The sequence below is a fragment of the Salinicola lusitanus genome, from assembly GCF_003206045.1.
GTDB classification, from domain to species: domain Bacteria; phylum Pseudomonadota; class Gammaproteobacteria; order Pseudomonadales; family Halomonadaceae; genus Salinicola; species Salinicola lusitanus.
On the sequence record NZ_PZJM01000008.1, the window covers coordinates 1 to 57671 of the forward strand.

Consider the following 57671-nt stretch of genomic DNA (forward strand, 5'->3'; position numbering starts at 1 on the left):
GCCGCGTTGGCAAGCCCTCGAGTCAAAAAAACTGAAATCGATGACGTCCGACAGCGGAGGTGCGATACATCCCAGGACAATCCGGGCCGATTGTCAGCGTCGTCCCTGGCATGGCAGCGCACCATTGAAGCCTGGCCGCTTCATACTTTGGTCCGAATCGAGGCCCGACAACCGCTACCACCGCAGGCAGCGCTTTGAGCAGTGCCAGAACATTGGTAAAACCAATGACTGCAATCGTTATCGGGAGCTTCATCGCGTGAACTACCCCACCGTCAGGCAGCCTCGTCTTGCCGATGTCATCACCGAACGCCTCGAGACGATGATCCTCGAGGGCAGCCTCAAACCGGGCCACCGCCTGCCGGCCGAAAGGCAACTGGCCGAACGCTTTGGCGTGTCACGCCCCTCGCTACGTGAAGCCATTCAAAAGCTGGCCGCTCGAGGCCTGCTGATCAGCCGGCAAGGTGGTGGCACCTACGTCAGTGAGCGTCTCGCCGCCAGCTACGGCGACCCCATGCTGGAGATGCTGTCGCGTCACGACGAGTTTCACCTGGATGTGCTGGAGTTCCGCGATGCAATGGAGGGGATCACGGCCTACCACGCGGCGATGCGGGCAACCCCGGCCGACAAGGAGATGCTGCAGCAACGGTTCGAGGCGCTGGACAGAAGTTATCGGGATCCCGTTCAACAGGGCGACCCACTACGCGAGGCCAAGGCCGATGCCGCCTTTCATCTCGCCATTGCCGAGGCCGCCCACAATGTCCTGATGCTGCATACCATTCGCGGCCTCTTCCATTTGCTGGAGAAGAGTATCGTCGGCAACCTGGCACATCTGTTCGAGCGCCCCAATGCCCGCCAGCGTCTGATGGCACAGCACCGTGCGCTGCTCGAGGCGATTCAGGAAGGGAGAGCCGAGGATGCTCGCACGTTGGCCCACGAGCATCTCGACTACGTCAAGGCGGGGCTGATCGACATGCAGCGTGCCGAATCGAGGGCCCGGCGCGCCGAGAGGCGCTCGCAGCTGCTGAGCGACCGCCTCGAGCCCTGAGTGCGCCAGCCTCCGATCATTCTCCGCTCAGGTGCTGGTCCTTCAGCTTGACGTAATTTCCCGCGGAGTAACTGAAAAACGTCCGCTCGGCGGCCTTGAGCTCGCGTAGCGGCTTGGCCGGGTTACCGGCGTAGACATGACCGCTCTCCAGCACTTTGCCCGGCGGAACCATGGCGCCCGCGGCGACGATCACCTCATCTTCGATCACGACCCCGTCCAGCACCACGGCGCCCATCCCGATGAGAACCCGATCTCCGATCCGGCAGCCGTGCAGCGTGGCCTGGTGGCCGATCGTGACCTCGTCCCCGATGATCAAGGGATGGCCGCCGGGGTTGTAGTCGCTTGCGTGGGTACAATGCAGCACGCAGCCATCCTGCACACTGGTGCGCGCGCCGATGCGAATGCGATGGACATCACCCCGAATGACCGCCATCGGCCATACCGAGCAGTCGTCACCCAGCGCCACGTCCCCCAGCACGACGCTGGTATCATCGATGAACACTCGTTGACCGAGGCTGGGCGTCACACCCTGAAATGTTCGAATTGCCATGAGTTCTACTCCTGTCGCTATCCAGAATCGGCTTGTCCCTCGCAGCACGGCCTAGAGAAGGCTGGACGCCAGCACCACAACCGTCAGCGGGATCGACACGTAACGCACCAGCCATTGCCATAGTCGGAAACTGCCGGCCCCGACGCCCAGCGCCGCCACGGCGGCCTCCCTCGACATCACCCAGGCCGCGAAGATGGCGATCAGCAGACCACCGACCGGCAGGAATATATCGGGCGGAATGGTCGACACCAGCGTGAAGAAGTTCATCTCGCCGACCCAGTGCACGTCTGCCAGGGTGGAGAACGAGAGCACCGACAACAGCCCCACCAGCCACACCAGCGACCCGATCAGAATAGCAGCGCGGCTGCGACGCCACCCGGAACCGACCAGCATCGACACCATCGGCTCGGCGAGATTGATCGATGACGTCCAGGTCGCCACCAGCAGCAGCAGAAAGAAGGCACCGAGCCAGACCTGTCCGCCCGGCAAATCGCTGAAGGCGATCGGCAGCGTGACGAACATCAGCCCGGGCCCTTCGCTGGGATCGAGACCATGGGTGAAGACCACGGAGAAGATGGCGATACCGGAGAGCAGCGCCACCGTGATGTCGAGCAGAGCCACGGCGAAGACGGCCTTGGGCAAGCTCTGCTCCTCGGGCATGTAGGCGCCATAGGCCATCAGGGCACACGCCCCCACCGCCAGAGTAAAGAAGGCGTGTCCCATGGCATTGAGCACGACGCTCCAGGTAATGGCAGCGACGTTCGGCGTGAACAGCCAGTGCATGGCGGCCCCGAAGCCCGGCGTGGTCACGGCGTAGCCCGCGAGAACGATCAGGATCCCGTAAAGCAGCGGCATCATCACGTTGTTGAGCTTTTCGATCCCGTTGACGATACCGGCCGCCACCACTGACATGGTCAGCAGCATGAAAAGGGTATGGTTGAAGGTCATGCGCAACGGGTCTGCCAGGAAGGCATTGAAGCTCGCACCGACCTGCTGAGGAGAAAGACCGACGAAGTTGCCATTCACGGCACTGACCAGATACTCGATCGACCAGCCGGAGACCACCGAGTAGAACGACAGGATGAAGAAGACCGTGATCGCGCCGAACAGCCCCAGCCATTTCCAGTGACGACTGACATCGGCCTCATCGGCCAGGAACGCCAGCGCCTGCATCGGGCTGCGCCGACCGGCGCGACCGATCATGATCTCGGCCATCATCATCGGCAGCCCCAGCAGCAGTACGAAGACGATGTAGAGCAGCAGGAACGCCGAGCCGCCGTTCTCGCCCGTCATGTAGGGGAAGCGCCAGATGTTGCCCAGCCCCACGGCGGCGCCGGTGACCGCCAGGATGAAGGCACGGCGGGACTGCCAGCGCTCCAGAGTTTCACTCATCATTCGGGACCTTTAGCGAACGGATTGCGGCCGCGGACGACCCACCCGGGACAGGCGGGGCTGGCGCGAAAACGCGAAGAGCCTATCAGCACCGGGGCGGCTCGCCAATCTGGCCCGGGCCAGCGTCCAACAGCGGGCGCTGCCAACTGGAGCCCGGATTGAAAGCTGCCTCGGCTTCCCCCATATAGAATGACACTGATTCCATCGTCCGAGGTGACCATGTCGAATAACCCGCTGCTCGAGCATCATACCCTGCCACCGTTCGAGGCGATCCGTCCCGAACACGTCGTACCGGCCATCGAAAAGATCATTGCCGACAACCGGCAGGCCACCGAGACCCTGGCCCGGCAGCAGGACGTGAGCTGGCAGACCCTGGCCGCGCCGCTGGAATCGCTCGACGACCGCCTGTCCCAGGCGTGGTCGCCGGTGTCCCATCTCAATTCGACGATGAACAGCGACGCGCTGCGCGATGCCTATCAGCAGTGCCTGGCCATGCTTTCCGAGTACGGTACCTGGGTCGGCCAGCACACCGCGCTTTTCCAGGCATTCGAACGTCTGCGGCAGAGCGACGAGTTCGCCTCACTCGAGACCGCGCAGCGCAAGGCGATCGACAACACCCTGCGCAACTTTCGCCTCGCCGGCGTCGATCTGCCAGCCGAGGACAAGAAACGCTACGGCGAAATCCAGGCTCGCCTATCGGAACTCGGCAACACCTTCTCCAACCAGTTGCTGGATGCGACCCAATCCTGGCATCTCGATCTTGCCGACGCCGACCGCCTGGGCGGCCTGCCCGAGAGCGCCCTGGAGACATTGAAGGCCAATGCCGAAGCCAAGGGCGTTACCGGTTATCGGATCACCCTGGACGTCCCCAGCTTCCTGCCGGTCATGACCTTCGCCGAAGATCGCGAACTGCGCCGCGAGGTCTACACCGCCTATGTCACGCGGGCTTCCGACCAGGGCCCCAAGGCCGGCGAAAACGACAATGCACCGGTGATAGAGGAGACGCTGCGGCTGCGTCAGGAGCTGGCCCGTCTGCTCGGTTTCGACACCTATGCCGACTACTCGCTGGCCACCAAGATGGCCGAAACGCCCGAACAGGTGCTCGGCTTCCTCGACGACCTCGCCGAGCGCGCACACCCGCAGGCGCAGCGCGAATTCAACGAGCTCGAAGCCTTCGCCAAGGAGACCCTCGGCCTCGATGCGTTGAAACCGTGGGACACCGGCTTCGCCAGCGAGAAGCTGCGCCAGGCGCGCTACGATATCTCGCAGGAGCAGTTGCGGCCCTACTTCCCGGCGCCGCGCGCCATCGAGGGCCTATTCCGCGTCACCAACAAGCTCTACGGCATCCGCATGGCGGAGAACCCGGAAGCGCCCTGCTATCACCCGGACGTCAAATACTTCGACGTGCTCGATGGCGATCGCCCCATCGCCGGCTTCTATCTGGACCTGTACGCCCGAGAAGGCAAGCGTGGCGGCGCCTGGATGGACGTCTGCCGCACGCGTCTCCAGCGCGAGAATGGCGAACTGCAGCTGCCGGTGGCCTATCTCACCTGCAACTTCACGCCCCCGGTGGCAGGCAAGCCGGCACTGCTGACCCACGAGGAGGTGCTGACGCTGTTCCACGAGTTCGGCCATGGCCTGCACCACATGCTGACGCAGCAGACGGTCGCCGACGTTTCCGGCATCAGCGGCGTCGCCTGGGATGCCGTCGAGCTACCGAGCCAGTTCATGGAGAATTTCTGCTGGGAGCGCGAGGGCCTCGACCTGATCGCCGGCCACGTCGACACCGGCGACAAATTGCCGGACGAGCTGCTGGACAAGCTGCAGGCTGCGCGCAATTTCCAGTCGGCGATGCAGATGATGCGCCAGCTCGAGTTCTCGCTGTTCGACTTCCGTCTCCATCACGAACTCGAGAAACCGAGCGCCAGTGACGTCCAGCGTCTGCTCGATGACGTGAGAGCCAAGGTCTCGGTCGTGCCGACCGTCGACTTCAATCGCTTCCAGAACGGTTTCGCCCATATCTTCGCTGGTGGCTACGCTGCCGGTTACTACAGCTACAAATGGGCCGAGGTGCTGTCGGCGGATGCCTACAGCGCCTTCGAGGAAGCCGGGATTTTCGATCCCGAGACCGGCCGACGCTTCCGCGAAGCGATTCTCGAACAGGGTGGCTCACGGGAAGCGGCAGAGCTGTTCGAAGCCTTCCGTGGCCGTGAACCGAGCATCGATGCGCTACTGCGCCACTCCGGTATCGACGCCAAGAACGCTGCCTGATCCTGGGCGGTGTCTGATCCCACAGTGAACCGGGCGGGCGCCAGTCAGCGCCCGCCCACTGCTTTCGAGGTAATGCATGTCCCAGACGCCGAAACGCTTCATTGCCGGCGCAATCTGCCCTCGCTGTGCCGCCATGGACCGCATACGTTCGTGGGAGCAGAACGGCATTCGCTACCGCGACTGCGTCAGTTGCGACTTCTTCGAGCAATTACCGATCGAGGACGACACGCCGCAGGAAATTCCGACTCGCGTCAATCAACCGCGTGACAAACAGCGGCCAGCCAGCGACGAGGTCCGCCCGGTGCGGATCATCGACCCCGGCAAACTGCATTGACGCCACCGGCGGCAGTCGTCACTGCGCGACAGCGCGCTGAACCAGACGGGCAAGGTCGTCATCCTGCCAGTCCGGCACGTCGCCGAGCTGCGGATCCATTGCCTTGCCCGGCCGTGCGATGAACCCGGTTCGCAGCCCGGCCGCGTTGGCACCGATCAAATCCCAGCCGTGAGCGGCGATCATGATCAGCTCGGCAGTGGCGACGCCCCAGTGGCTCGCCGCATGCCGATAAGGCTCTGGAGACGGCTTGTATCGCCCCACGCTCTCGACACTTAGAATGGCATCGAAATAACCGCTCAGTCCGGCGTTGTCGAGCTGCCGATGCGCTGCCTTCAGCGCGCTATTGGTCAGCGCCGTCAGCGTATGCCCCTGCTCGCGCAGCTGCGCCAGCGCCGCCGCCGAATCGGCGTGGGCCGGCAGCGAGAGAATCGCCTCGACCAGTGCCTGCTCGTCGCCTACAGCGATCGCGACGCCATGTTTGGCCCCGAGTTGGCGCAGCGCACTTCTGGCAATATCTGCAAAGGGCTCGAACTCCCCCACCAGGTTGGCCGTCATCCAGGTCTCCTGAAGCGTCAGGAACCATTCAGAGCGCGCAGCGTCGGTGCCGAACCAGCGCTTGAACAGCGGATCGAGCGCCCCCGTGTCGAGCAGTGTTTCATTGACGTCGAATACCAGATGCATCGTGGACTCCATGCCATCATTGGGGCTGATGATTCAGATCGGATGGGAAAAACGTAGCGAGGGATAACGCCTAACGCTCGCAAGGTTCTCGAGTCGTCGCCATCGATTGGCGGCCCCGCACCAGCGCCTCAGTGCCACAGCGCCACACCCTGCATCACCAGCTGCCGCAGTACCGAGAAGGACGGTAGCCAGCTCAACAGGTGCGCCGATATCAGCGCCAGCATCAGCGCACTGCCCGGAGACTGCCAGCTGAACGGCTTGAGGGCCGTGCCGAACGAACGCTTGAAGCGCGCCCCGGTGAGATCGACGCTGTACAGCTCGTCCAGCGTCAGATGGATGACGAAGCCCAGTGTCATCGCCAACCCGTGGATCCAGGCCAGGCGTTCAGGCTGACCCAGCAGGGAGAAGCTGATCGCTGCCGTCGACAGCCCGCTGATCGACGCTGCCAGCAGCGAATGCCACAACCCGCGGTGAACCGTGAAGCGTGCGAAGATCGCACCGGCCAGGTAGCGCACGCCGAGATAGATACCGCCGCAGGCCGCAAACAGATAGGCCGGCGTGACTCGATGCTGCAGGACCAGCACTGCCAGCACCACCGCGACGACGGCCAGGATATTGAAGATCAGACGAATGGCCTGGGACTGATCGGCATCGATATCCGGAAGAATCCCGCCGAACGCCACCAGCATCGCGACCGCCAGCGACTGCCAGCCGCTCCACTGCCCCGCCTGCCATCCGGCCTGAGCGACCGCGACTCCCCCGACGGTCGCCACGCCGAGATGCGTTCGAAAGTTGGCCATTGGCCGGGCGCCCCACACTGGATAAATGAACAGATTATGGCGCGCCAGCCAACCAGAAAACAATAGCTTAAGAAAACCGACTCAGGACGAACCGGCTTCGCAACGAAACGAAACGGCTCCACCTTTGGTGGAGCCGTCGAGTTGCGTGCCGCTCAATGTTCGTTAGCTACCGTCGATGACGCCGCAGGCCACTCGGCTCCCGCCCCCACCCAACTTGGGCTCGTCGCTGTAGTTGTCGCCACCTTGGTGAATCATCAGTGAGTGACCGGCGAGATCGGCTTCGGTGAGTCGAGGCGCCAGCACTGGTGTCGTCGCTTTGCCGTCGTCCCCGACCGTGAGGGCCGGCAGATCGCCGAGATGGCCCTCGTCGCTGTAGGGCCCCTGGTGGGTGCCGGTCTCGTCAGGGTCGAAATGGCCCCCGGCAGCGCCACCGGGCGTGACTTCGCCATCGGTCTCGCTGGTCTCGCAACTGGCGTTGGTATGCAGGTGGAAACCGTGAAGTCCGGCCTTCAGCCCCGACAGGTCCGGCGTCAGCAACAGACCATAATCGGTGTCCTTGGCGACCACCGTACCGACGCTATCACCGACCCCGTCGGCGGACACCGCATGCATCTCCACCGTGGTTTCCGCCTGTGCCCACCCCGACAGGGCTAGCGCGACCCCCGCGGTCAGACCGATCAATCCATTGCGTTGCATGGCGTTCTCCTCTGCGTGAGTGACGGGTCCCGATCGACGACTTGCTTGATCGGGACTGGTTTCAACGTAGCCAACCGGCGGCCCTAACGCGAACGGCCGGGTTTCGGCGAGGCGAACTCGGCGGCCAGATTCAGCCCAGGTTGTCGAGCACCTTGAGCACCGGCGCGGATTGATTCAGCGTATAGAAATGCAGGCCAGGGGCCCCGCCCTCCAGTAACCGCCGGCACAACCTCGAGATCACCTCGGTACCGAAGGCCTGGATGCTGTCGCTGTCATCGCCGTAGGCCTCGAGCTGCTTGCGGATCCAGCGCGGGATGTCGGCGCCGCAGGTATCGGAGAAACGAGCCAGCTTGGTGTAATTGGTGATCGGCATGATGCCGGGAATGATCGGCGTCTCCACCCCCATGGCGCGAACCCGGTCCACGAAGTGAAAATAGGCGTCGGCGGTGAAGAAGTACTGGGTGATCGCGAGATCCGCGCCCGCCTTGGCCTTGCGGGCGAAGTTTTCCAGGTCACGTTCGAAGCTGGCTGCCTGGGGATGAGCTTCCGGGTAGGCGGCCACCGCGATCTCGAAATGATCGCCGGTCTCGTCGCGAATGAACTCGACCAGCTCGTTGGCGTAACGCAATTCGCCTGCGCCCCCCATGCCAGATGGCAAGTCACCACGCAACGCCACCAGGCTATCCACGCCATCCTCCCGGTAGGTGTGCAGCAGATCACGCAGCGACGACTTGTCGCTACCGACACAGGAGAGGTGTGGCGCCGTGGTGACGCCGCTGCGACGGACCGTCTTGACAGTGTCGAACGTGCGCGCCTGGGTGGAGCCACCGGCCCCATAGGTGACGGAGAAAAACCGCGGCTTGCGAGCAGCCAGCGCATCGCGGACCCCGCCGAGCTTCTCGCGCCCCGCGTCGGTATTGGGAGGGAAGAATTCGAAACTGAACCCCAGTGGAGGCTGCGTGCTCATGACAGTGCTCTCTTCGATGCGGGCCCGCGCGATCACACGCTGGGCGAGGTCTCGCTCTCGAGCGCCGATGTCCCGGTAGCGACGACCGACGATGGATTGACGACCGTATGATGGCGATTCTGCCTCTCCGGGGCGATCACGGCCAATGAAACCTTCCTGCCCTTCTCATGAACAAGGCTCATCACGAAGCGACATCCCGCGCGACGGGCTCAGGGATGCACGATCATGCCGTGGTTGCACTCGCCCCCGGTGAGGCAGTCTCGCGTCTCGACCTGCAGGGTGGCGTGCTGGATCCCGAAGCGGGACTGGAGCATAGCGTAGGCACGCTCGATGACACCGTCGTGTAAGGCGGGAGACTCGATCACCAGGTGCGCGCTGAGCAGCGGGTCCTGCGGCGTCAGGCCCCAGACATGAATGTCGTGCAGGCTCTTGACGCCCTCGACGTCGAGTAGCGCCTGCCGGATCTGGCCGACATCGACACCTTCGGGCGTGCCCTCGAGCAGGGTATGCGCCGAGCGCCCCAGGATCTTCCAGGCGGCGCGCAGAATCAATGTCGCGGCCAGCATCGACAGCAGGGGGTCGATCGGCGTCCAGCCCGTGATCAGGATCACCACGGATGCCACGATGGCCGCCACCGATCCCAGCAGGTCGCCGATCACATGCAGCAAGGCGCCGCGCAGGTTGAGGTTTTCCTGGTCGCCCCCGTGAAGAATTCTGAAGACCACGATGTTCACCAGCAGCCCCAGCACGGCTACCACCATCATCGGACCTGCCAGGACCTCGACCGGCTGGGTGAATCGCTGGATCGCAGCGATCACGATCCATACCGCGATCGCCAGCAGCGTCAGCCCGTTGACGAAGGCGGCCAGCACCTGGAAGCGCTGATAACCGAAAGTGCGAAACCTGTCCGGTGCCTTGTCGCCCATATAGAAGGCGAACAGCGCCAGGCCGAGCGAAAAGCTGTCGCTGAACATGTGGCCGGCGTCGGCCAGCAGCGCCAGCGAGCCGGAGATCCAGCCGCCCACCACCTCCGCCAGCATGAAGCCGGCGGTCAGGATCATCGCCAGCCTGACGCGCCGGACACTGTCCGCCGTCACGGTTGGCGCATGATCGTGGGAGTGCCCATGGTCGTGGCCGTGAGAATGCCCCTGCCCGGCGTGATCATGAGGGTCGTGATGCGAGTGGTCGTGCGAGGCCATGTCATGGATCCTGACGGGTGTGTCCCCGGATCTTAGCTCACGACCCCGACGCTATTGTATTACACGCTGCTGGCGCGGCGAGCGCACTCGACTCCCGAGATATCCCTGGGACAACGGGGTTCGATCGACTACGTTGAGATCACGACCGGGGCGTGCCGGTGCCTGGCCGCCACCCATCGCACCATCACCATCAAGGAGGAAGTCATGAGCGAGCAGACCTTTTTGACCGATATCAAGACGATTCGCGAACGGGCCCGCCAGCATATCGAAAATGGCGCCGTCACCGAGGGATATAGCGCCGACCGCAAGACGGTCATCAAGATTCTCAACGAGGCACTGGCAACCGAGATCGTCTGTGTCCTGCGTTACAAGCGTCATTACTATATGGCCGACGGTCTCAGCGCGAGCATTGCCAAGGACGAATTCCTGGAGCATGCCCAGGAAGAGCAGCAGCACGCCGACCAGCTCGCCGAACGCATTACCCAGTTGGGCGGTGCCCCCAATTTCTCGCCGGAGGGTTTGCTGAGCCGCTCGCACTCGGAGTACGCCGAGGGGGAAACGCTCGAGGAGATGATCAAGGAGGATCTCATTGCCGAGCGGATCGCGATCGACAGCTACCGCGAGATCATCACCTACCTTGGTGACAAGGATCCGACCTCTCGCCGAGTGATGGAGGACATCCTGGCGCAGGAAGAGGAGCATGCCGACGACATGGCGGCGCTACTCGAGGGAGTCAAGACCCGCAACTGATATCGCCATCGGGCCATTTCGACCCATCGAACTGGCCCGAGCCGCCAACGCCTCAGTCGTCATGCCGCGAACGTTGGCGCCAGAGATCCCAGGCAATTCCCGAGGCGATGCCTGCACCAATCCCCCACCCCCATTCGGCAGAGGCCATCCAGACCACCAGCCCTACCACGATACCGATCAGCGAACCCTGCATGGTGTCTCCATCGATGGCGACGTTGTCGTCAGGGCATCATTGTAGTCACGACTTGCACGGAAGCGGGAATCACGATCACGCAGGGGGTCACGCAACGGGCGAGGCCGGTGACAGGGAGAAGCAGACGTCAGCGTGGCTGAGCGTCGAATCCACCGAAATACGCGGTGAGAAGCAAGATATGGATGCCACCGAATCGTGGTAACCGATAGACGGGTAAGAAGAGAGAAGAACCCACTCCCACGTTCCTTCGCGGTGAGAGCCACTTGGCTAAGTGGGCAGTGTCAGAGTGGACCTTCATCGTCGCCACGCCAACGTTTTTCTCGTGATATCTTGATCGTTTTTGCTAATAACAAAACTTAAGTGTTCTTAATCATGCGTTTATAAGTAACTGAGTATTCAACAAAACACGTAATTTTTTGCAACATCCGAAAAATGACCGTTCTCATACCACCGGTACGAGGCAAAGCGCTGGAACCCGACGGCCGCCGACACCGTAAGCCCGCGCGTCTTCAGGGAAGATGATGGCGGAAGAGAGTGGGAGTCGAACCCACCAGAGACTGCTGGCAGCCCCTACAGGAGTTGAAGTCCTGGCGCCCCACCGGGGAACGATTCTCTTCCTGAGAGAGGATTCACGAATTGCCCTTGCCGGCCAACCTCGCAACCCCCTTCGGGCGCTCGACCGCCGAGGCTCGAGCCCAATCACTCGAACAGCATATCGTCCCGAATGACCTTGTGACCATCCCCGACCCGCCGGGTGAATCCGATCCGGTCGAAAAACTCGAGAATCGCCACCGCCAGTTTCCGGCCGCAGCCGATCCGATCGCGAAATACCGCCGCTGTCGCCCCGGCTGGCGACTCGCCATCGATTTGGCGAATCACTGCTGCCAGCTCGGAAACTCGGCTCGCCAGGAAGAAGTGATCATGTCGCAACTGATAGACATTACCCAGTAGCGCGCAGTCATGCAGGAGCCGGCGCACGTCGGTTTCGGCCCACCCGAGCTGCCCGGCGATATCGCGCACTCGAGGTGGATCGTAGGGCTGCGCCATGAGCAGCGGGCGTACCGCATCCCAGCGCTTTTCGTCCTGCGCCGACAGCGACGCCGTATGCGATGCCAGCGCCACGAATGGGCCGTGCTGGGCGAGATCTCCACGCGCTTTCCAGTGTTCGAGCAGCGGCCGAAACAGGTCGGCGGGAAGTCGCGGCGACACCATGCGACGCAGACGATCGATATCGACGCCTCGCATTGCCGGCTCCTGCTCGTGGATCGACGCCAGACGTTCGATCGCGTCGTCATACAGCGATCGCTCATGGATCGGCGCCAGGGCATGCTGTTCCGTCGGGTTTGACAGCACGAGCCAATGCGCCGCTGACGCGCTTCGCTGCACATCGTCGACCGGCACATCGAGATTCACCGCCAGCGCCGCCAGATCCACGCTGGTCATCGCGAGGTTCGCGAGCTCTCGCCGGGGGGAAAACAGCGGCTGCCAATCCGGCGGCCCGGCCCCATCCGACAGCACCTCTCGCAGTCGACTCAACCAGGTCAGCCGATCCGGTTTCCGGGCACCGCGGCGTGGCGGGGCGACGTCCAGCACCCTGGCGCCTCCCAGGGTACGGCTGGCGCCATGATCGCGGATCACGATGCGGTCGCCGTGGATCGCCTGCAGCGGCGAATCCAGCACCAGCTGCGCCAGCGCCGAGCCGCCGGCGTCCAGCGTATCCGCCTCCAGCAGTGCAACCCGCCCCGTCACATGGGCGCTGCCGTGATGCAGATGGACCGGCATCCAGTGCCTGAGCGCTGGCGCTTCCGGCAGCCAGTCCAGGGCGACGTCGAGTCGTGTCCGATCGGCCGCCCGGGAGGCCGCCGCCACGACCCAGTTCCCTCGGGCGAGCCGGCTCCGCTCGATGCCGGACCCGCTCAGATTGATGGCGCAGCGCTCGCCCGGCCGCGCCAGGTCGACCTCACGATCCTGCGCGCGCAGCCCGCGCGCTCGCGCATCCATGTCGCCAGGCAACAGCCGTACCGTGTCGCCGAGGGCGACGCGGCCGCTGCGCACCGTGCCGGTCACCACGACGCCAGCGCCCTGCTTGACGAAGACACGATCGACGGCGAGCCGGAAGCGCCCCGTCTCATGAACGGGCAAGGGCTGCGCCGCCTGCGCCCAGAGCGTGCTCTCGAGCGGTTGCAACCCGGCCCCCGTAACGCTGGAGAGCGGAAAGATCGGCGCGCCGGCGAAAGCTGTCGTGTCGAGCCAGGCGGCAATCTCGCGGCGTACTTCGTCGATGCGCGCCGGCGTCACCCGATCGATCTTGGTCAGCGCGACCCAGGCCTGGGTCACGCCCAGCAGCTCGAGGATGCGGGCATGTTCGAGCGTCTGCGGCATGATGCCGTCGTCTGCCGCGATCACCAGCAACATCGCCTGGATACCCACGGCGCCGGAGAGCATATTGGCAACGAAACGCTCGTGCCCCGGCACATCGATGAACCCCAGCACGGCCCCGGCCTGTCCCGGTGGTGGCTCGGGATAGGCATAGCCGGCCTCGATGGTGAGTCCCCGTGCCTGCTCCTCCTTCAGGCGATCCGTTGCCACGCCGGTCAGCGCGTGGATCAGGGACGTCTTGCCGTGGTCGACGTGACCGGCGGTACCGACGATCATGGAGTGGCACGCCACAGCGACTGAATGCCCGAGAGCTGCGCCAGGAACGACCGCTCGTCCGCCTCACGGCACAGGCAACGAAGATCGAGCCACAGCGCACCTTCGTGCAGGCGACCGATCACCGGTCGCGGTAGCGCGCGCAGGGTGCGCTCGAGCCGGGCGAGCGCCGGGCCCTCGGTGCAACGCATGACCAGCGCCCGGCTGTCGAGCCGATCGACGGGCAGCGAACCGCTGCCGAGCTGACTTCGGCAAGCGCGAGTGACGACCTCGGCGACGCCGTCCAGCGCCGCCTGCATCCGAGGCAACAGTCGCGCCGCCTGAGCATCGATCTCGTCGACGCCACGCGAGAGCATCGCCAGCGTCGGCAGATGCCGGGCTGGCTCGGCACTATCGCGATAACACCGGAGCGTGGCTTCCAAGGCCGCGAGGGTGAGCTTGTCACAGCGCAGTGCCCGCTTTAGCGGATGCTGCTTGAGACGCTCGATCAACTCGCGCTTGCCGACGACGATACCGGCCTGGGGGCCGCCGAGCAGTTTGTCGCCGCTGAAGGTGACCAGATCCGCCCCGGCGGCAATCGCCTCCCCCGGTCGCGCCTCGTGGGGCAGGCCAAGCTCGCGAAAATCGGTCAGCGCCCCGCTGCCGAGATCGATCATGAAGGGGATGCCGTGGTCGTGGGCGATCGTGGCCAGCTCCGCCTCGGGCACGCTGCTGGTGAAGCCGGTAATGGCGTAGTTGGAGGTGTGCGCCTTGACGATCAGGCCACTGTCATCACCGAGAGCCTGACGAAAATCCCGCCCGTGGGTGCGGTTGGTGGCACCGACCTCGACCAAGCGACAGCCTGCCGCGGTCATCACGTCCGGCATCCGGAAGGCGCCGCCGATCTCGATCATCTCGCCGCGGGATATCACTGCCTCGCGGCCGGCGCCGAGCGCCGTCAGGGCCAGCAGTACGGCAGCGGCATTGTTGTTGACCACCGTCGCCGCCTCGGCGCCGGTGAGCTCGATCAGCAGTCCCTCGACCAGGCGATCGCGATCCCCGCGCCGCCCCTTGTCGAGATCGTATTCCAGCGCCACCGGATGGCGCGCCGCGTGGACCACGGCATCGATGGCCGCTTCGGAGAGCGGTGAGCGGCCCAGATTCGTGTGGATGACGGTGCCGGTAAGATTGAAGACGGCGCGGACGTTGAGCCGTGCCTCGGCGGCCAGCGCGCGCTCCACGGCCGCGAGCAGCGCCGCTTCATCGATCGTCGGGAGCGGCGACATCGCCGGATCGCCCAAGCGGCGTCGCCATTCGGCCAAGGTCGTGCGGATGGCGCGGATCACGAGACCATCGCCATGCTCGCGGCGCGAGGCTTCGAAGCGGGGGTGATTTAGCAGTTGGTCGACCGCCGGCAACTGGCGACGCAGGTCATTCGGATTGGCAGCACTATCGGACATGAACGGCTCGCGGTAACCGGCGGGAGGAGTCTCGATTTAATCGTTACCGGCGAGCGGGAACAAGGGTGACGACAGCCAATGACGCCTGGCAAGCCACGGCAAGGGTACGCCGTGGCTCGCCATCGGCACCGCCACCTCACGAACTGCGTGGATTCAGGCCGGCTCGCCCAGCACCAGTAGTGGATTGAAGGCGCGTCGCGCCAGATCGCGGTCGGCGATCATCATGTCGAGCGCCAGGCTGGCGAGGTCGTCGGCCAAGGGATCGGCTGCGGCCTCCCACTCCCGGTTGACCCGTTTCAGATAGCTGTGGCAGTGATCGCAGGTCTCGGCCTGGATGGGCAACACCCGCTCGCCCTGCTCATCCTCCAAGCCGCAGTAATCCAGGTCTTTACTGTTACCGCACTGCGCGCATCTGGCACGCTCGGCGTACCACTCGCTGGCGCACAGCCCGCACTGCAGGTAGCGCACCCGGGAGCGGGCCATGCCGATCTGGACCAGACTTCCCACCGCCGGGGCACCACAGCAAGGGCACAAGGTGCCGGCGGCGCCCGACGGACGCGGCGGCGGCACGGGGAGCGTGCGTGCCTGGCGCGTCCAGGCCACCTGCAGTGCCGCGCCCATCAGCGGCGCCATCCCGCGTTGCTCCAACGCCAGCGGCTGGCCGGCCAGTATGGCCCGGGCCAGTTCGACACGGTCGGCGACGGCGAGATCGCACAGCGCGTCGAACCACGCCCGCTGGGGCGCCACGACCTGGCCGTCCAGTTCCGCCAGCAGTGCGTCGAGGTCTTCCGCCCAGGACATGTCCCGCCACAGCCCATCCAGGGAGAGGGGCGGAATGCCATGGGTCATCGCCAGCTGTGCTCCGCCCACCAACGAGGGCCGGGGCAACTGGACGACGCGATGCTGGGCCTCGACGATCATCGCCATAAAGCGCAGGTAGGCGGTCATCGTCGGCAGCCGGTCGGCCAACTGCCGCAGCCGCAGGGCACGCTCGGCGAAGAGCTTGCGCGAAGGCAGCGTCACCATCGGCGGCGCCCCCGGCGAAGGGGGCGCCTGGCCGAAGGCGTGGTCGCCGTTCGCGCCTGGCGTCGAATCGTCAGGGTTGCTGTTCACGGCGCTGCGCCTCCTCCTGTTCGCGGGCCCACAGGCCATGGTGATGACGCGCCCAGGCGCGGGTCACCCAGCCTCGCGTCATCGAGCGGACCGAGCCCTTGACCCAGATCGCGGCATAGACGTGAACCACGATGGTGACGATGGCAACGAAGGCCGACACCGCATGGAGCAGGCTGGCGAACCGAATCAGCGGAATCGGGAAGTAGCCGGCGAACCACGGCCGCCACATGATCACGCCGCTGATCAGCAGCAGCGCGATCGATACCACCAGCGACCAGTAGACCAGCTTCTGACCGGGGTTGTACTTGCCGATGGGCGGCAACTTCTCGTCGCGATTGTCGAGCACGTCACCGATCTGGCGCATCCACTGCACGTCGTTCTCGCCGAGCAGATTGCGACGCACGTGTCGCGCTGCCATGGCGTAGAACAGCAGTACCAGCACCACACCGAGAAACGGGTGGAGAATCCGCGCCCACACCGGCCCGCCCAGCGTGTGGCTGAGGAAGAAGAATGCCGGGTGGAAGAACGCCAGTCCGGAGAGCGCCAGCAGCACAAAGACCATGGCCATGGTCCAGTGATTGGCGCGATCCAGCGGCGAGTAGCGAATCAGGCGATCCCGAGGCATCTTCATCGATCTTCTCCCTGCGGACGATCGTCCGCATTCCGACCGGCTCCGGGACGCCGCCGGGTAGCGTCATAGCCCAGCGAGGCGGGCGGAACGCCGCCATCGCGCGTCGCTCGATGCTCCTCTTCGGGCGAATCTTCCGGCTCCTCCTTGGGCCCCTTGGTCATGTAGTGGATCACGCCGGCAAAGGCGGTGATGCCGATGATCGCGGACATGATCGGCTTGGTCACGCCCTTCCACGCCCCAACCAGCGGCGAGATGCGGGGATCCTTGGGCAGCCCGCTGTAGCGATTGGGATCGTCGGCATGATGCAGCACGTACATGACGTGGGTTCCGCCGACCCCGGCCGGATCGTAGATGCCGGCATCGCGGAAGCCCAGCGCCTTGAGATCGCCGACCCGCTTCTCCGCCCGTGCCAGCATGTCCGTCTTGGTGCCGAACTCGATGCAGTTGGTCGGGCAGGTCTTGACGCAGGCCGGCTCCATCCCCGCATTGACCCGGTCCGAACAGAGCGTGCACTTGTAGGACTTCTGGTCCTTGGGCGAGATGCGTGGAATGTCGAACGGGCAACCGGTGATGCAGTAGCCGCAGCCGATGCAGTGGTTGGAGTCGAAGTCGACGATGCCGTTGGCGTACTGCACGATCGCGCCGGGGGCCGGGCAGGCCTTGAGGCAGCCCGGCTCGGCACAGTGCATGCAGCCATCCTTGCGAATCAGCCACTCGAGATTGCCGTCGGCGCTTTCATGCTCGCTGAAGCGCATCACCGTCCAGGACTCGGCGGTGAGGTCGGTGGGGTTGTCGTAAGTGCCGTGGCACTCGCCGACGTCGTCGCGCAGGTCGTTCCACTCCATGCACGCCACCTGGCACGCCTTGCAGCCGATGCACTTGGAGACATCGATCAGCTTGGCCACCTCCTCCACATGGCTGCGCACCTGGGGAGGCTCGGTGGTCGTGGCGGAGCGGGCGATGATGTTTTGCGAATTGATCATGGCGAGCTCCCTATGCCTTCTCGACGCGGACGGTGAACGACTTGTATTCCGGCGTCTGCGTGTTGGCGTCACCGACGAACGGCGTCAGGGCGTTGACCAGGTAGCCTTTCTTGGCCACGCCGGTAAAGCCCCAGTGCAGCGGAATGCCCACGTGGTGGACCTGCTTGTCGCCGATCATCATCGGCCGCAGCCGTTTGGTCACCACCGCCACCGCCTTGATGAATCCACGATTGGACGACACCTTGACCCAATCCCCGGCGACGATGCCGATCTCGCCGGCCAGCGCTTCGCCGATTTCGACGAACTGCTGCGGCTGCACGATGGCGTTGAGCTCGGCGTGCTTGGTCCAGAAGTGGAAATGCTCGGTCAGACGATAGGTCGTCGCCGCGTGCGGGAACTCCTCCGGCTTGCCCAGCGCTTCGCGGTCCTCGTCGAAGATCCGGGCGGCCGGATTGTTGCGCGCCTTCTCCTTGCCCGGGTGCAACAGATTCTGCGGCACCGGCGACTCGAACGGTTCGTAGTGCTCGGGGAAGGGCCCGTCGACCATGCTCTGCCCGGCGAACAGATGGCCGACGCCCTCCGGCTGCATAATGAACGGCATCTGCCCCTGGGATGGCGGCGAGTTGGTCGGGAAGTCCGGCACGTCTGCGCCGACCCAGGCCCCCTGCTTGCCGTCCCACCAGATGAACGCCTTGTTGGCGCCCCACGGCCGGCCCTGCAGATCGGCACTGGCGCGGTTGTAGAGGATGCGGCGATTCATCGGCCAGGCCCAGGCCCAGCCCAGGGTATTGCCGGTGCCGTAGGGGTCCGAGTTGTCGCGATTCGCCATCTGGTTGCCGTCTTCGGTCCAGCAGCCGGTGAATATCCAGCAGCCGGCCGCCGTGCGACCGTCGTTGGTCAGTTCCGCGAATCCGGCAAGCTGGTCGCCGGCACGCCGGGTCACGTTGCCCTGTTCGTCGGTGAGATCCTCCAGCGCGCGACCGTTGTACTCCCGCGCGAGCTCCTCCGCCTTGGGCTCCGCGGGGATCTTGTAATCCCAGGTCAGGTTGAGGATCGGATCGGGAAAGACACCGCCCTCATCGAGATAGAGCTGCTTCAGCTTGAGAAACAGCTCACCCATGATCCGGGTGTCCGGCCGGGCGTCACCGGGCGGCGGCGCGGCCGCCCAGTGCCACTGCAGCCAGCGCGCGCTGTTGACGATCGACCCGTCGTCCTCCGCGAAGCAGCAGGTCGGCAGACGGAACACCTCGGTATCGATCTGGCTCGGGTCGACATCGTTGTATTCGCCGTAGTTCTTCCAGAACTCGCTGGTCTCGGTATTGAGCGGGTCCATCACCACCAGATACTTCAGTGACGCCAGCGCCCGGGTAACCTTGGCCCGGTCGGGGAAGGAGGCCAGCGGGTTGAAGCCCTGGCAGAAGTAGCCATTGAGCTCCCCCTTCGACATGCGCTCGAAGGTATCGAGAATGTCGTAGAGCGGTCGCTCGAGCTTGGGCAGCCAGTCGAAGCACCAGTTGTTGCCCTCGTTGGCGGCCTCGCCGAACCATGACTTCATCAGACTGACGTGGAATTTCTCGTAGTTCTTCCAGTAGGAGACCTGCCCCTCCACCGTCGGCTGCTTGATTCGTTTGTCGATGTAGGCGCGGTACTCCTGCTCCTTGGCATTGGCCAGCGTCATGTAGCCCGGCAGCAGTTGGGACAGCAGCCCCAGGTCGGTCAGCCCCTGGATGTTGGAGTGCCCGCGCAGGGCGTTGACGCCGCCGCCAGGCATACCCATGTTGCCCAGCAGCAACTGGACCATGGCCGCGGTGCGGATGATCTGGGAGCCGATCGAGTGCTGCGTCCAACCCAGCGCGTAGAGGATGGTCATGGTCTTGTCGGGCACCGCCATCGCCGCGATCTTCTTCCAGATTCGCTGGATGGTCTCGACCGGAATCCCGGAGATGCTCGAGACCATGTCCGGCGTGTAGCGCGAGTAGTGCTCGCGCAGCAGCTGGTAGACGCAGCGGGGATCGCTCAGCGACTCGTCGCGGCGCACGAAACCATCGTCGCCCATCTCGTACATCCACGACTGCTTGTCGTAGCTGCGGGTCGACTCGTCGTAGCCCGAGAACAGGCCATCCTCGAAGCCGTAATCCGGACGCACGATCAACGCCGCGTCGGTGTAGTTCAACACGTATTCGCGCTGGATCTGGTCAGTCTCGATCAGATAGCTGATCAGCCCGCCGAGAAAGGCGATATCGGTGCCGGTTCGGATGAACGCCTTGTCCTGCGCCACGGCGCCGGTGCGGGTGAAACGAGGATCGATGGTGATCAGCTCGGCGTGGTTGTGCTCGATGGCCTCGGTGACCCAACGGAAGCCCACGGGGTGTGCCTCGGCCGAGTTGCCGCCCATCGACAGAATCAGATTGGCATTGCGGATGTCGACCCAGTGATTGGTCATGGCACCGCGACCGAATGAAGGGGCAAGACCTGCCACCGTCGGTCCGTGTCAGACGCGCGCCTGGTTGTCGAACGCCACCATGCCGAGATTGCGCACCACCTTGTGGGTGATGTAGCCGGCTTCGTTGGAGGAACCGGACGCCGCCAGGAAACCCGTCGTCGTCCAGTGATTGACCGTCTGCCCCTGGGCGTTGCGCTGGACGAAGTTGGCGTCGCGGTCATCCTTCATGTGCCGGGCGATACGTCCGAGCGCCTCGTCCCAGCTGATCCGCTTCCACTCGTCGCTGCCGGCCTCACGAACCTGCGGGTAGGCCAATCGCCCCTTGCTGTGCACGAAGTCCAGCAGACCCGCCCCCTTGGGGCAGAGTGAGCCGCGGGATACCGGATGGTCCGGGTCGCCTTCGATATGGAACACGTTCTGCTCGACGTTCTTGGAACCGTCACCCTTGCTGTAGATCAGGATGCCGCAGCCGACGGAGCAGTAGGTGCAGGTGTTGCGAGTCTCTTTGGCATGGGTCAGCTTGAATTGACGAATCGAGGCCTCGGCGGGCTCCGGGGCGAACCCCATCATCGCCAGGCTCGAACTCGCCAACCCCGCCCCGCCCAGTTTGAAAAACTGGCGCCGAGTGACGTTGATAGCCATCAGTTCTCCTCATCGGTCGTTGACTGACACCTCTGCTGCCGGATGGGTGCCTTGAATTCCTTATAGCAAACCTCGGCCAGGAATGCCCGTCGATGCCACTCGATGGATCGTTGCCACCGCCGGCGACGTGCCCGGTGGCGCCAGGTCCGGTCGACAGCCCACCATCGAAAACGCCCGCCCTCCCTGGCGGGAGCGCGGGCGTTGCCGTAGAGCTCGACGGCGTCATGCAGAAGCAGGCCGCTGTCGGGTAGCCGTCAGTCGCCGACCGGTGCCTGCTGGGGCGGCTTGGCCTTGGCCAGCAGGAACAGCACCACGGTAATCACCGCGCCGACGACATCGCTGGCCAGCCCCGGGAAGATCAGCGCCAGCGCGCCGACCGCCGCCAGGATCCGCCAGAAGGGGTTGAGCGGCCGGCGCAGGTAGCCCTCCACCGCCACCGCCAGCAGCAGCACGCCGACCACGCCGGTCACGATGACCCACAGCGTGTTCCACAGCGTCGCATCGATCATCAGCATGCTGTGGGCGAACACGAACATGTACGGTACCACGAACCCGGCGATCGCCAGCTTCATCGCCTGGAAGCCTGTGGCGTTGGGCGACCCGCCGCTGATGCCGGCGCCCGCATAGGCAGCCAGCGCCACGGGGGGCGTCAGGTTGGCGAACAGCCCGAAGTAGAATACGAACATGTGAGCGACGAAGATCGCCGTCTCGTTGCTGCCGGCCAGCTCGCGGAACAGCGGCAGGTTGAGCAGAATCGGCGCCGCCATGGTGCTGGTGATGATGTAGGTCGGGATACTGGGCAGTCCCATGCCCAGCACGATCGAGGCGATCATGGTCAGCACCAGCGTGACCAGCAGTTGAATCATCGGAATGGGAATCTGCTGGCCCAGTGTCACCACGGCATCCGCCGCTTCCAGCGCAATGCCGGTGAGCGTGGCGATCCCCACGATGACCCCCACCGCGCCGCAGGCCACCGCCACGGGAATCGCGTTGCGCACGCCGTCGTGCATGGCATCGCGGCAATCCCCGACATCCATCTTCTCGGCCACCATCCCGAGCCTGGCCCGGAGCGCATTGATCGCCACCGGAATCGCGATGATCAGGAACAGCACCCAGCGACTGGCCGGGAAATTGGGCAGCGCATGACCACCGATCAGCGCCCGCAGTTGCGGCTCGAAGATCAACAGCGCCAGGATCAGGCTCAAGCCGATGGTCACGCGACGCGTGCCGCAGATCAGCACCGTCGCGGCGATCGACCAGAAGGCGGCGAAGAACGGCGCACGGCCCTCGAACAGCAGCCAGAGCAGCACCGCCATCGGTATCAACAGATGACCGCGCTTGAGCATCACCTCCTTGAGCGGGGTCAACTGCGAACGGGGAATCCCCTCCAGCCCGTTGCGCATGGCCCGCAGATGCACCTGGAACAGCACCCCGAGGTAGTAGAGCAGGGCCGGGATGATGCCGGCCAGGATCACCTGGGTGTAAGGCACCGAGAGCACCTCGGCCATGATGAACGCCGCCGCGCCCATGATCGGCGGCAGGATCTGCCCACCGACGCTGGCCGCGGCCTCCACCGCGCCGGCGAAATTGGGCTTGTAGCCGGTCTTTTTCATCAGTGGAATGGTGAAGGCGCCGGTCGTCACCACGTTGGCGATGGCGGAGCCGTTGATCGACCCCAGGAAGCCGCTGGCGATGACCGCCACCTTGGCCGGGCCGCCCCGGGTATGCCCGGCGATGGCCAGCGCCAGATCGTTGAACAGCTGCCCCAGGCCAGACTTGCCGAGGAAGGCACCGAACAGGATGAACAGGATGATGTAGCTCGCCGAGACCCCGATCGCGGTGCCCAGCAAGCCCTCGGTGATATACACCAGGTGCGAGACGATCTGCTTGCACGTCGCGAGAACGATCGCCTCGTTCACCTGTGGATAGAACGACAGCTTGGCGTAGAAGCCGTAGAGCAGAAACAGCGAGGCCAGGATCGTCAGCCCCCAGCCGGTCACCCGACGCGTGGCATCCAGCACCAGCAGAATCGCCACGAAGCCGACCACCATGTCGACATTGTTGATGCGCCCCGCGGAGGCGATGACCCGATCCGACACCGTCAGCATGTAGACGCCGATGCCGAAGGCGACTAGCGCGAGGATGGCGTCACCCCACGGCACGTGGTCCCGCGCGCCCTTGCGGGTCAACGGATAGAGGATGAACGCCAGCCCCAGCAGCGTATAGAGGTGAATGCTGCGCTGGGCGACGTCCACCAGCGGCCCGGAGAACGAGGTGTAGAGGTGGAACAGCGCCAGCAGTACCGACACCGCGGTGACGAACTGGATCACTCTGTGCGGCAGTCGATCCCGGACCAGGCTCTCGCGATCGAATTTCTCCAGCGCCTCCTTGACCGACGGATCCTCGGGAGCATCGGCGGAAACCGTGACTTTTTGTTCGGACATACTTCTTCCTCGCCAGGCGGGAATCTACGATAACCAGGGACGCAACAGTGCCGGCAGTGCTTGCCACAACGGCACCCTGATGATGGAAAAGGTGAGAATCGGCGGCGGGTCACCCCGAGACAAGGCGATGGTGTGGCCGGCGAAGATCAGCCTGTAGTGCTCCTCTGCCGCGGCCTGGACGGCCAACGGATCGACGTCGCGATCGATCCCGGTCATCACTACCCAACCGTCCTCGAGATGGGTTTCGGTGCCGGCATCCGACGGCACACCGGCGCCGAAGGTCTTGAAGCGCGTCCCGGTGATCTCGATGGCGTCGGCATCGGTCACCCTGAACCACTCTTCCCAGTCCTCTTTTTCGACCGAATGCATCCAGCGAATGGTGAAGGTCGTCCCCTGCCACCCGGGAAACGCGAACCGCCACTGTGGCCCTTCGCGGATGACCAACCACGGCAGCGGAACCGAAGCGGTGGCGATCAAGAGGATCGCCACCGCTGCCAGACTCAACCAGGTTTTACGCATCGGAATCACACGTCATCGCAATGCTTGCCGGTGACGCCCGCCGACGCTCAGGACTGCGGTTCTTTGTCCTGGGCGTTCTCGCTGCCGCTGGTGTCGCTACCTTCGGTCGTGTCGATATTGTCTTCTGGCGTCTCGGCGCTGGTCTGCTTGGCCGGTTCGGATTCGGCGCCATCGGCTTCGGTCGTGGCCGCCTGCTCGTTGGCCGGCATGGAGGCAGTCTCTTCCGAGAGATCGCTGTTGTCGCCAGTGGTCGCGGCGGCGTCGCCGGACTTCGCATCCGCGGAGCCAGCCAGCGTCTCGTAATACGCCTCGGCGCCCGGATGCAACGGCACGACCAGATTCTGGTCCATGGTCGCAGGGTCGAACTGCTTGAGTGCGCCGACGGAAACGTTGCCGGATTCCAGATAGTCGTGGAAGCGTTTGGCCAGGTCCTCGGCGACATCATCGCGCATCGAGGAGGGTACGATCAGGATGTTGCGGATCGCCACCGTGTCCACGGCATCGCCCAGGTTGTAGCGCTCGGGGGCACCGGCCGGGATCTCGTAGTTCTCGTAGTACGGGTATTTCTCCAGCAGCTTGGAGGCGACGTCACCGCTGACCGGTACGAAGGTGATGTCGGTGCTCTGCATCAGACCGGTGATGCTGGAGTTGGGAACGCCGGAGGTGAAGAACGCGGCATCGAGATTGCCGTTGCTCATCTCGGTGACGCTGTCGGCGTAACCGGTATGGCTGACCTGGGCCAGATCGTCGTAGCTCAGACCGGCAGACTCCAGCACCTTGGCGGCGCTCTGCTCGACCCCGGAGCCGACCTTGCCGACGCCGACGCGCTTGCCTTTCAGATCGGCAATGCTGTGGATATCGCTGTCAGCGGTGGCAACGACCTGCACCACGTTCGGATACATCCCGGCGATGGTCTCGATATCGGCGGGCTGGCCGTCGAACTGGTTCTGGCCCTTGACCGCGTCATAGGCCACGTCGCTCATCACGATGGCGACCTGGTTGAGACCATCGGTGATGTTGTTGATGTTCTGCACCGAGGCGCCGGTCGAGACCACCTGCACGCCATTGACCAGATCGCTCTGCTCGAACACGCTCTTCAGCGCGCCGCCGATCGGATAGTAGGAGCCGCCGGTACCGCCGGTGCCGAAGATCAGGTTCACCGGCTCGCCGCCACTGCTGCCTTCGCTGCCGGAGGAGTCGGAAGCGGCCATCTCCTGGGAATCGGAGCCGGAAGACTGGGTTTCCTGCTGGGAGGATGACGGTTCCTGAGTCTCGCTCTTCGCCTGATCATCGCTGTCATCGCCGCAGCCCACCAGCAGCGCGCCGGACAGGCCTAGTGCCGCGACCAGCATCCCTGTGCGTAACATCATGGTTCACCCCGTCATTTTTGAATACCATCGGCCGGTCGGCCGAAGAAGAAGATACAACACGATGACACAAGAGTAAGGAACGCCCGGCGCCGATACCATGCCTGAGCCGTCACATACCACTAAAGTCTAAGACGGGTCAGATCCCTGTGCCAATACCCGCTGCACGACGCCGCCAATGGTCAAGCCCTGGACCAGAATCGAGAACAGCACGATAAGGTAGGTCACCATCACCAGCGTATTGCGGTAATCGCTCTCGGGAAGGCCCAGCGCCAGCGCTACCGAGATTCCGCCCCGCAACCCGCCCCAGGTGAGCACCCGCGTGGTTCCGTGGCGGAAGTGGACCCAGCGACTCAAGACGACGATGGGCAGGCCGATGGTGGCCAGGCGCGTCAGCAGGATCACGCCGATCACCGGGCCCGCGACGATCAAGTACGACCATTCGAAGGGAATCAGCAGTAACTCGAGGCCGATCAGCACGAACAGCACCGCGTTCAGGATCTCGTCGATCAGTTCCCAGAAGCCATCGACGTAGCGGCGGGTGGTGTCCGACATGGCGTATTCGCGCCCGCGATTGCCGATGAACAGCCCGGCGATGACCATCGAGATGGGCCCCGAGACCTGCAGATGCGTCGCCAGCGTGTAGCCACCCAGTACCAGGGCCAGGGTCACCAGCACTTCGATCTGATACTGGTCGATGCTCTTCATCAACCGGTAGGCGACATACCCCATCACCAGCCCGAGCAGCATCCCGCCCCCGGCCTCTTCCAGAAACAGCATCGCGGAGTGGGTCACCGTCAGCGCCTCCGTCGCGGTCGCCGCTCCCAGCAGCATGGTGAACACCACCACCGCGACCCCATCGTTGAACAGCGACTCGCCGACGATCTTGATCTCCATGTCCTCCGGCGCACCGGCACTGCGCATGATGCCGAGAACGGCGATCGGATCCGTCGGCGAGATCAAGGCGCCGAAGACCAGGCAGTAGAGATAGGGCACACCGATATGGAAGGTGCGGAAGAGCCACCAGGCGGCGCTGCCGATCGCCACCGTCGAGATCAACACCCCGGCGGTGGCGAGCAGGCCGATCGAGTAGCGGTAGCGCTTCAACTGATGGAAATCGACATGCAGCGCACCCGCGAACAGCAGAAAGGAGAGCATTCCGTCCATCAGCAGGGCGTTGAAGTTGATCTGTCCCAGCCAGGCTTCGGCCCAGTCGGTGATGGCGTCGAACCCGAGGTGGCTCGAGGCGATCAGCAGCACCGATGTCACCAGCGAGATGAACATCACGCCGATCGTCGCGGGCAGCTTGATGAATCGATAGTTGAACCACGCGAACAGCGCGGTGATCGTGATGAAGATGGCTGCAATTTCCAGCATCGTCCCCTTCCCTGTCGTCGCCGCCCCATCAAAAAAGCGGACCCGGTGGGCGGGTCCGCTATGTCCTGTACCGCTGGCCGTGCCGGGACTCGTCACAGCCCGGCGGCGGCCCTCAGGGTCTCTGCCCTGTCCGTCTTCTCCCACGGGAAGGCGGTGAAGGTCTCGGTCTGCGTTTCGCCGTTGACGTCGGTCCAGGTATAGCTGGACTCGAACGGCTCGCGGCCGAAGTGGCCGTAGGACGCGGTCAGTTGATACATCGGATGGAGCAGATCGAGCATGCGGGTGATCGCGTGCGGGCGCAGGTCGAAGTGCTCGCGCACCAGTTCGATGATCTTGGCCTCACTGACCCGGGCGGTACCGAAGGTATTGATCGACACCGAGGTCGGCTCGGCGACACCGATGGCGTAGGAGACCTGAATCTCGCACTTGTCGGCCAGCCCCGCGGCAACGATGTTCTTGGCCACGTAACGCCCGGCGTAGGCGGCGCTGCGGTCGACCTTGGAGGGATCCTTGCCGGAGAAGGCACCGCCGCCGTGACGCGCCATGCCGCCATAGGTGTCGACGATGATCTTGCGCCCGGTCAGACCGCAATCGCCCACCGGACCGCCGATCACGAACTTGCCGGTCGGATTGATATGGAACCGGGTGTTGTGGTGAATCCACTTCGCTGGCAGCACGTCGCGGATGATCAGATCCTCCACCGCCTTGCGCAGGTCATCCTGGGAGATGTCCGGATCGTGCTGGGTCGAGAGCACTACGGCATCGACCCCGTTGGGCTGGCCCTGGTCGTCGTAGCTGAAGGTGATCTGGCTCTTGGCGTCCGGACGCAGCCACGAAAGCGTGCCGTTCTTGCGCAGTTCCGCCTGGCGTTCGACGAGACGATGCGAGTAGTGGATCGGCGCCGGCATGAACGACTCGGTCTCGTTGGTGGCGTAGCCGAACATCAGGCCCTGGTCCCCCGCCCCCTGATCCTCGGGCTTGCTGCGGTCGACGCCCTGGGCGATATCGACACTCTGCTTGCCGATCAGGTTGATCACGCCACAGGTTTCGCCATCGAAGCCGACCTCCGACGAGGTATACCCGATATCCATGATCACCTTGCGCACCAGCTCTTCCAGATCGACCCAGGCGGTGGTGGATATCTCGCCGGCGACGATGGCCACGCCGGTCTTGACCAGCGTTTCGCAGGCGACGCGGGCCTGCTTGTCACGGGCAATGATGGCGTCCAGCACGGCATCGGAAATCTGGTCGGCGATCTTGTCCGGGTGCCCCTCGGACACGGACTCGGAGGTAAACAGAGAGTATTCACTCATGGCGTACGGAGATCCCTTCGTTCACTGGTTGCGGGACGCGCGCGGCCCGCCTGACAAAACGCAGCGCCGCCGGTCGGAAGGACGGATGAAACGACGCACGGCATCGCTGCCCCGAGTGGATCGGGACAGGGTACAAAAGTCTACACACAGAATAGCTAGCTGCCTACGTTTTGCCACCGCCGCCATCGCTTTCGCCGTGCGCCGCATCGCCTCCGTCGGCGTCACGCCCATGCACGATGGCGACCAGCCGCTCGATGCCCCCGGTCACGCCCTCGCGCTGCCAGGCGTTGCGGCCGAAGATCACGCCGCTGGCGCCATTGTCCAGCGCACCCCGGGTAAATCGCGTCAACGCCTCGTCATCGTTCATCGCGGCGCCCCCCAGCACGAGCACCGGCACCGGACAGCTCTCCGTCAAAGCCCGCATATCATCGGGATCGCCGGTGTACTGTGCCTTGATCAGGTCGGCTCCCAGCTCGGCGGCGATTCTCGCGACTCGCGCGATACGCTCGCCATCGAGCAACCCTTCCTCCCTGGCCCCCCACACCACCGCCTCGACGATCAGCGGCAGCCCGATCGCTTCGCACTGACGCGCCGCCACCGCCACCGCCTCGAGATTGTCGGCCTCGCGCCGAGGGTCGTCGTAGCCGGAGATCAGGCACATCACCACGGCATCCGCGCCCATCGCCTGCGCCTGGGCGGGGGTGGCGATCATGCGGTGATGCTCCTCCCCCGCCAGGGTGAAGTCGCCCACCATCGGATAGTCGATTCGCAGCACGACCCTGGGAGCTCGACTGTCGGCGAACAGCGCCCCGCAGGACTTGAGCACGCCCGGCGACAGCAGTACCGCATCCGGACGCGAGTTGACGATGGCTTCGCAGGTGCGGCGCGCATCGATCGCATGCGCCACCGGACCCGCCAGCAGCGTGCGATCGAACGCCACCATGCAGGTCAGGCCGGTCTCGCGACGGAACAGCCGCCCCGTTCTCAATCCGCTGGCGGAAAATCTGTGGGTCATGATGCTGACTCCTGAGTGGAGGAGGGTCCCTCCCGCGGGGCGCTTCCCGGCGAAGAAGGAGACGGCTCGGTAGCGCTGCCCGTGGTGTCGTCGGCAGCCGGGGCGAGCGAGACACCGTGCATGCGCACGGCGATCTCCCGTACCCTGTCGATCTCTTCCCGACGACGGTCTTCCGACCACGCCAGGGCCCCGCCGCACAGTGTCGCGACCTCTTCGATCACCGCGCTGTCGAGCAGGCCGGCCAGCGCGATCGGCAGACGCCGGAACAGCACGTCCGCCAGATGCTCGACGCGCTCGAAGCGGCAGACGAAATCGATCTCCCCGACCCGATAACCGGGCAGCGAATCCAGCGGCCGCTGACGGCAGGCGCCGCCGGCATTCATCCCCGCGCAGTGCCGTGCCACCGATTCGCCCCGCGTGCCATAGCGATCCAGCAGGGTAATGGCCCGGTACCGGTCGCCCTCGCAGAGGGCCGTCGCCCGGGCGAGCCACGCCTCCCGCGAGGTCGCATCGCGGGGAAAGTCCCGCCCACCGCCGATGGCCAACTGCCGGGTATCGATCTCGCGCCGACGCCCCAGTCTCGCCAGCAGGTCGTCGGCCGCCTCCTCGGCGAACCCGCGAAACGTGGTCCATTTGCCCCCCACCAGGGACAACACCGGCCAGGCGTGGATGCGATCCTCGACGATGGCGTGATCGCGGCTGATCTGGCCCGGATCGGCGGCATCGCTGCGCGGCAATGGCCGCACGCCGCTATAGCGGTAGCGAACCTGATCCGGACCGATCGTCACCTCGGGAAACAGGTAATGCACCGCTTCGAGCAGGTAGTCGCGCTCGGCGTCGTCGCAGACGACCTGATCCGGGTCGGTGCAGCGGATGTCGGTGGCGCCGACCAGCACATGGCTCATGAACGGATAGATCAGGCAGATGCGGCCATCGGGCGTGCCGAAATAGATCATGCGTCCATCGAGCTGATCGCGGATCCGTGGCACGTCGACGACCAGGTGCCCGCCCTTGGTGCCGCCGATATGCCGCGTCTCCTGGCCCAGTTGACGGTTGATCTCGTCGATCCAGGCGCCGCCGGCGTTGATGATGATCCGCGGGCGCACCTGGAAGGCGCTGCCGTCTCCGTCGGCGAAGGTTATCGCCTCGCCATCGCTACCGGTCAGGGTGACGTGATTGAGCGCCATCGCGCCGCGATGGGCACGGCAGCCGTCGTCGATCAGCTCGAATCCGAGCCGCTCGGCCTGGCTGATCGCGGCATCGTAGTAGGTGTGGAGCGCCTTGACGTCGTGGCGCACGTCCGGCAGCGACTCGCGCACCCGCTTCCCCAGCGTCACCGAGTGACGCGGCATGCTGCGGAAATGGCGGCCGAGGAAGTCGTAGAGCGTCAGCCCCGCTTCGCTGATCAGGATGCCGCGATCGTCGATCTTCGCCGGACGACGCAGAAACCGCTGGATCGACGGCCAGATCCCGCCCCACCAGCTGTGCGTCGGCATTGCCGTGCGCAACGGATGCACCACGTGCGGCGCGTTGCGCAGCAGCAGGTTGCGCTCGCGGGTCGACTGCGCCACCAGCCGAAACTCGCCGGTCTCGAGATATTTGAGTCCCCCATGGATCAGTCGCGACGGTGCGGCGCTGGCGCCGGCGCAGAAGTCCTGCTTGTCGACGATCAAGGTATCGACGCCCTGCAGCGCCAGGTCGCGGAACAGCCCGGCGCCGTTGATTCCGGCACCGATGATCAGCACCGACACCGCGGGATCCGCGCGCAGTCGATCCAGGGTCTGCCGGCGCGTCAGCGGTGCGGCATTGGCGGGTTCCGTCATTGTCCTGCTCCCATCGTCGGCGTGGATTCGGTCGGGGTGTCGGGCAAATCCGAGGGCGACGCCTCGGCATCCAGTGTCGCCCATAGCGCTCTCATGCCTTCGATCAAACACTGATAACGCTCGAAGCCCTGCTGGCACGCTGCCTGGCGCTCCGAATCGGGGCTATAGCGGTGATCGACCTCGCAAAGCGCCGTGGTGGACTCGATGGAGGGAAATATCTCGGCTGCCACGCCGGCGCAGATCGCGGCGCCCCAGGCCGCGGCCTCCTGGATTCGCGACGTTTCCAGCGGTCGCCCCAGCGAGTCGGCGAACAGCTGGGCCAGCCGCGGCGAGTGACTGCCGCCCCCGGTGATCCGGATGCGATCGATAGGGAACGTCGACGCCAGCGCATCGACATGCACCCGGTGATTGAACACCACCCCTTCCAGGATCGCGCGCAGGACATGGCCCCGGTCGTGCCAGCCCTGGAGACCGAACAGCCCGGCACTGGCCGGCTCGTCGTAGGGCGAACCATAAAGGAACGGGTGGTAGACCAGTCGTGACGGGCTGCGGAAGGCGGCGTCGAGCGCCGCCTCCATGTCGGCGAGGAAGGCCCCGGTACCACCGTCTCCCGGCTGCCCCCACTGACGATGAAACCACTCGAGATTGCTCGACGAAGCCGGTGAAATCGCCATGTTGAGCCACTGGCCAGGGCGCAGCCCGTTGCGTGTCGCCCAACGCGGATCGGGCTTGGGCGCGTCGGAAAAGACTTCGTTGATGCTGAACGTCCCGGCCGCAATGGTCAGTGTGTCCGATGCGATATTGCCCAGCCCCACCGCGCTGGCGGTAACGTCGTGCAACCCCGTGGCGACCGGTATACCGGCTTTGAGGCCGGTGGCCCGCGCCGCCGACGCGCAGACCTGGCCGGCGATCTCCTCGGGCAGGCGAACGTCGGGCAGGGCCTCGAAGGCCGAGGCGATGCCCAGCATCGACAGTGCGTCGCGGCTGTAACGCTGGGTGTTGACGTCGGTATAGCCGGTGCTGGCCTCGGTGAAGTCGGTGGCGATCTCGCCGGTCAGCTTGAATCGCAGCCAGTCCTTGCAGGTCAGGACGTGGGCGAGAGCGGCGTAGCGCTCGGGTTGGTTGGCCTGCAGCCACGCCAGCAAGGTCACCGGCGAGAAGGCGAAAGGCGTCTGCCCGATCCGCGTCAGCGCCTCCTCGCGCAGACCCCGCTCGCACCACCGCTCGACGATACCCGCCGCACGGCTATCGAGCGAGGTGATGGCGTGGCCGAGCGGCTCACCCTTTCGATCGAGTGGATAGAGCCCATCGCCGTGGGCCGTGACCCCCACCGCCAGTATCTCACCGCCCTCGAGACCGGCAGCCGCCAGGGCGGCGCGTATCGATTCGGTGGCGCTCGCCCAGGCGACGTTCATGTCACGCTCGACCCAGTGCGCCTGGGGATGCTCGAGCCGGGACGCTTCCCGCCCGATTCCCACGACGTTGCCCCGGGTATCGAAAATCACCGCCTTGGTGGAGCTGGAGCCACCGTCCAGCCCCAGCAGATAACCGCGCGACATGGCTGCCTCCCGTGTATTGGCCCCGCCGGCACACTTGCCTATCGTTGCGAGAGCTTCATGAGCGCCATTTCTAACACCATCTTGTGATACCTGGACGTTAGACGATGGTGTTAAACCAGAACTAAAATTTGAAAAATTAATTTAATTTCAGATAGTTAAAACTAACCCCATGACGAAACGGTTTTATCGAGACCAAAGTCATAGGGCGCATCGTCACTTTTTGATGTTATTTCTTCATCGCCGATCAACATGACAGCGTTCTCCTACACATCAACAAAAAAGCCCTCTCCTCGCAGGAGTGAAACATCATGTGTAACGCCATGCTTCGAAACCTGTTTTATGTGTTTTCGCTGGCCCTGTGGGCGATCTCCACCACCGCCCATGCCGATGATGCCCAGCGCCAGTATCGCTTCGTGGTGGTTCCCAAGGTCGTGCACCCCTGGTTCGACCAGCTCAACGAGGGGGCTCAGGAAGCGGCTCGCGAGATTCAGCGCCTGACCGGTGCCGAGGTCACGGTTCAATACACCGCGCCCCAGAGTGCCAGCGTTGCAGAACAGAATCAGATACTCGAGAGAGCCATCGCGACTCGACCCGACGCCATCATCACCGACCTGCTCGACCCCACCGGCAACCGCGCCGTGATCCGCGAGGCCCTGGAGCAGGAGATTCCCGTCTCGGTCATCGATGACAAGGGGATCGAGGACATGCATCTCCCCGTCGTCGGCAGCGACTACTGCACCCAGGCGATGGTGGCGGCAGAACGCCTGGTCGAACTCCTCGACCAGAAAGGCAACGTGGCCATCATGATGGGCGTGCCAACGGCTTCCAACCACGCGCAGCGCGCCGAGTGCAGCCGTGCGGTGTTCGATCGTTATCCCGACATTGACGTCGTCGCTACCGGTGTCGACAACGACAGCATCTCCACGGCACAGAATCAGGCGGCGGCGATCATGCAGGCCCATCCCGAGCTGGATGGCTGGATTCCCTCCAATGCCGCCGGCCCCATCGGCATTGGCCAGGCAGTCAAGGAAGCCGGCAAGGCGGGGAAGATCAAAATCGTCGGTATCGATGATCTCAACCAGACCTTGAGCCTGATCCAGGAAGGCGTCATCGATTCCACGTCCGCACTACGCCCGAGACTGATGGGGTACTGGTTCATCATCAGTGCCTGGCAGCGCGCCAATGGTGCGGAAGTGCCCGAGTACATCGACACGGGACATGTATTCATCGATCAGGACAACGTCGAAGACTATCTATAGTCGGCGACGTTTGACGTGGATTTCCGCTCACCCGTTCAGGAGACCGTGACGATGCTACCCGATGACATGCAAGCCGTGGTCTGTCGTGGCCCCGGCGACTACCGGCTGGAGCGTGTGCCCACGCCCCGGCCCGGCCCCAACGAACTGATTCTCGGCATCCAGGCCTGCGGCATCTGCTCCAGCGATCTCAAGTGCCGCGACGGGGCCGCCATGTACTGGGGCGACGGCGACCGCTTCGCCCCTTTCGTCAAACCACCGATGATCGTCGGCCACGAATTCGCGGGGGAAGTCGTCGCACTGGGCGAGGGTGCCGGGGAACACTTCGGCGTCTCGCTCGGTGATCGCGTCGTACCGGAACAGATCCTCCCCTGCGGCAAATGCCTCTACTGCCAGCGCGGGCACTATTGGATGTGTGAAGTGCATCATATCTTCGGCTTCCAGGGCGGTGTCGCCGATGGGGGCATGGCCGAGTACCTGCGCGTGCCGGCCAATGCGGTACTGCACCCGGTCGACCCACGCCTGAGCGTCGAGGAAGCCGCCTTTCTCGAACCGCTGGCTTGCGGCATCCACGCCGTCAACCGCGCCGAGATTCAGTTCGACGACACCGTGGTGATCGCCGGTGGCGGCCCGATCGGCCTGGCCATGGTGCAGCTCGCCAGGCTCAAGACGCCCAGGCAGTTGATTCTGGTCGACACCCACGACGACCGCCTGGCAATGGCCTACGACTACGGTGCCGATCACGGTTTCAATCCACATCGCGACGATATCGCCAAGGAGATTCGGGCCCTCACCGGCGGTTACGGCTGCGAGGTCTATATCGACGCCACGGGGTCGTCGAGCGGCGTGGCCCAGGGCCTGGAATCGCTACGCAAGCTCGGCCGCTTCGTCGAGTTCAGCGTCTTCAAGGAGCCCACCAGCGTCGACTGGTCCACTATCGGCGACCGCAAGGAGCTGGATATCCGCGGCTCGCACCTCTCCCCGCATACCTACCCGGTGGCGATCGACCTGCTGGCCCGCGGGCTGGTGACGACTCGCGGCATCGTCACCCACCGTGTTGCGCTGACCGACTTCGAACGCGGCTTCGAGATCGCCGCCCGACGCGACTCGATCAAGGTCGTGTTGACGACGGGAGCGTCATGACCTCGCCCGCAGACATGACGACGCGTGCCGTGACCCGGGGGGCGCCAGCGCGCCGCCAGGCGATGCTGGACTACATCATCCAGGCCGGCTCGGCCCAGGTCGACGAGCTGGCCGAGCGCTTCGACGTCAGCCGGATGACGGTGCACCGCGATCTCGACGCCCTCTCCGAGCAGGGCATGGTCAACAAGCAGCACGGCGGAGTCACCACGCGCTCTTCCAGCGTGTTCGAAAGCAACTTCGCACTGCGCTCGCATATCGCCACGCGAGAAAAGCAGGCCCTGGCCCGCGCGGCGCTGGAGGAGATCGCCCCCGGCGAAGCGGTGATGCTGGACGACTCCACCACTGCCGCCGAACTCGCCCTGCTACTGCCGGCGCGGGAGCCACTGACCGTGATCACCAATGGCCTGGAGAGCATCGACCGGCTCAAGACCGCCAGCGGTATCAAGCTGATCACCCTGGGCGGCGACTACCAGCCCCGTTTCAATGCCACCTTCGGCCTGCTCTGCGAACAGACGCTCGCCAACCTGCGCGCCAATGTCGCGGTGCTTTCCGCCTCGGCGATCCTCGGCACTACCGCCTACGTGCAGGACCCGACGGTGACCCAGATCAAGCGCGCCCAGATGGCGGCGGCAGAGCGCCGGATCCTGCTCGTCCACAGTGCCAAGTTCGGCCATGGCGCGCTGCACCGGCTCGCCGATCTCGACGAGTTCGACCTCGTATTGATCGATGAAAGCCTTACCGTCGAGCATCGCACCACGCTGGACGAGGCCGGGGTTCGTTATCGCCTGATTCGGCTATGACGGGCTCGACCTGAGTAGGCGAAGTTCCGCTCTCCGAGCATCGCTGGGAGTCACCGAAGACCGTTCTTGCGAGAGCAGCGGCGGGAAACTCCCGACTCAGCTCGAAGCGTCAACGGCTACGGGTCCGCTGATGGCCATCGAACTGCTGATAGGCATGGCGGCCACCGATCGAACGAGGAGGACCAATTATCTCGAGATGGTGCCAATGCCGGCGTCAATCGGGCGAGGCCACGGTGGAAAATGCCAGGGTCGAGAACTCCCATAAGGCGACACGCCCCATCGGGTTTATCGTCCATGACAGTGCATTCGTTATGTCTGATATTAAGTCATCCGCAGGACTCGTGAGCGGGTATTCTCCTCGATCGTGACCTGTTGCTAAGATACAGAGACTGAAACCACTTCAGGCCGCGCCTGAAAATTGATTGGCAATGACAGTGTCAAGGCCTCCGCAAAGGTTGAACGCTAAAATAGCTGGCATTTTTGATGAGGCGAAGTAAGAGCATGGGCATCAAAGACAACGTTGACTCGCAGATCATAGAGCTATTGAAAAAGAATGCGAGAGAGAAGCTTTCGAACATCGCCAGGTTGGTGAACCGCTCCAGGACTTCGGTAGAGAAGAGAATCGAGAGACTCGAGGCAGACGGAACCATTCAAGGTTACAACGTAATATTAAATACAGACAAGGAGAGAAGCTCAAAAAAGCTGAGAGGCTTCGTCATCATCAATCATGTCTATGGCTCGCAATGCGAACAGCTGCTTAAAGAACTCGAAACTTTCGATATCATCAAAAGCAAGTACTCCGTTTATGGCGACCTGGATCTGATTTTAGAAATATCTTATGACTCACTCGAGGAGATGATGAAACTCAAATACTTCTTGACTGAACATCCAAAAGTGAAAAGCTCGTCAATCTCCCCAGTGATCAAAATGTGGGACTAGGTCTCCTTGACATCTCACTGCTAAGGCACACTCTTGATCTCGTTTTTCCAGGAGTACAAGAAAATGGAAACCGCAACGATCAGGATCGGATAAATAACGCTTAGCCCCTGCAAAAGCACGATTATCAAGCACACGCCAGCGCCAAGACAGGCAATCATTTTCTCAGCCATTCCTTGCGCCAACTTGAAAAGCACCAGCGCCGAAAACCCATACAGGATCAGAAAATTCTGGCCCGCCAACTTGAGAAGATTATCGATACCCAAAAACCCAATCCAGTCAAAGACGATAACGGTGCTGAAGATGAGAACGATCGTTATCAGTGCATGATATGGCTGGCCTTTGGTGAGATTAACCAGATAGGAGGGCGCGACCCCTTCCTGCGCCAGAGAGTAGACCATCCTTGACACTCCCCACCCGGCAGCACTGAGATTCGCAAAGATCAAGGTGATAGCGATGAGACCGACAATCACGCTTCCATAGGCGCCAAGGTGATTATTGATGATAGTCGCGAAGGGCGCTGCGTAACCGTTCTGCAAATTCGCACGCTGAGCCACATAGGCCATGATCAGATATAGCGCAATGGCTACGAAGAAGGATATCCACATGGCGATGGGGAGATCTTTTCTGGGGTTCTTGAACTCGCCGGTGATGCTGGCTCCCACTTCCCACCCGGTAAAGGCAAAGAAGATCATCGGAACCGCCAACCAAATGGTGCGGAATTCGTCAAGAGAACTTGGAGCTGCGATGGCATGGTATGCAGGCTCACTCGAGACCAGGTAGAGCGACAGCAGTGCCAGGCCAGTCAAGAAAACCACCAGCACCCATGATAGAACCTGATTGAGCTTGCCCGCGGCCTCGACTGACTGCAAATTGAGCAGCAGCACGGCCCCCATGATCAGCAGTCCATAAATGTGTGCGGAGCCGCCAAATGTCGTACTGGCGTAGTAGCCTCCCGTCAAAGCAATCGCAGGGAGGCCCAGAACGACGGCGCCCAGAAACATCAATGAGGCAACGACATAAGCGAACCTGCCGTAAGCTTGTTGCACGTATGCGGCCAGCCCTCCTGGTCCGTGGTGTCGGCAGCCCAGGATAATGAAGATGACGAACAGAGGAGTGGTCAGCACGGCACAAATGATCCATGAGACCAACGAGAGATCTCCAACTCTTTGCACCGTGAGGCCGGGTAAAACGAGCAGCCCTGCCCCCAGAACTATATTGATGAATAGCGCTGCCCCCCTCCAGGCGGTAAGGGTTTTTTGTAGTTCAGCCATGAGACGACTCCTGAAGCTCTTCTAGAAGATGACTGACATCTCGAAAACATATCGTATAGATGCAGCCAGTATTCGAAGCTGTGGACTTGTGACGGGTGCCCGCAGGGAGGATATTTTCGTCGCCTTTCCCGCATTCGACTTGCCCAAAAAATTACACTAAATACAAGACACTCTGAGATAACGACCGTCTTCTGACCCGGCTGATGGCCGCGCCACTCGCGGGCAGGAATCAGATAATCTTTTCCCCCTCTAGAAAGCCCTGATCACTCAATGCCGCAATGGTTATGCTACAGAGTCAGGGAGGATAAAAACATTTCACATAGTGCAAACGATTACGCGAAGTACCTAAACAGGGCTTCAATTTTCACGGCGCTTAGGAATATTCACTAACGTGCTTGGAAAATTACCCACCTCGGGCCTGTGCGATGTGTGGTGACACCATTTCTCGCCAGCGCAACACCCCAGCCACGCCCTTTTCGTTGTCTTGCCACCCTTTATCCAACCACCCGATGATCCGTTGCTGGCATGTCGGGCGACCTGATGCCAGGTGATGCCGCTCCGGCTCGAGCCTACGCCTCGATGATGAGTCAGCGACAAGGTCGACCGGCGGAGCTCGCGGCATTCCAGACATGACGCTGCCGCCGCTGAGCAGGTCACCGATATTTTACAGACCGGACATTTGACGATGTCCCTACCCCTTCACCGCTAGCGCCAACGCCAACGCTCGGACCTGGCCTCAATCGAGACGAAAAAAACCGCCGCGGGCGAGTGCCCGCGGCGGCGTTTCGGGGGACGGCCTTGCGTTTTACTGCTTGAGCACGAACGGCGAGACGTACTTGTCGACGTTATCCGGCGTGATCAGGATGCAATCGAAGAGGTGCTTCTCACCCTGGACACCGGTTTCACCGGTGGTGATGAACTTGTCGGCCATCTGCACCGCCGCCTTGGAGAAGATCGCCACCGGCTGCAGCACGGTATAGGCGAGCTCGCCGGACTTGACCGCGTCGACCGCGTCGGGCGAACCGTCGAAGCCACCGACCACGACATCGTCCAGCTTGCCGGCTTCCTTGAGTGCGGCGATCGCGCCCAGCGCCATCTCGTCGTTGCCGCTGATCACCCCTTGGATGTCAGGGTTGGCCTGCAACAGGCTCTGCATCTTGTTGAATCCCTGGGTACGGTCCCAGTTGGCGACATCCTCGCCGACCTTCTTGAGATCCGGGTACTGGCTCAACACCGTCTCGTAACCGTTGGAGCGGGTCGCGGCGTTGTTGTCCGACGGTGCGCCCTTCAGCTCGACGTAGTTGGCCGAGTCGCCGACCGCCTGTACCCACTGCTGGGCACCGAGAGCGGCACCCTGGGCGTTGTTGGAGACCAGTTGCGCCTTGGCCAGCCCCTGCTCGTTGATTTCCGCGTTGACCAGGAATACCGGGATGCCGGCGTCGACGGCCTTGCGCACCGCACCGACGGAACCATCGGCATTGGCGGGATCGAGAATGATCGCCTTGGCCTGGTTGGTGATCGCGGTATCGATCTGGCGGCTTTCGGTATTGGTATCCCCCTTGTGGGCGCTGACGTTGGCGCGATACCCCAACCCCTCGGCCGTTTCCCGGGCGATCTTGCCTTCGGTGAACCAGTAGGGGTTGGAGGTATCATTGACGATGACCGAGATCAGCCCCTTGTCCTGCGCCATGGCGGTTCCGGCGAGCAACGGCGCGCTGACGGCGAGGGCTGCGATCAGCAGGCGTTTTCCTGTCTTGAACATGATGGATCACCCTTCTTTTGCGATTGTGATGACTAGCGTGCAGCGGTGAGGCTAGTGCTGTGTTGCCGGTTTACCGGCCGTACTTTCCGCCTCGGAGGTCACGCGCGCGGCGTTGCCGCTCGAGGACGGAGAAGAGGGATTGTCGGGTGCCTTCGGTTCCGCGGGCTTGGCCACGCGCTTCCGGCGACCGCCGTACTGAATGCTGTTGAGCAGCACCGCCAGCACGATCACCGCACCGGTAAAGACGGTCTGCCAATATGAGGAGACGCCGATGATGACCAGACCATCGGACAAAAAGCCGATCACGAAGGCCCCCAGCAGCGTGCCGCGCACGGTACCGCGGCCACCGGTCAGCGCCGCCCCGCCGATGACCACGCCGGCGATGGCGGTCAGCTCGTAGGTGGTGCCGGCGGTGGGGCCGGCGGAGGTGAGCTGCGACGACAGCACCAGCCCGGCGATCGCCGCACAGATGCCGGAGAGCACATAGACCGAAACCTGGACCCGCTTGACCGGCACCCCGGAGAGCTCCGCGGCGCGGGCGTTGCCACCGGTGGAGTAGACCCAGCGCCCGAACGGCGTGCGCGCCAGCGCCAGCAGGGTGACGACCGCGACGATCGCCAGCACCCAGACGCCCACCGGCACACCGAACAGGCGATTGAAGCCGAGCCAGTCGAAACCGGTATTGCCCAGCGCCGGATCGCCGCCGAGGTTGTTGTAGGTCAGGCCGTCGGTCATCAGCAGCGCCACGCCGCGGGCCACATAGAGCAGGCCCAGGGTGGCGACGAACGCCGGCACCTTGAAGTAGGCGATCAGCACGCCGTTGATGGCGCCGATGAAGGCCCCGACCCCACAGGTAAGGAGCACCACCACCCAGACCGGCGGATAGAGGGTCACGCCGAACGCATCCAGCGTCACGCCCTGCATCAGAAAGCCGGCGACCACCCCGCACAGGCCCAGGGTCGAGCCCACCGACAGATCGATGCCGCCGGTCAGGATCACCAGCAGCATGCCGATGGAGAGCAGCCCGAAGATCGCCACATGGGACGACATGGTCAGGAAATTGTTGGTCGAGAAATAGACCGGCGACAGCGCCGAGAAGATGATGATGATCGCGATCAGGGCGAAGAAGGCGCGACCCTCGAGCAGCATTCGCCCCAGATCGAAGCCACCACCCTGGCGCGCTGGCGCTTGGCTGTGCTTGGACATAATCAAAACTCCCTTCGAGTAAAAGCGCTCACGCGACCACGGCCTCGCCCGAGGCGGCCATGATCTGCTCCTTGGAGGCGTCGGCGCCGAACTCCGCCGCGATGTGCCCGCGGCTCATCACCACGATGCGGTGGGCGATGCTCAGGCATTCGCCGACTTCGGAAGTGGAGAAGATCACCGCCAGCCCCTGCTTGGCGGCCCCTTCCGCCAGCAGCTTGAACACCTCGGCCTTGGCCCCGATGTCGATACCGCGGCTCGGCTCGTCGAGCACCACCACCCGGGGATGGGTCGCCAGCATCTTGCCGATCACCACCTTCTGCTGGTTGCCGCCGGAGAGCGAACCGATCTCGGCCCTGGGCCCGTCGGTCTTGATATGGACATTGGCGATCGACTCGTCGACCACGCCGCGCTCGCGGCTGCCCGAGGTCAGCAGCCAGCGGGTGAACGCCTTGATGCTGGCCAGCGACAGGTTCTCGCCCACCGACATGGTCTGCACCAGACCATCGCGCTGCCGGTCTTCCGGCACCAGCACCAGGCCCTTGGCGATTCGCTCGGCGATGCTCAGGTGCGAGACGTCCTCGCCTTCCAGCACCACCCGGCCGCCGCTGAGCGGCACGCGGCCGGCCACGCACTCGAGCAGCTCGGTGCGCCCGGCTCCCATCAGGCCATAGATGCAGACGATCTCGCCGGCGCGCACCTCCAGCGACAGATGGTCGACCACCGAGCGGTCCGGCACCGCGGTATCGGCGACGCTGACATCCTCGAGCGACAGCGCCACGTCGCCCATGGCGTGACCGGTCGGCGGCGAGCCGAGATCGAAGTTCTCGCCGACCATGTTGCGCACGATCCACTCCAGATCGATGTCCGCTCGCCGGGCATAGGCCGTCATCACGCCGTCACGCAGCACCACGGCGTGGTCGGTGATGAGCAGCGCCTCCTCCAGGTGGTGGGAGATGTAGACGATCGAGACGCCTCGGCTCTTGAGGTCGCGAATCACCCGGAACAGCACCTCGACCTCGGTCGCCGACAGCGCCGAGGTCGGCTCGTCCATGATCAGGATGCGCGAATTCACCGACAGCGCGCGGGCGATCTCGACGATCTGCTGCTGGCCCAGGCGCAGGTCCTCCACCGGCGTCAGCGGATCGATCGGCTCGTCGAGCTCCTCCATCAACGCCCGGGTCTGACGCGCCTCCTCGGCATAGTCGATACCGGCAGGCCCCTTGATCTCGCGGCCCATGAAGATGTTGTCGCGAACGCTCAGGTTGGGCGCCAGGCTCAGCTCCTGATGGATGATCGAAATGCCCAGGCGCTGGGCATCGGTGGTCGAGGCGAACCGCACCGGCTCACCCTCCAGCACGATCTCGCCGGAGGTCGGCTGGATCACCCCGGACAGGATCTTCATCAGCGTCGACTTGCCGGCCCCGTTCTCGCCGAACAGGGTGGTCACCTGGCCGCGATAGACGTCGAAGTTGACCGTCTTGAGCGCATGCACGCTGCCGAACGATTTGGCGACATCCCGCGCCGACAGCACCACATCGTCGACCGGTTCACCGGCGGGAGCAGGCCGATTCGAGGAGGAAGCCATCACTGCACCTCCATGCTGACGGGGGTCACCAGCCAGTTCTTGGGATTGATCAGCTTGAACACGCCGGTCACGCTGACGGTCTTGCCGCTCAGATCGGCGGTATCGATGCCCGCCAGCACGGCTTTCTTCATGGCGTCGTTGATCGAGGCGCCAGCGTTCTGATACTCGATCTGGTTGGCAAACTCGCCGAACGAGATCTCGCCGGTGGCGTCGCGCAGGTCAGTACCATTGATCGCCGGGCCGGTCTGCACGCGCAGCGTGATCTCGTCGGGCACGCCCTTGGCGTCGACGCTATAGATGCCTGAACGCCCCTCACCGAATGTCCCGCTGAAAGTGACCGGCACCACCGGGCCGAAGCCGTCGCCGACACCGTACTTCTGACCCGCCGCCGTCGAATCCGCGAGTACCGCCGACGCCAGTTCGGCGGCATCGACGGCACGCTCCTCGACGCTCGCCTGAATCGCCGGGAAGTGCTCCCCGCCATAGGTCTCGGCGGAGAAGCCGCCGGCCAACTCCGCCTCGTGGCCGATCTCGACCACCGTGGTATCCCAGGCCATCGCCGCCAGCACCACGACCACGCAGGCGCCGATGATCAGGCGCCCTTTCAGCTTGCCCGGCGCCGCTGGCCGACTGGCAACTGTTGTACTCATCGCTTCGAGCCCTCTTTCCTGATACCGCTGTCTTCGTCTGCGCGGCGCCGGGGCAACCGTCGTCGCCGCGCCGAAATCAGGGGATCAGCACGATCTTCAGTGACTTCGATCCGCTCTTCATCAGCTCGAAGCCTTCCTCGTATTTCTCCAGCGGCAGCTTGTGAGTCACCACACCTTCGGTCGGGAAGTCGCCGTTGCGGATCCCCTCGATGACCAGCGGATAGCAGTACGGGCCGAGGTGGGAACCCAGCACGTCGAGCTCCTTGCGGTCGGAGATGATGCTCCAGTCGACGCTGACCGGATCCTTGAACACGCTGAACTCGACGAAACGCCCCAGCTTGCGAATCATCGACAGCCCCTGCTCCACCGACTTGGGATGCCCGGTCGCCTCGATGTAGACGTCGCAGCCGTAACCCTCGGTCATCTCCTTGATGATCGAGACCACATCGTCGCGCTTGGGGTTTAGGGTCAGGTCGGCGCCGAATTTCCTGGCCAGTTCCAGGCGGTCGTCGAACAGGTCGAGCACGATCAATTTCTCGGCGCCCGCTTTCTTGGCCGCACCGACCATGCCGAGCCCCAGGGTGCCGGCGCCGGAGAGCACCACCACGTCGCCCAGTTCGATCTTGGCGCGCTGCACCGCGTGCAGCGAACAGGCGTAAGGCTCGATCAGGATCGCCTTCTCCAGCGGCAGCTCCTCGGGGACGTGGTAGTTGATCGCCTCCTTGGTGAACTTCATGTACTCGGCCATGCCGCCGTTGACGTTGTTCTGGAAGCCGTACAGGTCATGTTTCTCGCACATCCAGTACTGCCCCCGACCGCAGAAGCGACAGTTCCAGCACGGCACGATCTGCTCGGAGATCACCCGATCGCCGACGGCGTAGCCTTCGACCTGGGAACCGACCTTGACCACCCGGCCGATGAACTCGTGCCCCGGAATCATCGGTGCCTTGATATAGGCGGGCTGGGTCTCGTCACCCCAGAAGCTGGGCGCGCCGTCGTAGGACTTGATGTCCCCGGCGCAGATGCCGCACCCCTCGACCTTGACCAGGATCTCCTTGTCCTCGATCTCGGGGACCGGCACCTCTTCGTAGCGATAATCGTTGGGTGCGTAGGCAACCACCGCTTTCATCGTGCGGGGGATGTCGTCGTGGGAAGTCGCTTGGGTGGATGTCGCAGTGGCGTCGCTCATGGAAGATCTCCTGCGCTTAAACACATGATCAATATTTGGTCATATGTTTTTAGCCCAGCAGCGGAAAAGACATCAATACGCAGAGCGGGAACACACCCTAAGACTTTAGCCAAATGATTTTCATCTTGTTGATAAACATAGATTTAAAATGAATTCATTTGACTTCTTACGACTAAAGTTATCGTCGGGTTGGCGGCAAGATTCGAGAAATCGATTGGAAACAAAATGCGTTAGAATGATCTAAATAAGATCATATGATCACCGCAAGGATCGAAACGCACGATCGTGATCGTGAGCGACGGCAGCGGAGAGGCTCGGGTGGAGCCACTGCCCATGAGAAAGGAGAAGGTCGGTGTCGGGCATCCGGCCGGGGGCCGTGCCACAGCCGGACCGCGACAGCGGCCCGGCTGCCGGGCCGGTCAATCGCGCTTGAAATAGCGCCGGGAAATGGAGTCCAGCGAGATCGCGATCACCACGATGGCGCCGCTCACCATCGACTGCCAGTACGGGGAGATGCCCAGCAGCACGATCACGTTCTCGATCACTCCGATGATCGCCGCGCCGAAGATCGCCCCCAGCGGCGTACCGATGCCGCCCGTGGTCGGCACCCCGCCAATCACCGAGGCGGCGATAGGCCCCAGCACCCACGAATCCCCGATGGAGGGCTGTGCCGAGCCGAGCCGGGCGACCATCAGCATGCCGGCCAGCGCCGCCAGAAAGCCTGCGAAGGCGAACACGCCCAGACGAACACGATCGGCGCGAATGCCCAGCATCCTGGCGGCCGACAGATTGCTGCCGACGGCATACATGTAGCGCCCGAACGGGGTCTTCAGCGTGATGAAACAGGCCACGACCAGGAACAGCAGCATGATCCAGAACGGCACCGGCAGGCCGGCCCACTTGCCGCTGCCGAGAAACCCGATGTCGGCGGGAATGCCGGTGATCGCCACCCCCTTGGTGATGACCAGGTTGAGTCCGCCGTAGACCCCCGCCATGCCGATCGTCAGCACCAGCGAGGGGAGCCGGAGCAGCGTCACCAGCAGGCCGTTGAGCAGCCCGAACAGTGCCCCGATCACCAGGCAGAGCGCGAATGCCAGCCACGGATTCAGCCCCAGCTTGACCATGAGGATGCCGCCGATCACGCCGCAGAAGCCACCGATGGCGCCGAGCGACAGGTCCAGCTCCCCCAGGATCATCAACATCGACTGCGCGATGGTGATCATGCCGATGAAGGCCAGCGACCTGGCGATGATGACCAGGTTGTAGCTGTTCAGGAAATTTTCCGACAGCAGCGACGCCACCACCACGATGAGCGCCAACACCCCCACCACGCCACTCAGGGGATTGCTGACCATGAACCCCATTGCCTTACGCAGCATGCCCGCTTCCCCCATGACCGTGGATGGCTCCGACCAGCGCGTCTCCGCTGGCCTGATCGATATGAAACTCTCCGCTGACCTTCCCTTCGTAGAGTGTGATGATGCGATTGGCGCAGCGCCGCAGCTCATCCATCTCCGAAGACACCAGGATGATTCCCACGCCACGCTCCGCCAGCACCTTCATCAACCGATAGATCTCCATCTTGGTGCGGATATCGATCCCCTTGGTCGGCTCGTCGAAGATCAGTATGCGAGGGTCACAGGCCATGGCGCGCCCGATGATCGCCTTCTGCTGATTGCCGCCCGACAGAAAAGCGATGTTCTTGTTCATGGTCGGCGTCTTGATGTCGTAGTCGCGCACGATGTCGCCGACCCGTGCCCGCTCCCGGCGGGCATCGATCACCCCGTGGCGGGCGGTGGCGCGCAGCAATGCCATGCCGATATTGCGGCGCACGCTCTGGCCGGGAAAGATGCCGTGATACTTGCGCTCCTCGGAGAGATAGAAGAGACCGTGGCGAATGGAGTAGTGCGTATCCCCCAGCCGCCACGCCTCCCCCTCCAGCTGGACCGTCCCGGACCGGGCCGGCAGAAAGCCGAACAGCGTCTGCATCACTTCGGAGCGGCCAGCTCCGACCAGGCCGGCAAATCCCAGAATCTCCCCGCGCCGCAAGGTGAACGAGACATCCTCGAATCGTTTCCCGCAGAGCCCCTCGACTCGCAGCATCACCTCTCCGCTCCCGCCCTCCGGCTGCAGGCGGCTGTCCGTCTTGACCTCCTGCCCCGACATCAGCGAGACCAGTTGGCGGTCATCCAGCTGCGACGCCGGCCGCGTCTCGATCTTGCGACCGTTACGCAACACGCTGATGGTGTCGCTGATGGCGAACATCTCGTCGAACTTGTGCGAAATGAAGACGACACCGCACCCCGAGGCCACCACATCCCGCACCACGCGGAAGACGCGCTCGACCTCGGTCTCCGTCAGCGAAGAGGTCGGCTCGTCGAGGATCAGGATCTTCATCGACTCGTTGGTACAGGCCCGCGCGATCTGCAGCAGCTGCTGATCGGAGATCGAGATATGGCGCACCTTGTCTCCGGGGCTGGCCGCGATCTTGAATCGATCGAGCCAGGTCTGCGCCGCACGCTCCAGCTCGCCACGCCTGAATAGCCAGCCCCCGCGCCGGGAGCGCGAGAACGGCATGAAGAGGTTCTCGGCAACGGTCATGTTGCCGAACAGGTTGATCTCCTGGGGGACATAGGCAATGGTCTTGTGCAGGTGGTCGTGACTCGACGCATCCTGACCGTCGATCATCACCCGCCCCTGGGATGGCTTCTCGGTGCCGGTCAGGATCTTGACCAGCGTCGACTTCCCCGCGCCATTCTCCCCCGCCAGCGTATGCACCCGGCCCATCTCGATCTCGAGCACGACGTCATCCAGCGCCTTGACGCCCGGAAAACGCTTGCTGACATGGTCGACATGCAAGTAAGCCATCGTCGCCTCCCGTGGACTCTCGCGTTGAATCACCATAACCGCCCCCGCCGGAGATATCGCTGCCGGCGGGGGCGCCCTGGGCCTCACTCCATGAAGGAGTCGACGTTATCGGGCGTGATCATGACGTTACCGGTATCGATGTGATTGGGCGTGATCGCCCCGGTAGCCAGTTGCCACATGTTGATCACCGACCAGTAGCCCTGCATGGTCGGGCGCGAAGCCGACGAGGAGTCCGCCACGCCCTCCTTGATCAACACCAGCATCTGGCTGAGGTCATCGAGACCGACCAACTGGACCTTGCCGACCTTGTCGGCCTCCTTGATCGCCTGGCCGATACCGACCGGTCCGGCGGCGTCCGACGCCACCCAGCCATCGAGGTCGGGGTTGGCCTGCATGATCGCGGAGGCCTGCTGCTGCGCGGTATTGATGTCATCGTTGTCGACGCCGGTCGCGACAACCTCGATACCCTCGTGCGCGTCAAACACGGCCTGCGCGCAGCGCGCCCGCTCGGCGTGATTGGGGGCCGTGGGCACGCCCATCATGATTGCCACCTTGCCCTTTCCATCCAACAGCTCGATCAGGCGGTTGGCCGCCATCTCGGCCTGCTCGCAGAAATCGCTGCCGACGGTGGTCAGATTCATTCCCTCGGGGTTGATCGAATCGAACAGCGTGATCGGAATCCCCTGCTCCTGGGCCTCCTCCAGCACGGTGCGGTTGCCGCTGGGATCGAGAAGATCGACGATGATCCCGTCGGGACGCGTCGAGATGGCACGCTCGATGATCTCGTTCTGCTGGGCGACGTTGGCGCTCTGGGGAGCCGAGTACTGGATCTCCACGTCGGATCCGGTCTGCGCCTTGATGGCAGCAGCAGCCTGCTGCGCACCCTGATTGACCTTGTCGAACCAGGGGTGGACCACCTTCGGCACCACCACGAAACGATAGCTATCGTGCTTCTCGGTCCCCGGACCCTCGGCGGCGAGGGTCGATGAAGCCACTCCCGCGGATGCCAGAATGCCGAGTGCCAGTGCCAGACTCGCCTTGACGATTTTCATGAAGAACCCTCCGCAATGATCCAAACCACCATTCAAATGAGACACATGGAGTTCACATGAACACCTCATGTCACCATCACTCACCGCTTGGCTTGCAAACTGAACAAGGCAGGCTTCAGTGGCTGCGATGAAAGCCACCTTTTTTCACTTCAATTTCATTGGCTTAATAAATTTCAGCACGACGACGCATCAAAACAAGGCAAAATCGGGCGCTCATTTCCTCATGATCATATGATCACCATGCAGCAGCCTTTACCTCCCACCCCATATCGAGACCGTCGACCGTCCAGCCATCCCGCTGAAAACACCGGGCGGCACGCCGAGCCTTCAACCCGACTCAGCGATGCTCACGCTCGTAAGCCTCGATCCGGTCCACCTTGGGCTGCGAGCGACCGCCGGGCTCATACTCGTTACTCAGGAAGCTCTCGACGATCGTCTTGGCCAACTCGATACCGATGACGCGCGCGCCCATGGTGACGATCTGGGCATCATTGCTCTTTCGAGCGCGCTCGGCGGAGTAGGTGTCGTGAGCCTGGGCGGCGCGAATGCCGGCCACCTTGTTGGCGGAGATCGCCACGCCAATGCCGGTGCCGCACATCAGGACGCCGCGATCGTAGCGACCCTCGGCAATCGCCTCCGCGACCTCGATCGCGATGTCCGGATAGAGCACCGGCTTCGCCTCGTGGGTGCCGAAGTCCTCGACTTCGTGCCCCAGCGCCCGGACATGCTCGATCATCGCCTGCTTCATCTCATACGCCGCCTCGTCACACCCCAGCGCCACTCGCCACTGCTTTGCCATCACTCACCTCCCATGCTCTCAATGGCGTCGAACGTCGACGGCGTCATCATAGCCACACATTGTTCATATGAACAATAACATCTCATATGAGCAAAAAGTCGTGTATCAAACGGCGTCACCGACGCAAGAATCGGCGTCAAAGCCGCTGGCAAGCCGAGAGAATCACGCTCGAGCCACGAGATGGAACGATGCGATATCACCACCAAAGTCGCATATCCGCGCCCTTTCCGGTCGCTATGATGGTCCCGAGCGTCATAGACAACCAAATGTGCACCATCGGATCATATTTTCATCAGGCCAGATCCGGACAGCGATCGTCCATGGCCTGGCACACATCTCAATCGCCGGGAGCGTCGGCCATGACACGTCTTTACAACGATCCTGTGAATTTCGTCGACGAAGCGACCGAGGGGTTCGTCGCCGCGCATGCGCAGCGGGTCTGCCAGGTACCCGGCGGGGTCATCCGCAGCACCCGCAGCGAACCGGGCACCGTCGCCGTCGTCATCGGCGGCGGCTCCGGCCACTACCCCGCCTTCGCGGGGCTGGTCGGCCAGGGCCTGGCGCATGGCGCGGTAATCGGCAATCTGTTTGCCTCGCCGTCGGCACAGCAGGTCTACAACGTCTGCAAGGCAGCCAACAATGGCGCCGGCGTGCTGCTCAGCTTCGGCAACTACGCCGGCGACGTGCTGCATTTCGGCCAGGCCCGGGAGCGCCTGATCCGCGAGGGCATCCCCTGCGAGATCGTCGCGGTCATCGACGATGTCTCCAGCGCCGGCCAGGACGAGCTGCACAAGCGTCGCGGCATCGCCGGCGACCTGACCGTCTTCAAGATCGCAGCGGCAGCGGCCGAGGCCGGCTATTCGCTGGAAGAAGTGGTACGCGTCTCCCGCGCGGCCAACCTGCGCACCCGCTCCATGGGCGTGGCGTTCGACGGCTGCACGCTGCCGGGTGCGAAGGATGCGCTGTTCCACGTACCCGCCGGCAAGATGGCGGTGGGCCTGGGCATCCACGGCGAACCGGGGATCAGCGAGCAGGACGTTCCCAGCGCCGACGCTCTCGCCGAGCTGCTCGTCTCTCACCTGATGGAGGAGATCCCGGACGGGGTCGGCAGTGTCGAGGGGGCCAAGGCCTCGGTGCTGCTCAACGGCCTGGGCTCGATCAAGTACGAAGAGCTGTTCGTGGTCTATCGGCGGGTCAATCAGTTGCTGACGGAAGCCGGCCTGGAGATCGTCGAGCCGGAAGTGGGGGAACTGGTCACCAGTCTCGACATGGCGGGCGCCTCGTTGACGCTGTTCTGGCTCGACGACGAGCTGGAGCGGTTGTGGAAGGCGCCGGCCGATGCGCCGGCCTATCGCAAGGGCAGTCTCGAGGCCGCCCCGCCGATCGACGCCTCGGAGCTGGACATCCCGGATGCCGATGCCATTCCACCCGCCAGCGAAGCGTCGATCGCTACCGCGCGCTGCCTCTATCAGGCGTTGAGCGCGACGCGCAAGATCATCGACCAGAAGGTGGAGGAGCTGGGACGACTCGATGCCATTGCCGGGGATGGCGACCATGGCATCGGCATGCAGCGCGGGGCGGTCGCCGCGGAACTGGCCGCGGAAGACGCGGTGAGCCGCAGTGCCGGGGCCGGCACGCTGCTGCGCATGGCCGCCGAGGCGTGGTCGGATCGCGCAGGCGGCACCTCCGGCGCGATCTGGGGCGTCATGCTCAATGCCCTCAGCGTGACGCTCGGCGACGACGACGCGCCAACCCCGGCGCACTATGCCGAAGGCATCACCAAGGCCAAGAATGACGTGATGGCATTCGGCAAGGCCAAGCTGGGCGACAAGACGCTGGTCGATGCGCTGGCGCCGTTCAGCGAGGCGCTCGAACAGGCGGTGGATGCCGGCGACGATCTGGCGACGGCATGGCGCAAGGCCGTCGAGGCCTGCGAAGCGGCGGCGACCGCCACCTCCGAGCTCCGGCCGAAGATGGGGCGCGCCCGCCCGCTGGCCGAGAAGAGCCTCGGCACGCCGGATCCCGGCGCGGTCTCGCTCTCCCTGATCGTCGCCGCCATTCAACCCGTCATCGACCGGTGATCCCGTTCTCGATGGCCCAAGGCTAGACAACCGCGAGGACGCCATGGCTCAAGCCCCGATCACCCTGGGCATCAGCTTCAAGATGTACTTCGGCTATGCCCAGACCCTGGAGTGGTGTCGCCGGATCGCCACCCTTCTCGCCCATCACCCGGCCGTCGTCGACGGCCGGGTGTCGCTGTTCGTGCTGCCCAGCTTCCCGGCGCTCGCCCCGGTGCTCGATTGCTTCGCCGACACGCCAGTCGGCGTGGGTGGCCAGAACCTGTATCAGGCACCACCCGGCGCTTATACTGGCGAGGTGAGCGGGGCCATGCTGGCCGAGATGGGCTGTCGTTATGTCGAGATCGGCCATGCCGAACGCCGGCGCCTGTTCGCGGAAGATGACGCTGTCGTTGCCACCAAGACACGGATCGCCCTGGCGCAGGGGCTGATACCGGTGCTCTGCATCGGTGAAGCCGACCATGGCGAGCCGCGCGATGCCATTGCCGACTGCCGGCACCAGATCGACTCGGCGCTGTCGCTGGCAACGCCGGATCAGCGCTCGCAGCCGCTGGTGGTCGCCTATGAACCGCACTGGGCGATCGGTGCCTCGGAACCGGCATCACTGGCACACATTGCAGCGGTCTGCCAGGGGTTGCGGGATCACCTCTCCACGCACCCGTCTGCTAGGGTGATCTATGGTGGCAGCGCCGGCCCCGACCTGTTGACCCGCCTGGCGGGAAAGGTCGATGGTCTGTTCCTGGGGCGTTTCGCCCACGATCCGGCCGCGTTCGAGGCGATCGTGAACGAAGCCTCGCTGCTCGCGTCAAACGGATCAGCCGCGGGGAGCGAATCCTCCGCACCGGATTGACCATCCGCGCTAAACTGAACAGCCACGTTAGACTTGATGCCACGTTAGACTTGATTGCCGTGTCGAACCGAGTGCCAGATCGCGTCTCGCGACATCATCCATTTACGATCTAGGGGATCCGAAAGCCAATGCCATCTCGTCGTCAGCTAGCCAACGCCATCCGCGCGCTTTCCATGGACGCCGTGCAGAAGGCCAACTCCGGCCACCCCGGCATGCCGATGGGCATGGCCGATATCGCGGAAGTGCTGTGGAACGACCATCTCAAGCACAACCCCGCCAACCCGGACTGGGAAGATCGCGACCGTTTCATTCTCTCCAACGGTCACGGCTCGATGCTGCACTACTCGCTGCTTCATCTGACCGGTTACGACCTGCCGATGAAGGAGCTCGAGAACTTCCGCCAGTTGGGTTCTAAGACCCCCGGTCACCCGGAACACGGTTACACGCCCGGTATCGAGACCACCACCGGGCCGCTGGGCCAGGGCCTGGCCAACGGTATCGGCATGGCCATCGCCGAGCGCACTCTGGCGGCGCAGTTCAACCGTGACGGCCACGATATCGTCGACCACCGCATCTGGGTCTTCGCCGGCGACGGCTGCCTGATGGAGGGGATCAGCCACGAGGCGTGCTCGCTAGCCGGCACCCTGGGTCTGGGCAACCTGACCGTGTTCTACGACGACAACGGCATCTCCATCGATGGCGAGGTCGAGGGCTGGTTCACCGACGACACCGCCAAGCGCTTCGAGGCCTACCACTGGCACGTGGTGCGCGACGTCGACGGCCACGACGCCGAGCAGATCAACGCCGCCATCGAGGAAGCCAAGCGTGTCACCGACAAGCCGACCCTGATCATCTGCAAGACCGTGATCGGCTTCGGTTCGCCCAACAAGGCGGGCAAGGAGGAGAGCCACGGTGCCGCCCTCGGCGAAGACGAAGTCGCGGCCGCGCGCAAGGAGCTGGGTTGGGAATATCCGGCGTTCGAGATTCCCGACGACTACTACGCGGCGTGGGACGCCCGCGAGCAGGGCCAGAAACGCGAAGCCGAGTACGACGCCAAGCTGGCGGCTTACGAGCAGGCCTACCCGGAACTGGCCAAGGAGCTGAAACGTCGCTACAACGGCGAGCTGCCGGCCAACTTCGACGGCGATGCCCTGATCAAGACGGCGCAGGAGAAATCCGAGACCACCGCCTCGCGCAAGGCCTCGCTGGGCGTCCTCAACGAGCTGGGACCGGACCTGCCCGAGCTGTTCGGCGGCAGCGCCGACCTCGCCCCCTCCAACCTGACCCTGTGGAAAGGCGCCAAGGCGATCAGCAAGGAAGACTTCGACGGCGGCTACCTGCACTACGGCGTGCGCGAGTTCGGCATGGGCGCGATCGCCAACGGCATCGCCACCCACGGCGGCTTCATTCCCTACGACGCGACCTTCCTGGTGTTCATGGAGTACATGCACAACGCCGTGCGCATGTCGGCGCTGTCGCATACCCGCATCATTCACGTCTTCACCCACGACTCCATCGGTCTCGGCGAAGATGGCCCTACCCACCAGCCGATCGAGCAGCTGGCCGACCTGCGCAATCTGCCCGGTCTGGCAACGTGGCGCCCGTGTGACGCCACCGAGACGACGGCGGCCTGGGTCGAGGGCCTGAAGCGGGAGAAAGGCCCCACGGCGCTGATCTTCTCGCGCCAGGATCTGCCGGCCCAGCCGCGCGACGACGAGCAGCTCAAGCAGATTCGTCGCGGCGGCTACGTGCTCAAGGAAGCCGAGGGCGGCAAGCCGGAGCTGATCCTGATCGCCACCGGTTCCGAAGTGGGCCTGGCGATGGACGCCGCCACCGAACTCGAGGGCAAGGGCAAGAAGGTCCGCGTGGTCTCCATGCCCTGCACCAGCGCCTTCGACGAGCAGGACGAGAGCTATCGCGAGTCGGTGCTGCCGGGCGACGTGCGCAAGCGTCTGGCGGTCGAAGCCGCCATCCCGTCGACCTGGTACAAGTACGTGGGCCTCGATGGCGACGTCATCGGCATGACCACCTATGGCGAGTCCGCCAAGGCCGGCGATCTGTTCAAGCACTTCGGTTTCACGGTCGACAAGGTCGTCGCCCGCGCCGAGAAGCTGCTGGGCTGATCGTCACACCCGATAGCGTCCAACCAGACGCCCGGCCTGTTGGCCGGGCGTTTTTCGTTGGAGGGTTCGCGACACGGCGGCTCGGCCGCTGAGGAACGCTCCGGTCTCAGCCAGCGCTCAATCGGACTTGTCGTCGACCCGGGTCGCCTCGTCCAGGCGCAGAATGGTGTGGGCGTTGGTGACGCTGGTGGCGAGGGTGTCGATCACCCCGGTGCGCAGCGCGCCGAGGATACCGGCCGCCTTGGTGTTCTCGGCGGCGATGGCGATCACGTCGGGGATCCGGGCCAGATCGGTGATGGTCAGGCCGATCACGCGGCCCTGCATCGGCGTCATCGACGGCCGGCCGTAGATGTCGATGAAGTCGTAGCCCATCATGTCGCCGACCGTGCCGGAGAGCCGCGCCTCGGCAGTCTCCTGGGGGGTGAACCAGCCCATCCGCACCATGTTGCTGTTCTCGCTGAGATCGCCGATACCGATCAGGGCGAGATCGGCGCGCCGGGCGCGATCCAGGGTCTGGCGAATGGTCGGGTTCTCGTACATGGCGTCGCGCAGCTCGAGGTTCTGCACCAGCGCTGGCGCGTAGAGCGTCTCGCTGTCGCCGCCGAACTTGATCGCCAGGCGGCGGCAGATATGGTCCGGGTTCATGTACTCCCCCGCCCGCACCGAACCGCCGATGGCGCAGACGAACGAGCACTGCCGCTGCCCCTGCTCGAACACGTTGTCCGCCACCGCACCGACATTGCGCCCCATGCCGACGGCGACGATCGCCCCCTCGCTCAGCTGTCGCGAGAGATGATCGGCCACCAGGCTGGCCACGTTGGCGCGCTGAACGTCGGCATCGGCGTGATCGAGCGCGATCAGGGCGCGCTTGACCCCGAAGCGCCGTTTCAGCGCCTGCTCGATCTCCGCGCTGACGGCGGGATGCTGGCGCACACGAACGTCGACGATGCCTTCCGCCTGCGCGCGCTTGAGCAGGCGTCCCGCCTTGACCCGTGAGATCCCCAATCGATTGGCGATGACCTCCTGGGTCTCACCCTCGGTGTAGTAGAGGGTGGCGATTTCCGTCATCAGAGCGATATCGGCGTTCTCGTTGCGCTCGTTCATGCACGCTTCCATAGTTTGAGAAGATCGAGTGTTGAGAAGATCGGTCTTGAACGGCCCGTGACGGGCGCGTCCCACCCTCGCCCAGCCGGCCGCTTCGACCGGCTCACGATACCACAGGGTCCACCGCGTTCGACTTTCTCGCGCGCCGCGATCGGCGTAAACTATCGGCGGATTGCGGTTCGCCGCGATCGGTTCTCAGGGCGGGGTGCAAGTCCCCACCGGCGGTAATGATGCGGCGTGAAAAGAACGCCAGTATCTCAGCCCGCGAGCGCTCGAAGGTGTCACCTTCGAGGTCAGCAGATTCGGTGAGACTCCGAAGCCGACGGTGATAGTCCGGATGAAAGAGAACGGTTCCCTTGCAACGACGATTCGGTCAGCCGCGCGGCTATCGGTGACATTCACCGTTCGCCCCCACGCCAACCGCCTCCCGTGACTCCCAAGCGGATCCGAAGCCCTGATTCTGGTTAACGTGACTTCGGTCACCGATCAATAGGAAACGACCATGAATCAGCCCTATCCGCCGCAGCTCTCGCCGCAGACGCTGTCGCAACGCATCGCCTTCATTCGTGCCGACTGGCACGGCGATATCGTCGGCAACTGCCACGCTGCCTTCCTCGAAGCGGTCGCCGAACGCGGCTTTGCCACCGAGCAAGTCGATACCTTCACCGTTCCCGGCGTGTTCGAGATTCCGCTCCAGGCCAAGCTGCTGGCCAAGAGCGGCCGCTACGCCGCGATCGTCGCCTCCGGCTTCGTCGTCGACGGCGGCATCTATCGCCACGACTTCGTCTCCACCGCCGTGATCGACGCACTGATGTCACTGCAGGTCGAACAGGAAGTGCCGGTGCTCTCCGCGGTGCTGACGCCGCACCACTTCCATGAGCATGAGGCGCATCTGGGATTCTTCCAGCAGCACTTCCTCACCAAGGGACGCGAGGCCGCCGAGGCGTGCCTGACGACGATGGAAAACCTCAGTCAGGTGCGTAAGCTGAGCGTCGACTGAGCGCCCACCAGTGTCATACTGAAGAGCCCACGCCATCCCCGATGGCGTGGGCTTTTTCGTTCCGTTTCAACCGTTCGACGGGGGATCAGGTCAGCTCTCGACGGCGGCCTGGCGCCGACTCCTCACCCGCAGATAGATCGCGAACGCCAGCGACACGGCGATCAATACCCACAGGCACACGGCGATCGGACTCTTGGTGAAGAAGATCGAATAGTTGCCATATGACTCCAGGCTCTTGACGAAATAGACCTCTGCCGACTTGCCGAGAATGAAGCCGATGATCAGCGGCACCGTCTCCAGTCCGATCTTGTGGGCGACCCAGCCGAACACGCCGAAGATCAGCAGCGTCCAGACATCGAACATGATGCCGTAGTTGATGGCGTAGGCACCGACGACGCACATCATGATGATCAGCGGATAGAGAATGTACTTCGGCACCTCGATCACCCTGGCGATATGGCGGATCGCGAAGTACATGATGCCGAACATCAGCACATTGGCCGCCAGCAGCGCGATGATCATCAGGTACCAGGTATCGAGGTTGTTGCCGATGAACAGCGGGCCGACCTGGATGCCCTGGAGCGTGAACGCGCCGATCAGGATCGCGGTGGTGGAGTCCCCGGGGATACCCAGCGACAGCAGCGGCACCAGCGCACCACCGGTCAGCGCGTTGTTGGAGGACTCCGACGAGACGATCCCCTGCGGGGCGCCCTTGCCCATCTGCGAGGAGTCCCGCGAGAAATTCTTCTCCTGACTGTAGGCCAGTACCGAAGCGGCACTGCCCCCCACGCCCGGCAGGATCCCGACGAAGGTGCCGATGCTCGAGGAGCGTATCAGGTTGGTTAGTTGGCCCTTGAACACGCCGAACCGGAACTTGGCACCGTTCTTGAGCGAAATCGGCCCCTGGCCGGTCTCGTCCCTGAACCCCTTTTCGGCATCCAGCAGCACGGTGGTCAGGCCGAAAATACCGATCAGTACCGGCAGCAGCGAAAAGCCGTCGATCAGGTAGTACTGCATGAAGTCGAACATCAGCCGCGGCTCGCCGTTGCCACCCTCGGTGATCGAGTAGGTGCCGATCAGGCTCAGCCACACCCCCAGCACGCCGCTGAACACGCCCATCAGCATGTTGGAACAGAGCGAGGCGATGACCGTCAGCGCCAGCAGGATGATCAGGAATTTCTCGACGTAGGAGAACTTGATCGCGAAGTCCGCCAGCAACGGCGCGAAGAAGAACAGTACCGCGGCGCTGAACAGCCCGCCGAAGACCGAGGCGACGATCCCGATCTTGAGCGCGCGCTCGCCCTCGCCCCGCTTGGCCATCGGATAGCCGTCGAAGGTGGTGGTGATCGACGATGGCGTGCCGGGGATGTTGATCAGTACGGCCGGCACCATCCCGCCGGAAATGCCGCCGACGTAGAGCCCCAGCAACAGCGCGATGCCGTTCTCGAGGCCGAAGGCGTAGGTCAGCGGCAGACAGACCGCCACCGCCATGGTGGCGGTCATGCCGGGGATCGCGCCGAAGATGATGCCGATCGCGGTCCCCGCGGCGATCAGCGCGAAGAACATCGGCGTGAGATGAGACAGAATATCCATGAAAGACGTCTCCGGCAGTCAGGGCGAAGGAGTTGAGGGCCAGCGGCTCAGGGCAGGGTGATGCGGAAAAGCTGTGCCAGCACGTACCAGGCCAGCGTCGGTGCGATCAGCGCATTCAGCACCAGGATGACCCACAGGCGCCGCGTCGGCCGATCCACGTACAACAGCGAGAGCAGAAACACGAACAGCACCGACATGATCAGAA

At 63.8% G+C, this 57671-nt stretch carries 47 protein-coding genes, 1 tRNA gene and 1 riboswitch (1 of these 49 running past the window's edge); of the genes, 12 read left to right on the forward strand and 36 right to left on the reverse strand.

What is annotated here, in order from left to right:
• Window positions 1-256 precede the first annotated feature (256 nt).
• Window positions 257-1045: a GntR family transcriptional regulator gene (locus tag DOM45_RS13125; RefSeq protein WP_110601221.1), complete on the forward strand. Its 789-nt coding sequence runs from the start codon at window positions 257-259 to the stop codon at window positions 1043-1045.
• Between the two features lie 16 nt (window positions 1046-1061).
• On the opposite strand, the gene DOM45_RS13130 is transcribed toward DOM45_RS13125, so the two are convergent.
• Both DOM45_RS13130 and DOM45_RS13135 read right to left on the reverse strand, forming a co-directional pair.
• A complete protein-coding gene (locus DOM45_RS13130; RefSeq protein WP_110601222.1) occupies window positions 1062-1595 on the reverse strand; it encodes a gamma carbonic anhydrase family protein in 534 nt (177 codons plus the stop codon).
• Between the two features lie 51 nt (window positions 1596-1646).
• Window positions 1647-2987 (reverse strand): sodium-dependent transporter, encoded by a 1341-nt coding sequence (locus DOM45_RS13135; RefSeq protein ID WP_110601223.1) that lies wholly within the window; start codon window positions 2985-2987, stop codon window positions 1647-1649.
• A gap of 219 nt (window positions 2988-3206) precedes the next feature.
• On the opposite strand from DOM45_RS13135, the gene prlC reads away from it, so the two are divergent.
• Window positions 3207-5258 (forward strand): oligopeptidase A, encoded by a 2052-nt coding sequence (gene prlC / locus DOM45_RS13140; RefSeq protein ID WP_110601297.1) that lies wholly within the window; start codon window positions 3207-3209, stop codon window positions 5256-5258.
• A 76-nt stretch (window positions 5259-5334) separates the two neighbouring features.
• The gene (locus DOM45_RS13145) at window positions 5335-5592 is read left to right on the forward strand and encodes a YheV family putative zinc ribbon protein (protein ID WP_110601225.1); all 258 of its coding nucleotides are present in this window, start codon (window positions 5335-5337) and stop codon (window positions 5590-5592) included.
• Between the two features lie 18 nt (window positions 5593-5610).
• Here the strand turns inward: DOM45_RS13145 and DOM45_RS13150 are convergent, their stop codons facing one another.
• The 5 genes from DOM45_RS13150 to DOM45_RS13170 form a co-directional block, all read right to left on the reverse strand.
• On the reverse strand, window positions 5611-6273 hold the full coding sequence (locus DOM45_RS13150) for a haloacid dehalogenase type II (protein WP_157958427.1): 663 nt from the start codon (window positions 6271-6273) through the stop codon (window positions 5611-5613).
• A gap of 128 nt (window positions 6274-6401) precedes the next feature.
• Entirely contained in the window at window positions 6402-7073 is a 672-nt protein-coding gene (locus tag DOM45_RS13155; RefSeq protein ID WP_110601227.1) for a metal-dependent hydrolase, read from the reverse strand.
• Window positions 7074-7235: 162 nt separating this feature from the next.
• Window positions 7236-7769 (reverse strand): superoxide dismutase family protein, encoded by a 534-nt coding sequence (gene sodC / locus DOM45_RS13160; protein WP_110601229.1) that lies wholly within the window; start codon window positions 7767-7769, stop codon window positions 7236-7238.
• Between the two features lie 130 nt (window positions 7770-7899).
• Window positions 7900-8736, reverse strand: a complete 837-nt coding sequence (gene metF / locus DOM45_RS13165; RefSeq protein ID WP_110601298.1) for a methylenetetrahydrofolate reductase [NAD(P)H] — start codon at window positions 8734-8736, stop codon at window positions 7900-7902.
• 209 nt (window positions 8737-8945) lie between these two features.
• Window positions 8946-9935: a cation diffusion facilitator family transporter gene (locus tag DOM45_RS13170; protein WP_110601230.1), complete on the reverse strand. Its 990-nt coding sequence runs from the start codon at window positions 9933-9935 to the stop codon at window positions 8946-8948.
• Between the two features lie 204 nt (window positions 9936-10139).
• Between DOM45_RS13170 and DOM45_RS13175 the strand changes: the two genes are divergently transcribed.
• The gene (locus tag DOM45_RS13175; protein ID WP_110601300.1) at window positions 10140-10685 is read left to right on the forward strand and encodes a ferritin-like domain-containing protein; all 546 of its coding nucleotides are present in this window, start codon (window positions 10140-10142) and stop codon (window positions 10683-10685) included.
• Window positions 10686-10737: 52 nt separating this feature from the next.
• Here DOM45_RS13175 and DOM45_RS20065 read toward each other — a convergent pair whose 3' ends face one another.
• The 16 genes from DOM45_RS20065 to DOM45_RS13250 all read right to left on the reverse strand — a co-directional run bounded on the left by DOM45_RS20065 (window position 10738) and on the right by DOM45_RS13250 (window position 32198).
• Window positions 10738-10878 carry a hypothetical protein gene (locus DOM45_RS20065; protein WP_157958428.1) on the reverse strand — a complete coding sequence of 47 codons (141 nt, stop codon included), beginning with the start codon at window positions 10876-10878 and terminating at the stop codon, window positions 10738-10740.
• A gap of 522 nt (window positions 10879-11400) precedes the next feature.
• Window positions 11401-11496, reverse strand: a tRNA-Sec gene (locus tag DOM45_RS20070).
• 81 nt (window positions 11497-11577) lie between these two features.
• Window positions 11578-13533 (reverse strand): selenocysteine-specific translation elongation factor, encoded by a 1956-nt coding sequence (gene selB / locus DOM45_RS13180; RefSeq protein ID WP_110601231.1) that lies wholly within the window; start codon window positions 13531-13533, stop codon window positions 11578-11580.
• Window positions 13530-14969 carry an L-seryl-tRNA(Sec) selenium transferase gene (gene selA / locus DOM45_RS13185; protein ID WP_110601233.1) on the reverse strand — a complete coding sequence of 480 codons (1440 nt, stop codon included), beginning with the start codon at window positions 14967-14969 and terminating at the stop codon, window positions 13530-13532. The genes selB and selA overlap by 4 nt, the downstream gene beginning before the upstream one ends.
• A gap of 153 nt (window positions 14970-15122) precedes the next feature.
• Window positions 15123-16082, reverse strand: coding sequence for a formate dehydrogenase accessory protein FdhE (gene fdhE, locus DOM45_RS13190; RefSeq protein WP_240612396.1), 960 nt, complete (start codon window positions 16080-16082; stop codon window positions 15123-15125).
• A complete protein-coding gene (locus DOM45_RS13195; RefSeq protein WP_110601236.1) occupies window positions 16066-16713 on the reverse strand; it encodes a formate dehydrogenase subunit gamma in 648 nt (215 codons plus the stop codon). Before DOM45_RS13195 ends, fdhE begins: the two co-directional genes overlap by 17 nt.
• Window positions 16710-17696, reverse strand: a complete 987-nt coding sequence (gene fdxH, locus DOM45_RS13200) for a formate dehydrogenase subunit beta (RefSeq protein WP_110601237.1) — start codon at window positions 17694-17696, stop codon at window positions 16710-16712. Before fdxH ends, DOM45_RS13195 begins: the two co-directional genes overlap by 4 nt.
• A gap of 10 nt (window positions 17697-17706) precedes the next feature.
• Window positions 17707-20781, reverse strand: coding sequence for a formate dehydrogenase-N subunit alpha (fdnG, locus tag DOM45_RS13205; protein ID WP_280951687.1), 3075 nt, complete (start codon window positions 20779-20781; stop codon window positions 17707-17709).
• Between the two features lie 254 nt (window positions 20782-21035).
• Window positions 21036-23225 (reverse strand): TRAP transporter permease, encoded by a 2190-nt coding sequence (locus tag DOM45_RS13215; RefSeq protein ID WP_110601240.1) that lies wholly within the window; start codon window positions 23223-23225, stop codon window positions 21036-21038.
• Between the two features lie 24 nt (window positions 23226-23249).
• Window positions 23250-23744 (reverse strand): DUF1850 domain-containing protein, encoded by a 495-nt coding sequence (locus DOM45_RS13220; RefSeq protein ID WP_110601242.1) that lies wholly within the window; start codon window positions 23742-23744, stop codon window positions 23250-23252.
• A gap of 47 nt (window positions 23745-23791) precedes the next feature.
• Window positions 23792-25114 (reverse strand): TAXI family TRAP transporter solute-binding subunit, encoded by a 1323-nt coding sequence (locus DOM45_RS13225; protein WP_110601243.1) that lies wholly within the window; start codon window positions 25112-25114, stop codon window positions 23792-23794.
• Window positions 25115-25240: 126 nt separating this feature from the next.
• A complete protein-coding gene (locus tag DOM45_RS13230; protein WP_110601244.1) occupies window positions 25241-26488 on the reverse strand; it encodes a cation:proton antiporter in 1248 nt (415 codons plus the stop codon).
• Window positions 26489-26580: 92 nt separating this feature from the next.
• Window positions 26581-27801 (reverse strand): methionine adenosyltransferase, encoded by a 1221-nt coding sequence (gene metK, locus DOM45_RS13235; RefSeq protein ID WP_110601246.1) that lies wholly within the window; start codon window positions 27799-27801, stop codon window positions 26581-26583.
• 163 nt (window positions 27802-27964) lie between these two features.
• Entirely contained in the window at window positions 27965-28816 is an 852-nt protein-coding gene (locus DOM45_RS13240; RefSeq protein ID WP_110601247.1) for a class I fructose-bisphosphate aldolase, read from the reverse strand.
• Window positions 28813-30639 (reverse strand): glycerol-3-phosphate dehydrogenase/oxidase, encoded by a 1827-nt coding sequence (locus DOM45_RS13245; RefSeq protein WP_110601248.1) that lies wholly within the window; start codon window positions 30637-30639, stop codon window positions 28813-28815. Before DOM45_RS13245 ends, DOM45_RS13240 begins: the two co-directional genes overlap by 4 nt.
• A complete protein-coding gene (locus DOM45_RS13250) occupies window positions 30636-32198 on the reverse strand; it encodes an FGGY-family carbohydrate kinase (protein ID WP_110601250.1) in 1563 nt (520 codons plus the stop codon). The genes DOM45_RS13245 and DOM45_RS13250 overlap by 4 nt, the downstream gene beginning before the upstream one ends.
• A gap of 308 nt (window positions 32199-32506) precedes the next feature.
• On the opposite strand from DOM45_RS13250, the gene DOM45_RS13255 reads away from it, so the two are divergent.
• The 4 genes from DOM45_RS13255 to DOM45_RS13270 all read left to right on the forward strand — a co-directional run bounded on the left by DOM45_RS13255 (window position 32507) and on the right by DOM45_RS13270 (window position 36336).
• The gene (locus DOM45_RS13255) at window positions 32507-33457 is read left to right on the forward strand and encodes a substrate-binding domain-containing protein (RefSeq protein ID WP_205909464.1); all 951 of its coding nucleotides are present in this window, start codon (window positions 32507-32509) and stop codon (window positions 33455-33457) included.
• A gap of 51 nt (window positions 33458-33508) precedes the next feature.
• Window positions 33509-34597, forward strand: a complete 1089-nt coding sequence (locus DOM45_RS13260) for an alcohol dehydrogenase catalytic domain-containing protein (RefSeq protein WP_110601253.1) — start codon at window positions 33509-33511, stop codon at window positions 34595-34597.
• Entirely contained in the window at window positions 34594-35397 is an 804-nt protein-coding gene (locus DOM45_RS13265) for a DeoR/GlpR family DNA-binding transcription regulator (protein ID WP_205909465.1), read from the forward strand. The genes DOM45_RS13260 and DOM45_RS13265 overlap by 4 nt, the downstream gene beginning before the upstream one ends.
• Window positions 35398-35898: 501 nt before the next feature.
• Window positions 35899-36336, forward strand: coding sequence for an Lrp/AsnC family transcriptional regulator (locus DOM45_RS13270; protein WP_162302625.1), 438 nt, complete (start codon window positions 35899-35901; stop codon window positions 36334-36336).
• Window positions 36337-36356: 20 nt separating this feature from the next.
• Here DOM45_RS13270 and DOM45_RS13275 read toward each other — a convergent pair whose 3' ends face one another.
• From DOM45_RS13275 to rpiB, 10 genes are all read right to left on the reverse strand, one after another.
• Window positions 36357-37607: an APC family permease gene (locus DOM45_RS13275; RefSeq protein ID WP_110601256.1), complete on the reverse strand. Its 1251-nt coding sequence runs from the start codon at window positions 37605-37607 to the stop codon at window positions 36357-36359.
• Between the two features lie 805 nt (window positions 37608-38412).
• A complete protein-coding gene (locus DOM45_RS13280; protein WP_110601258.1) occupies window positions 38413-39369 on the reverse strand; it encodes a D-ribose ABC transporter substrate-binding protein in 957 nt (318 codons plus the stop codon).
• A gap of 51 nt (window positions 39370-39420) precedes the next feature.
• Window positions 39421-40575 carry an ABC transporter permease gene (locus DOM45_RS13285; protein WP_110601259.1) on the reverse strand — a complete coding sequence of 385 codons (1155 nt, stop codon included), beginning with the start codon at window positions 40573-40575 and terminating at the stop codon, window positions 39421-39423.
• A gap of 28 nt (window positions 40576-40603) precedes the next feature.
• Window positions 40604-42160: a sugar ABC transporter ATP-binding protein gene (locus DOM45_RS13290; RefSeq protein WP_110601261.1), complete on the reverse strand. Its 1557-nt coding sequence runs from the start codon at window positions 42158-42160 to the stop codon at window positions 40604-40606.
• Complete coding sequence (locus DOM45_RS13295; protein ID WP_110601263.1) at window positions 42160-42810, reverse strand: DUF2291 family protein; 651 nt, start codon at window positions 42808-42810, stop codon at window positions 42160-42162. The genes DOM45_RS13290 and DOM45_RS13295 overlap by 1 nt, the downstream gene beginning before the upstream one ends.
• Before the next feature lie 76 nt (window positions 42811-42886).
• Window positions 42887-43999 carry an MDR/zinc-dependent alcohol dehydrogenase-like family protein gene (locus tag DOM45_RS13300; protein ID WP_110601265.1) on the reverse strand — a complete coding sequence of 371 codons (1113 nt, stop codon included), beginning with the start codon at window positions 43997-43999 and terminating at the stop codon, window positions 42887-42889.
• A 419-nt stretch (window positions 44000-44418) separates the two neighbouring features.
• Complete coding sequence (locus DOM45_RS13305; RefSeq protein ID WP_110601266.1) at window positions 44419-45378, reverse strand: ABC transporter permease; 960 nt, start codon at window positions 45376-45378, stop codon at window positions 44419-44421.
• On the reverse strand, window positions 45368-46867 hold the full coding sequence (locus DOM45_RS13310) for a sugar ABC transporter ATP-binding protein (protein ID WP_110601268.1): 1500 nt from the start codon (window positions 46865-46867) through the stop codon (window positions 45368-45370). The genes DOM45_RS13305 and DOM45_RS13310 overlap by 11 nt, the downstream gene beginning before the upstream one ends.
• A gap of 83 nt (window positions 46868-46950) precedes the next feature.
• A complete protein-coding gene (locus tag DOM45_RS13315) occupies window positions 46951-47919 on the reverse strand; it encodes a substrate-binding domain-containing protein (protein ID WP_110601269.1) in 969 nt (322 codons plus the stop codon).
• Window positions 47920-48256: 337 nt separating this feature from the next.
• Window positions 48257-48718 (reverse strand): ribose 5-phosphate isomerase B, encoded by a 462-nt coding sequence (rpiB, locus tag DOM45_RS13320; RefSeq protein ID WP_110601270.1) that lies wholly within the window; start codon window positions 48716-48718, stop codon window positions 48257-48259.
• Window positions 48719-49077: 359 nt separating this feature from the next.
• Between rpiB and DOM45_RS13325 the strand changes: the two genes are divergently transcribed.
• The 3 genes from DOM45_RS13325 (at window position 49078) to tkt (ending at window position 53769) form a co-directional block, all read left to right on the forward strand.
• Window positions 49078-50799, forward strand: a complete 1722-nt coding sequence (locus DOM45_RS13325; RefSeq protein ID WP_110601272.1) for a dihydroxyacetone kinase family protein — start codon at window positions 49078-49080, stop codon at window positions 50797-50799.
• Window positions 50800-50842: 43 nt separating this feature from the next.
• The gene (locus tag DOM45_RS13330) at window positions 50843-51646 is read left to right on the forward strand and encodes a triose-phosphate isomerase family protein (RefSeq protein WP_110601274.1); all 804 of its coding nucleotides are present in this window, start codon (window positions 50843-50845) and stop codon (window positions 51644-51646) included.
• Window positions 51647-51774: 128 nt separating this feature from the next.
• Window positions 51775-53769: a transketolase gene (gene tkt, locus DOM45_RS13335; protein WP_110601276.1), complete on the forward strand. Its 1995-nt coding sequence runs from the start codon at window positions 51775-51777 to the stop codon at window positions 53767-53769.
• Window positions 53770-53886: 117 nt separating this feature from the next.
• On the opposite strand, the gene DOM45_RS13340 is transcribed toward tkt, so the two are convergent.
• Window positions 53887-54873, reverse strand: coding sequence for a sugar-binding transcriptional regulator (locus tag DOM45_RS13340; RefSeq protein WP_110601278.1), 987 nt, complete (start codon window positions 54871-54873; stop codon window positions 53887-53889).
• 187 nt (window positions 54874-55060) lie between these two features.
• Window positions 55061-55226: riboswitch (FMN riboswitch) on the forward strand.
• Window positions 55227-55375: 149 nt separating this feature from the next.
• Between DOM45_RS13340 and DOM45_RS13345 the strand changes: the two genes are divergently transcribed.
• Window positions 55376-55873 carry a 6,7-dimethyl-8-ribityllumazine synthase gene (locus DOM45_RS13345; protein ID WP_110601280.1) on the forward strand — a complete coding sequence of 166 codons (498 nt, stop codon included), beginning with the start codon at window positions 55376-55378 and terminating at the stop codon, window positions 55871-55873.
• Window positions 55874-55963: 90 nt separating this feature from the next.
• Here the strand turns inward: DOM45_RS13345 and DOM45_RS13350 are convergent, their stop codons facing one another.
• On the reverse strand, window positions 55964-57466 hold the full coding sequence (locus DOM45_RS13350) for a tripartite tricarboxylate transporter permease (protein ID WP_110601282.1): 1503 nt from the start codon (window positions 57464-57466) through the stop codon (window positions 55964-55966).
• Between the two features lie 47 nt (window positions 57467-57513).
• Window positions 57514-57671, reverse strand: partial view of a tripartite tricarboxylate transporter TctB family protein gene (locus DOM45_RS13355; protein ID WP_110601284.1) — the final stretch only. The gene runs 286 nt beyond the window's last position; the window shows 158 of its 444 coding nt (coding positions 287-444); the start codon falls outside the window, past its right edge; the stop codon is at window positions 57514-57516.

Excerpts from the sequence above, each read along its gene's own strand:
- prlC (WP_110601297.1), top strand. The coding sequence starts at position 3,207 with ATGTCGAATAACCCGCTGCTCGAGCATCATACCCTGCCACCGTTCGAG.
- DOM45_RS13305 (WP_110601266.1), bottom strand. The coding sequence starts at position 45,378 with ATGCTGCGTAAGGCAATGGGGTTCATGGTCAGCAATCCCCTGAGTGGC.
- DOM45_RS13225 (WP_110601243.1), bottom strand. The coding sequence starts at position 25,114 with ATGATGTTACGCACAGGGATGCTGGTCGCGGCACTAGGCCTGTCCGGC.
- DOM45_RS13290 (WP_110601261.1), bottom strand. The coding sequence starts at position 42,160 with ATGGCTTCCTCCTCGAATCGGCCTGCTCCCGCCGGTGAACCGGTCGAC.
- DOM45_RS13260 (WP_110601253.1), top strand. The coding sequence starts at position 33,509 with ATGCTACCCGATGACATGCAAGCCGTGGTCTGTCGTGGCCCCGGCGAC.
- DOM45_RS13230 (WP_110601244.1), bottom strand. The coding sequence starts at position 26,488 with ATGCTGGAAATTGCAGCCATCTTCATCACGATCACCGCGCTGTTCGCG.
- rpiB (WP_110601270.1), bottom strand. The coding sequence starts at position 48,718 with ATGGCAAAGCAGTGGCGAGTGGCGCTGGGGTGTGACGAGGCGGCGTAT.
- DOM45_RS13170 (WP_110601230.1), bottom strand. The coding sequence starts at position 9,935 with ATGGCCTCGCACGACCACTCGCATCACGACCCTCATGATCACGCCGGG.
- metK (WP_110601246.1), bottom strand. The coding sequence starts at position 27,801 with ATGAGTGAATACTCTCTGTTTACCTCCGAGTCCGTGTCCGAGGGGCAC.
- DOM45_RS13130 (WP_110601222.1), bottom strand. The coding sequence starts at position 1,595 with ATGGCAATTCGAACATTTCAGGGTGTGACGCCCAGCCTCGGTCAACGA.
- DOM45_RS13245 (WP_110601248.1), bottom strand. The coding sequence starts at position 30,639 with ATGACGGAACCCGCCAATGCCGCACCGCTGACGCGCCGGCAGACCCTG.
- selA (WP_110601233.1), bottom strand. The coding sequence starts at position 14,969 with ATGTCCGATAGTGCTGCCAATCCGAATGACCTGCGTCGCCAGTTGCCG.
- DOM45_RS13155 (WP_110601227.1), bottom strand. The coding sequence starts at position 7,073 with ATGGCCAACTTTCGAACGCATCTCGGCGTGGCGACCGTCGGGGGAGTC.
- DOM45_RS13310 (WP_110601268.1), bottom strand. The coding sequence starts at position 46,867 with ATGGCTTACTTGCATGTCGACCATGTCAGCAAGCGTTTTCCGGGCGTC.
- DOM45_RS13195 (WP_110601236.1), bottom strand. The coding sequence starts at position 16,713 with ATGAAGATGCCTCGGGATCGCCTGATTCGCTACTCGCCGCTGGATCGC.
- DOM45_RS13330 (WP_110601274.1), top strand. The coding sequence starts at position 50,843 with ATGGCTCAAGCCCCGATCACCCTGGGCATCAGCTTCAAGATGTACTTC.
- DOM45_RS13300 (WP_110601265.1), bottom strand. The coding sequence starts at position 43,999 with ATGAGCGACGCCACTGCGACATCCACCCAAGCGACTTCCCACGACGAC.
- DOM45_RS13345 (WP_110601280.1), top strand. The coding sequence starts at position 55,376 with ATGAATCAGCCCTATCCGCCGCAGCTCTCGCCGCAGACGCTGTCGCAA.
- DOM45_RS13240 (WP_110601247.1), bottom strand. The coding sequence starts at position 28,816 with ATGACCCACAGATTTTCCGCCAGCGGATTGAGAACGGGGCGGCTGTTC.
- DOM45_RS13145 (WP_110601225.1), top strand. The coding sequence starts at position 5,335 with ATGTCCCAGACGCCGAAACGCTTCATTGCCGGCGCAATCTGCCCTCGC.
- DOM45_RS13220 (WP_110601242.1), bottom strand. The coding sequence starts at position 23,744 with ATGCGTAAAACCTGGTTGAGTCTGGCAGCGGTGGCGATCCTCTTGATC.
- DOM45_RS13175 (WP_110601300.1), top strand. The coding sequence starts at position 10,140 with ATGAGCGAGCAGACCTTTTTGACCGATATCAAGACGATTCGCGAACGG.
- DOM45_RS13135 (WP_110601223.1), bottom strand. The coding sequence starts at position 2,987 with ATGAGTGAAACTCTGGAGCGCTGGCAGTCCCGCCGTGCCTTCATCCTG.
- metF (WP_110601298.1), bottom strand. The coding sequence starts at position 8,736 with ATGAGCACGCAGCCTCCACTGGGGTTCAGTTTCGAATTCTTCCCTCCC.
- sodC (WP_110601229.1), bottom strand. The coding sequence starts at position 7,769 with ATGCAACGCAATGGATTGATCGGTCTGACCGCGGGGGTCGCGCTAGCC.
- DOM45_RS13350 (WP_110601282.1), bottom strand. The coding sequence starts at position 57,466 with ATGGATATTCTGTCTCATCTCACGCCGATGTTCTTCGCGCTGATCGCC.
- DOM45_RS13295 (WP_110601263.1), bottom strand. The coding sequence starts at position 42,810 with ATGAGTACAACAGTTGCCAGTCGGCCAGCGGCGCCGGGCAAGCTGAAA.
- DOM45_RS13315 (WP_110601269.1), bottom strand. The coding sequence starts at position 47,919 with ATGAAAATCGTCAAGGCGAGTCTGGCACTGGCACTCGGCATTCTGGCA.
- DOM45_RS13150 (WP_157958427.1), bottom strand. The coding sequence starts at position 6,273 with ATGCATCTGGTATTCGACGTCAATGAAACACTGCTCGACACGGGGGCG.
- selB (WP_110601231.1), bottom strand. The coding sequence starts at position 13,533 with ATGATCGTCGGTACCGCCGGTCACGTCGACCACGGCAAGACGTCCCTG.
- DOM45_RS13285 (WP_110601259.1), bottom strand. The coding sequence starts at position 40,575 with ATGTCCAAGCACAGCCAAGCGCCAGCGCGCCAGGGTGGTGGCTTCGAT.
- DOM45_RS13325 (WP_110601272.1), top strand. The coding sequence starts at position 49,078 with ATGACACGTCTTTACAACGATCCTGTGAATTTCGTCGACGAAGCGACC.
- DOM45_RS13270 (WP_162302625.1), top strand. The coding sequence starts at position 35,899 with ATGGGCATCAAAGACAACGTTGACTCGCAGATCATAGAGCTATTGAAA.
- tkt (WP_110601276.1), top strand. The coding sequence starts at position 51,775 with ATGCCATCTCGTCGTCAGCTAGCCAACGCCATCCGCGCGCTTTCCATG.
- DOM45_RS13265 (WP_205909465.1), top strand. The coding sequence starts at position 34,594 with ATGACCTCGCCCGCAGACATGACGACGCGTGCCGTGACCCGGGGGGCG.
- DOM45_RS13255 (WP_205909464.1), top strand. The coding sequence starts at position 32,507 with ATGTGTAACGCCATGCTTCGAAACCTGTTTTATGTGTTTTCGCTGGCC.
- DOM45_RS13340 (WP_110601278.1), bottom strand. The coding sequence starts at position 54,873 with ATGAACGAGCGCAACGAGAACGCCGATATCGCTCTGATGACGGAAATC.
- DOM45_RS20065 (WP_157958428.1), bottom strand. The coding sequence starts at position 10,878 with ATGCAGGGTTCGCTGATCGGTATCGTGGTAGGGCTGGTGGTCTGGATG.
- DOM45_RS13215 (WP_110601240.1), bottom strand. The coding sequence starts at position 23,225 with ATGTCCGAACAAAAAGTCACGGTTTCCGCCGATGCTCCCGAGGATCCG.
- DOM45_RS13250 (WP_110601250.1), bottom strand. The coding sequence starts at position 32,198 with ATGTCGCGCGGTTATCTGCTGGGGCTGGACGGTGGCTCCAGCTCCACC.
- DOM45_RS13275 (WP_110601256.1), bottom strand. The coding sequence starts at position 37,607 with ATGGCTGAACTACAAAAAACCCTTACCGCCTGGAGGGGGGCAGCGCTA.
- DOM45_RS13280 (WP_110601258.1), bottom strand. The coding sequence starts at position 39,369 with ATGTTCAAGACAGGAAAACGCCTGCTGATCGCAGCCCTCGCCGTCAGC.
- fdxH (WP_110601237.1), bottom strand. The coding sequence starts at position 17,696 with ATGATCAATTCGCAAAACATCATCGCCCGCTCCGCCACGACCACCGAG.